52 protein-coding genes and 1 pseudogene (2 of these 53 only partly in view) are annotated in these 55,848 nt (G+C 66.8%); 11 read left to right on the top strand and 42 right to left on the bottom strand.

The features are described from left to right. The 3 genes from CMO28_RS01550 to CMO28_RS01540 form a co-directional block, all read right to left on the bottom strand. A protein-coding gene (locus CMO28_RS01550) for a S8 family serine peptidase (RefSeq protein WP_296708554.1) crosses the window boundary here: on the bottom strand, positions 1-8,479 show its 5' portion. 305 nt of this gene lie to the left of the window's left edge; the window shows 8,479 of its 8,784 coding nt (coding positions 1-8,479); it begins with the start codon at positions 8,477-8,479; the stop codon falls past the left edge of the window. Positions 8,480-8,622: 143 nt separating this feature from the next. Beyond that, positions 8,623-9,201, bottom strand: coding sequence for a hypothetical protein (locus CMO28_RS01545; protein WP_296708551.1), 579 nt, complete (start codon positions 9,199-9,201; stop codon positions 8,623-8,625). Next, the gene (locus CMO28_RS01540; protein ID WP_296708549.1) at positions 9,198-9,743 is read right to left on the bottom strand and encodes a toxin-activating lysine-acyltransferase; all 546 of its coding nucleotides are present in this window, start codon (positions 9,741-9,743) and stop codon (positions 9,198-9,200) included. Before CMO28_RS01540 ends, CMO28_RS01545 begins: the two co-directional genes overlap by 4 nt. 199 nt (positions 9,744-9,942) lie before the next feature. Between CMO28_RS01540 and fabI the strand changes: the two genes are divergently transcribed. Next, entirely contained in the window at positions 9,943-10,725 is a 783-nt protein-coding gene (gene fabI / locus CMO28_RS01535) for an enoyl-ACP reductase FabI (protein ID WP_296708546.1), read from the top strand. Positions 10,726-10,897: 172 nt separating this feature from the next. After that, entirely contained in the window at positions 10,898-11,215 is a 318-nt protein-coding gene (locus CMO28_RS01530; RefSeq protein WP_014745770.1) for a DUF1476 domain-containing protein, read from the top strand. An 83-nt stretch (positions 11,216-11,298) separates the two neighbouring features. On the opposite strand, the gene CMO28_RS01525 is transcribed toward CMO28_RS01530, so the two are convergent. Beyond that, positions 11,299-12,138 carry a metallophosphoesterase gene (locus CMO28_RS01525; protein WP_296708537.1) on the bottom strand — a complete coding sequence of 280 codons (840 nt, stop codon included), beginning with the start codon at positions 12,136-12,138 and terminating at the stop codon, positions 11,299-11,301. A 171-nt stretch (positions 12,139-12,309) separates the two neighbouring features. On the opposite strand from CMO28_RS01525, the gene CMO28_RS01520 reads away from it, so the two are divergent. After that, positions 12,310-12,771: a hypothetical protein gene (locus CMO28_RS01520; RefSeq protein ID WP_296708535.1), complete on the top strand. Its 462-nt coding sequence runs from the start codon at positions 12,310-12,312 to the stop codon at positions 12,769-12,771. Positions 12,772-12,836: 65 nt separating this feature from the next. On the opposite strand, the gene purB is transcribed toward CMO28_RS01520, so the two are convergent. Continuing rightward, positions 12,837-14,135 carry an adenylosuccinate lyase gene (gene purB, locus CMO28_RS01515; protein WP_062768407.1) on the bottom strand — a complete coding sequence of 433 codons (1,299 nt, stop codon included), beginning with the start codon at positions 14,133-14,135 and terminating at the stop codon, positions 12,837-12,839. Between the two features lie 321 nt (positions 14,136-14,456). On the opposite strand from purB, the gene CMO28_RS01510 reads away from it, so the two are divergent. Then, complete coding sequence (locus tag CMO28_RS01510; RefSeq protein ID WP_296708531.1) at positions 14,457-15,605, top strand: adenylate/guanylate cyclase domain-containing protein; 1,149 nt, start codon at positions 14,457-14,459, stop codon at positions 15,603-15,605. Positions 15,606-15,613: 8 nt separating this feature from the next. On the opposite strand, the gene radC (CMO28_RS01505) is transcribed toward CMO28_RS01510, so the two are convergent. The 3 genes from radC (CMO28_RS01505) to sfsA form a co-directional block, all read right to left on the bottom strand. Beyond that, positions 15,614-16,564 (bottom strand): RadC family protein, encoded by a 951-nt coding sequence (gene radC / locus CMO28_RS01505; RefSeq protein WP_296708528.1) that lies wholly within the window; start codon positions 16,562-16,564, stop codon positions 15,614-15,616. Positions 16,565-16,595: 31 nt separating this feature from the next. Then, positions 16,596-17,390: a type I methionyl aminopeptidase gene (gene map / locus CMO28_RS01500; RefSeq protein WP_296708525.1), complete on the bottom strand. Its 795-nt coding sequence runs from the start codon at positions 17,388-17,390 to the stop codon at positions 16,596-16,598. A gap of 150 nt (positions 17,391-17,540) precedes the next feature. Next, positions 17,541-18,332, bottom strand: coding sequence for a DNA/RNA nuclease SfsA (gene sfsA / locus CMO28_RS01495; protein ID WP_296708523.1), 792 nt, complete (start codon positions 18,330-18,332; stop codon positions 17,541-17,543). A 161-nt stretch (positions 18,333-18,493) separates the two neighbouring features. Here sfsA and CMO28_RS01490 point away from each other — a divergent pair, with 161 nt between their 5' ends. Together CMO28_RS01490 and CMO28_RS01485 are read left to right on the top strand one after the other, a co-directional pair. After that, positions 18,494-19,519 carry an NAD-dependent epimerase/dehydratase family protein gene (locus tag CMO28_RS01490; protein ID WP_296708521.1) on the top strand — a complete coding sequence of 342 codons (1,026 nt, stop codon included), beginning with the start codon at positions 18,494-18,496 and terminating at the stop codon, positions 19,517-19,519. Continuing rightward, complete coding sequence (locus tag CMO28_RS01485; RefSeq protein WP_296708518.1) at positions 19,516-20,319, top strand: competence/damage-inducible protein A; 804 nt, start codon at positions 19,516-19,518, stop codon at positions 20,317-20,319. The genes CMO28_RS01490 and CMO28_RS01485 overlap by 4 nt, the downstream gene beginning before the upstream one ends. A gap of 630 nt (positions 20,320-20,949) precedes the next feature. On the opposite strand, the gene CMO28_RS01480 is transcribed toward CMO28_RS01485, so the two are convergent. The 16 genes from CMO28_RS01480 to CMO28_RS01405 all read right to left on the bottom strand — a co-directional run bounded on the left by CMO28_RS01480 (position 20,950) and on the right by CMO28_RS01405 (position 35,612). After that, on the bottom strand, positions 20,950-21,192 hold the full coding sequence (locus CMO28_RS01480) for a DUF2274 domain-containing protein (RefSeq protein ID WP_017677045.1): 243 nt from the start codon (positions 21,190-21,192) through the stop codon (positions 20,950-20,952). Continuing rightward, positions 21,189-22,466: a TrbI/VirB10 family protein gene (locus CMO28_RS01475; protein ID WP_017677044.1), complete on the bottom strand. Its 1,278-nt coding sequence runs from the start codon at positions 22,464-22,466 to the stop codon at positions 21,189-21,191. Before CMO28_RS01475 ends, CMO28_RS01480 begins: the two co-directional genes overlap by 4 nt. A gap of 2 nt (positions 22,467-22,468) precedes the next feature. Continuing rightward, complete coding sequence (trbG, locus tag CMO28_RS01470; protein ID WP_005304503.1) at positions 22,469-23,461, bottom strand: P-type conjugative transfer protein TrbG; 993 nt, start codon at positions 23,459-23,461, stop codon at positions 22,469-22,471. Continuing rightward, complete coding sequence (gene trbF, locus CMO28_RS01465) at positions 23,458-24,162, bottom strand: conjugal transfer protein TrbF (RefSeq protein ID WP_017677043.1); 705 nt, start codon at positions 24,160-24,162, stop codon at positions 23,458-23,460. Before trbF ends, trbG begins: the two co-directional genes overlap by 4 nt. A gap of 12 nt (positions 24,163-24,174) precedes the next feature. Beyond that, entirely contained in the window at positions 24,175-25,560 is a 1,386-nt protein-coding gene (gene trbL, locus CMO28_RS01460; protein WP_017677042.1) for a P-type conjugative transfer protein TrbL, read from the bottom strand. Next, entirely contained in the window at positions 25,557-25,877 is a 321-nt protein-coding gene (locus CMO28_RS01455; RefSeq protein ID WP_017677041.1) for a hypothetical protein, read from the bottom strand. Before CMO28_RS01455 ends, trbL begins: the two co-directional genes overlap by 4 nt. Before the next feature lie 12 nt (positions 25,878-25,889). Beyond that, a complete protein-coding gene (trbJ, locus tag CMO28_RS01450; RefSeq protein WP_017677040.1) occupies positions 25,890-26,615 on the bottom strand; it encodes a P-type conjugative transfer protein TrbJ in 726 nt (241 codons plus the stop codon). Next, on the bottom strand, positions 26,612-29,065 hold the full coding sequence (trbE, locus tag CMO28_RS01445) for a conjugal transfer protein TrbE (protein WP_017677039.1): 2,454 nt from the start codon (positions 29,063-29,065) through the stop codon (positions 26,612-26,614). Before trbE ends, trbJ begins: the two co-directional genes overlap by 4 nt. A 15-nt stretch (positions 29,066-29,080) precedes the next feature. Further along, a complete protein-coding gene (locus CMO28_RS01440; RefSeq protein WP_017677038.1) occupies positions 29,081-29,353 on the bottom strand; it encodes a VirB3 family type IV secretion system protein in 273 nt (90 codons plus the stop codon). Continuing rightward, entirely contained in the window at positions 29,350-29,733 is a 384-nt protein-coding gene (locus CMO28_RS01435) for a TrbC/VirB2 family protein (RefSeq protein WP_003103996.1), read from the bottom strand. Before CMO28_RS01435 ends, CMO28_RS01440 begins: the two co-directional genes overlap by 4 nt. Continuing rightward, on the bottom strand, positions 29,730-30,782 hold the full coding sequence (trbB, locus tag CMO28_RS01430; protein ID WP_017677037.1) for a P-type conjugative transfer ATPase TrbB: 1,053 nt from the start codon (positions 30,780-30,782) through the stop codon (positions 29,730-29,732). Before trbB ends, CMO28_RS01435 begins: the two co-directional genes overlap by 4 nt. Then, entirely contained in the window at positions 30,779-31,243 is a 465-nt protein-coding gene (locus CMO28_RS01425; protein WP_017677036.1) for a ribbon-helix-helix protein, CopG family, read from the bottom strand. The genes trbB and CMO28_RS01425 overlap by 4 nt, the downstream gene beginning before the upstream one ends. After that, entirely contained in the window at positions 31,240-33,240 is a 2,001-nt protein-coding gene (locus tag CMO28_RS01420; RefSeq protein ID WP_017677035.1) for a conjugal transfer protein TraG, read from the bottom strand. Before CMO28_RS01420 ends, CMO28_RS01425 begins: the two co-directional genes overlap by 4 nt. A gap of 236 nt (positions 33,241-33,476) precedes the next feature. Continuing rightward, positions 33,477-33,755, bottom strand: coding sequence for an EexN family lipoprotein (locus tag CMO28_RS01415; protein ID WP_017677033.1), 279 nt, complete (start codon positions 33,753-33,755; stop codon positions 33,477-33,479). Further along, positions 33,752-34,696: a LysR family transcriptional regulator gene (locus CMO28_RS01410; RefSeq protein ID WP_017677032.1), complete on the bottom strand. Its 945-nt coding sequence runs from the start codon at positions 34,694-34,696 to the stop codon at positions 33,752-33,754. Before CMO28_RS01410 ends, CMO28_RS01415 begins: the two co-directional genes overlap by 4 nt. Before the next feature lie 67 nt (positions 34,697-34,763). Continuing rightward, entirely contained in the window at positions 34,764-35,612 is an 849-nt protein-coding gene (locus CMO28_RS01405) for an MFS transporter (RefSeq protein ID WP_017677031.1), read from the bottom strand. Positions 35,613-35,676: 64 nt separating this feature from the next. Here CMO28_RS01405 and CMO28_RS01400 point away from each other — a divergent pair, with 64 nt between their 5' ends. From CMO28_RS01400 to CMO28_RS01385, 4 genes are all read left to right on the top strand, one after another. Further along, positions 35,677-36,618, top strand: a complete 942-nt coding sequence (locus tag CMO28_RS01400; RefSeq protein WP_296708467.1) for a chromate resistance protein ChrB domain-containing protein — start codon at positions 35,677-35,679, stop codon at positions 36,616-36,618. A 38-nt stretch (positions 36,619-36,656) separates the two neighbouring features. Then, positions 36,657-37,985: a chromate efflux transporter gene (gene chrA / locus CMO28_RS01395; RefSeq protein WP_296708466.1), complete on the top strand. Its 1,329-nt coding sequence runs from the start codon at positions 36,657-36,659 to the stop codon at positions 37,983-37,985. Positions 37,986-37,996: 11 nt separating this feature from the next. Beyond that, positions 37,997-38,596 (top strand): superoxide dismutase, encoded by a 600-nt coding sequence (locus tag CMO28_RS01390; RefSeq protein ID WP_028240156.1) that lies wholly within the window; start codon positions 37,997-37,999, stop codon positions 38,594-38,596. A 61-nt stretch (positions 38,597-38,657) separates the two neighbouring features. Beyond that, positions 38,658-39,107 (top strand): chromate resistance protein ChrB domain-containing protein, encoded by a 450-nt coding sequence (locus CMO28_RS01385; protein ID WP_017677027.1) that lies wholly within the window; start codon positions 38,658-38,660, stop codon positions 39,105-39,107. A gap of 210 nt (positions 39,108-39,317) precedes the next feature. On the opposite strand, the gene CMO28_RS01380 is transcribed toward CMO28_RS01385, so the two are convergent. The 9 genes from CMO28_RS01380 to CMO28_RS01340 all read right to left on the bottom strand — a co-directional run bounded on the left by CMO28_RS01380 (position 39,318) and on the right by CMO28_RS01340 (position 46,706). Then, entirely contained in the window at positions 39,318-41,303 is a 1,986-nt protein-coding gene (locus tag CMO28_RS01380; protein WP_017677026.1) for a relaxase/mobilization nuclease domain-containing protein, read from the bottom strand. A 448-nt stretch (positions 41,304-41,751) separates the two neighbouring features. After that, positions 41,752-42,339 carry a S26 family signal peptidase gene (locus CMO28_RS01375; RefSeq protein ID WP_017677025.1) on the bottom strand — a complete coding sequence of 196 codons (588 nt, stop codon included), beginning with the start codon at positions 42,337-42,339 and terminating at the stop codon, positions 41,752-41,754. Then, on the bottom strand, positions 42,336-42,869 hold the full coding sequence (locus CMO28_RS01370) for a DUF2840 domain-containing protein (RefSeq protein WP_017677024.1): 534 nt from the start codon (positions 42,867-42,869) through the stop codon (positions 42,336-42,338). Before CMO28_RS01370 ends, CMO28_RS01375 begins: the two co-directional genes overlap by 4 nt. Then, a complete protein-coding gene (locus CMO28_RS01365; RefSeq protein ID WP_026088575.1) occupies positions 42,866-43,138 on the bottom strand; it encodes a hypothetical protein in 273 nt (90 codons plus the stop codon). Before CMO28_RS01365 ends, CMO28_RS01370 begins: the two co-directional genes overlap by 4 nt. Next, entirely contained in the window at positions 43,135-43,773 is a 639-nt protein-coding gene (gene parA / locus CMO28_RS01360; RefSeq protein ID WP_017677022.1) for a ParA family partition ATPase, read from the bottom strand. The genes CMO28_RS01365 and parA overlap by 4 nt, the downstream gene beginning before the upstream one ends. A gap of 253 nt (positions 43,774-44,026) precedes the next feature. Beyond that, complete coding sequence (locus CMO28_RS01355; protein ID WP_017677021.1) at positions 44,027-44,884, bottom strand: replication initiator protein A; 858 nt, start codon at positions 44,882-44,884, stop codon at positions 44,027-44,029. 26 nt (positions 44,885-44,910) lie between these two features. Next, complete coding sequence (locus CMO28_RS01350) at positions 44,911-45,192, bottom strand: helix-turn-helix transcriptional regulator (RefSeq protein WP_003107109.1); 282 nt, start codon at positions 45,190-45,192, stop codon at positions 44,911-44,913. An 83-nt stretch (positions 45,193-45,275) separates the two neighbouring features. After that, entirely contained in the window at positions 45,276-46,046 is a 771-nt protein-coding gene (locus CMO28_RS01345) for a DUF2285 domain-containing protein (protein WP_017677020.1), read from the bottom strand. A 309-nt stretch (positions 46,047-46,355) separates the two neighbouring features. Further along, complete coding sequence (locus CMO28_RS01340; protein ID WP_017677019.1) at positions 46,356-46,706, bottom strand: DUF2958 domain-containing protein; 351 nt, start codon at positions 46,704-46,706, stop codon at positions 46,356-46,358. Positions 46,707-46,946: 240 nt separating this feature from the next. On the opposite strand from CMO28_RS01340, the gene CMO28_RS01335 reads away from it, so the two are divergent. Beyond that, positions 46,947-47,252 (top strand): helix-turn-helix domain-containing protein, encoded by a 306-nt coding sequence (locus CMO28_RS01335; protein WP_026088574.1) that lies wholly within the window; start codon positions 46,947-46,949, stop codon positions 47,250-47,252. Between the two features lie 329 nt (positions 47,253-47,581). On the opposite strand, the gene dmeF is transcribed toward CMO28_RS01335, so the two are convergent. The 9 genes and pseudogenes from dmeF to CMO28_RS01290 form a co-directional block, all read right to left on the bottom strand. Then, positions 47,582-48,538 carry a CDF family Co(II)/Ni(II) efflux transporter DmeF gene (gene dmeF, locus CMO28_RS01330; RefSeq protein ID WP_026088573.1) on the bottom strand — a complete coding sequence of 319 codons (957 nt, stop codon included), beginning with the start codon at positions 48,536-48,538 and terminating at the stop codon, positions 47,582-47,584. 45 nt (positions 48,539-48,583) lie between these two features. Then, positions 48,584-48,856, bottom strand: a complete 273-nt coding sequence (locus CMO28_RS01325; RefSeq protein ID WP_017677016.1) for a metal/formaldehyde-sensitive transcriptional repressor — start codon at positions 48,854-48,856, stop codon at positions 48,584-48,586. Between the two features lie 215 nt (positions 48,857-49,071). Then, positions 49,072-49,281 (bottom strand): annotated as a pseudogene (locus CMO28_RS01320) (hypothetical protein). Positions 49,282-49,343: 62 nt separating this feature from the next. Continuing rightward, the gene (locus CMO28_RS01315; protein WP_017677014.1) at positions 49,344-51,392 is read right to left on the bottom strand and encodes a ParB/RepB/Spo0J family partition protein; all 2,049 of its coding nucleotides are present in this window, start codon (positions 51,390-51,392) and stop codon (positions 49,344-49,346) included. Between the two features lie 78 nt (positions 51,393-51,470). Beyond that, complete coding sequence (locus tag CMO28_RS01310) at positions 51,471-52,295, bottom strand: DUF932 domain-containing protein (protein ID WP_017677013.1); 825 nt, start codon at positions 52,293-52,295, stop codon at positions 51,471-51,473. Between the two features lie 704 nt (positions 52,296-52,999). After that, positions 53,000-53,278, bottom strand: a complete 279-nt coding sequence (locus CMO28_RS01305; RefSeq protein ID WP_017677012.1) for a hypothetical protein — start codon at positions 53,276-53,278, stop codon at positions 53,000-53,002. Between the two features lie 65 nt (positions 53,279-53,343). Beyond that, positions 53,344-53,694 carry a DUF2958 domain-containing protein gene (locus CMO28_RS01300; RefSeq protein WP_017677011.1) on the bottom strand — a complete coding sequence of 117 codons (351 nt, stop codon included), beginning with the start codon at positions 53,692-53,694 and terminating at the stop codon, positions 53,344-53,346. Between the two features lie 281 nt (positions 53,695-53,975). Continuing rightward, positions 53,976-54,482 (bottom strand): RadC family protein, encoded by a 507-nt coding sequence (gene radC, locus CMO28_RS01295; protein WP_017677010.1) that lies wholly within the window; start codon positions 54,480-54,482, stop codon positions 53,976-53,978. Between the two features lie 325 nt (positions 54,483-54,807). Beyond that, on the bottom strand, positions 54,808-55,848 hold the 3' portion of the coding sequence (locus CMO28_RS01290) for a PDDEXK nuclease domain-containing protein (protein WP_296708430.1). It continues 123 nt past the right edge of the window; only the last 1,041 of its 1,164 coding nucleotides appear in the window; the start codon falls outside the window, past its right edge; its stop codon occupies positions 54,808-54,810.

Below are 55,848 nucleotides of genomic sequence, written 5' to 3'. Positions count from 1 at the left end.
CATCGCCATGGATACGGTCGTCGCCTGCGCCGCCGTCGAGCGTGTCGTTGCCGCCTTCGCCGGTGATCCAGTCGCGATCGGTGCCGCCGGTGATCGTGTCGTTGCCGTTGCCGCCGCGCCGGATCCGGCCTTCCACCGACGACATGGTCCAGATCGTCCCGTCGGCGAAGACCATGCGCTCGATGCCGTAATAGCTCGAACTCGACATCTGCTCGTCGAGCAGGATGGCGCCGCCACCGTCGAAGGACAGGGTGACATCGTCGCTGTCGGTCAGCGACCGGCGGAAATCGACATCGTCCGCGGTGATGTCGGCGCCCAGCTGCAGCGTGTCGATCTGCGAGGAACTGCCGTAGTCGTAGATCCGGTCATTGCCGTCGCCCGCGCCATAGAGATAGGTGTCGGCACCGCCGAGCCCGTTCATGAAATCGTCACCCTGGCCGCCCGACAGCGTGTCGGCACTGTCGTCGAAGCCCCAGATGTCGTCATTGCCGGTGGTGCCCGCACGGGAGAGATAGGCGAGCTTCATCTCGGTGCGCGACCAGATGGTTCCGTCGTCGAAGACGAAACGCTCCACGCCGCCGCGGGTGCTGACGAATTGTTCGTCCAGGAAGATCGAACCGGCCTGACCGGCGAAGGAGACGATGAGATCGTCGATGTCGGCCGCGGTGCGGGAGAGCGTGATGTCAGGGGCCAGCAGGCCGGCACCGAAGACCAGGCTGTCGGTCGAGCTGTCGTAGATGTCTTCGTAGATGACGTCGTCGCCATGACCGATGCCCCAGTGATAGGTATCGGCGCCGCCATCGCCATAGATCGTGTCGTTGCCGGCGCTGCCGGCGAAGACGTCGCCGCGGTAGTCGACACCCCGCGTGATGTCATCGCCGCTGGTGGTGACGCNGGCGATATAGGCNTCGACGATCTGGTCNTTGGTCCAGACGGTGCCGTCATCGAAGACGAAGCGNTCGACACCGGTGCGGGTGCTTGCGAACTGTTCATCCAGGAACACCGANCCGGTCTGACCGGCGAAGGAGACGGTCAGGTCGTCGATATCCGAGGTGCCGCGGGTGAGCAGGATGTCGGCCGNCAGCAGNCCGGCCCCGAAGACCAGGCTGTCGGTCGAGCTGTCGTAGAGGTCTTCGTAGATGACGTCGTCGCCATGGCCGATGCCCCAGTTGTAGGTATCGGCGCCGCCATAGCCATAGATCGTATCGTTGCCGGCGCTGCCGGCGAAGACATCGCCCCGATAGCCCGTGCCGCGGGTCACGTCATCGCCGCTGGTGGTGACGCTGGCGATATAGGCGTCGATGATCTGGTTCTTCGTCCAGCTGATCCCGTCGCCGAAAGCGATGCTCTCGACACCGGCCGTCGTGCTCGCGAACTGCTCGTCGATGGTGATGGTGCCGGTATGGCCGGCGAAGGACAGGGTGAGATCGTCGAGGTCGCTGGTCGAGCGGGTCATCACCAGATCGCCGGCAACCAGACCCGAGGCGAAGACGATCCGGTCCTGGGCGGAGTTGTACAGCTCTTCGACGATCAGATCGGCGCCGTCATCGGCGCCGAAGCGGTAGGTGTCGGCACCGGTGCCGCCACGGAGCGTGTCGTCGCCGGTACCACCGATCAGCGTATCGTCGCCGGCGCGGCCGGAGAGGTCGTCATTGCCCGCCCCGCCGTCGATCAGGTTGTCGCTGGCGAAGCCGTAGACCACGTCGTCGCCCGCACTGATCGCCCAGGCCATCGCCTGATTTTCAAGTTGGGTGCGGCTCCAGCTCGCGGTCTCGAAGATCACCCGGTCGATGCCGTAGGTGGTGTTCGCCGCCTGCTCGTCCAGGAAGACCTCGCGTCCGCCGTCGAGCACCAGGATCAGATCGTCGAGATCGGCGGTCGGCCGCAGGAAGCCCAGGATCGCCGGATCGACGTCGTTCAGGATCAGCACGTCGCCGGTCGAGCCGTAGGTGTCGACGATGCGGTCATTGCCGTCGCCGGCAGCGATGATGTAGGTGTCGTTGCCATTGGCGCCGGTCAGCACGTCGTCGCCCAGACCGCCGGCCAGGATGTCGGCCCCGGAGGTGCCGGTCAGGGTATCGGCACCGGTGGTGCCGCCCAGAAGCGCCATGCGGATCGCATGATCGTCCATCAGCGTGCCGTCGGCGAAGCGGACCAGGTCCAGATTGCCGGCGCCGATGAAATCGCGCACCCGCACTGCTTCGACCCCGTCGACCGAGATCACCAGATCGGTGCCGTCGAGCGCGAAACCGGCATCGGCGGCATCGACGTCGGTGAAGGAGAGTTCGTCGGTATCGCCGGCGGCATTGCCCGGGGTGTTGTCGATCAGATCGACGCCGTCGCCGCGGGCATAGACATAGACGTCGTCGCCGCCACCACCGGAGATCCGGTCGTTGCCGAGGCCGCCGGCGATGGTTTCATCGTCCTGGCCGCCGACCAGCACGTCGTCGCCATCGGTCGAGACCAGACCGGCGCCGATCAGCTGTGCCGCCGTCCAGATGGTGCCGTCGGCAAAGCGGACCTCGTCGACGGTGTAGCCGGTGGCACCGAAGAAATCGTGCAGGATGATCCAGTCGCCATCGCCCAACTCCAGATAGAGATCGGCAATGTCGGTGCCTGTGGCCGCCTCGGCGCCGTAGAGGGTGTTGCCGTCGGCATCGTAGCTGTTGACCACCGTGCGGACCGTCACGGCCTGGGGCGTGAAGCCGGTCCGCAGATCGAGCACGTCGTGGCCGATGCCGTCGTCGATCCAGTCGACGCCGTCGCCGCGATTCATGACATAGCTGTCGTCGCCGGACCCGCCGGCCAGGCGGTCGTTCTGTTCGCCGCCGGCCAGCACGTCGTTGCCGCCGCCGCCCTGGATGTTGTCGACACCCAGCCCGCCGATCAGCTTCTCGTCGAGCCCGGTGCCGATCATCCGGTCATGGCCGGTGGTGCCGAGGATAAGGGCGGTGGCTCCCGCCGCCACGGCGACGGTCACCTGGCCGGTGACGTCGCGATTGCGGCCGTCCGACAGGCGATAGGTGAAGCCGGCGGTGCCGGTGAACCCGTCGGCGGGCCGGAAGCGGATCAGCCCGTCGGCCCCCATGGCGACCGCGCCGCCCTCTGCCTCACCGACGCCGGTGATGGTGAGCTGGGTGCCGCCGGTATCGGTATCGTTGGCGAGCAGGGTGGCCGGATCGATCACCAGCACGTCGCCCTGTTCGACCGAAAGCGCATCGGCGACCGCCACCGGCGCGGCATCGGCCGCGCCCACGGTGAGATCGCCATCGGCGAAGGCGATCAGGTCGATGTTCTGGAAGTTGACGGCGACACCGGCGCCGGTCAGCGTCCAGCCGGGGCCCGACTGGGCCAGGGTGTAGTCGGCGATGTCGCCGTCGATGATCAGCGTATCCCAGCCGTCGCCGCCATCGACCGTATCGGCGCCGGTGCCGACCTCGATCATATCGTCGCCGTCGCCGCCCTGGATGACGTCGTCGCCGGCACCGCCGGCCAGCGTGTCGTCACCGGCGCCGCCGTCCAGCGTATCGCCCCCGGCACCGCCGACCAGCAGGTTGGCGCCGTCGTTGCCGGTGAGGGTATCGTCATGGTCGCTGCCGACCAGATTCTCGATGCCCGAGAGCGTGTCACCATCCGAGGCCGTGCCGGCGGCCAGATCCACCGTGATGCCCTGGGTAGCGGTGCTCCAGCCCGCCGTGTCGATGCCCTGGCCGCCTTCGATCACGTCGGCGCCTGCGCCGCCCTCGATGACGTCATCGCCCCGCCCGCCCCACAGCCGGTTGTCCGCGGCATTGCCGACCAGCAGATCATCGCCGTCGCCGGCAAAGAAATCCTCGATCACGGTACCGTCGGCGATCACCACTTCCCGGCCGTCGACCACGCCGCCGGCCGCCAGATCGAAGGCGATGTCGGAGGTGACGATCGCGGCATTGATGGTGTCGTGACCGGCATCGTCTCCGATCACCAGCCGGCCGTCCTGGCCCGCGGGAACGAGATCGGCGAACTGGTCGGTCAGCACGGTCAGCGTGTCGTCGGACGGCGTGTCGCCATGGATGCCGAGCTTCCAGTCACGCAGCACGCCGGTGTCGCCGGTGCGGGCATCGGTGACGGTCAGTGTCCAGGTGCCGGGCGACAGCTCGCCGCGGAACTGCACGCTGGAGAAGCTGAAATTGAGGTTGTCCTTCGTGGTGCCGATGTCGGTATCGTCGCCGGCCACCTTGCCCGCCCGGTCGACGAAGGTGGAGACGGTGCCGTCGGGCGAGGTGAGGGTGATGACCAGATCGCCGACATGGGTATGGGTCAGGTCGATCGAGAGCGTCACATGGCCGATCTCGATCTCGTCGGTGACCTCGATGGTCGAGGTGATGCTGCCGTTATCGGCCAGCGTGACGTCGGTGGCGTTCTGAAGCGTGACCGAGACCTCGTTGGCCGAGGTCGACTGCAGGGTCCAGGTTTCGGCCAGCCGCACGGCGGCGCGGGCGTCCAGATAGCCGAAGCCGGTATCGTCGCGGAAGGCGAAGCCACCGCCGTTCCAGCTGGTCGCGCCGTTGAACCGCCAGCCGGCATCCGCGTCGGCCGGCATCTCGCGCCAGGCCGAGTTGGCGAGAATCGCCTGGACATCGCGCCAGCCCAGATCGGCATTCGCTTCCAGCATCAGCGCGATCGCGCCCGAGACGACCGGAGCCGCCGCCGAGGTGCCGCTGCCCAGATGATAATCCGCACCGAACTCGCCCGGATCATAGCCGGTGGAGCCGGGCCGGTCGGCCGAGACGATGCCCGAGCCCGGCGCGCCGATCAGGACCGAGGCGCCCGGGCGGCTGAACACGCTCTGGTCGCCCTGATAGTCGACCGAGGCGACCGCGATCGTGTAGCGGGAGTTGACGAAGAGGTCGTAATCGGCGCGGCTGCCTTCGTCACCGGTATTACCGGCGGCGAAGACGATGTTGGTGCCGAGCCCGTCGCGGCCGTACACGGCCAGCTTCTCCATGCCGGGCGTGGTCCAGCTGGCGGGCAGGAAGCCGAGCGTGGTCGCGAAATCGCTGGTGAAGGTCCAGCTGTTGTTCAGCACGTCGACGTCATAGCGCGGCCGCGACCCGTTCGGATAATCGGCCCAGGAGTCGATATAGCCTTCGAAGGTCAGATAGCCGGCCAGCGTGGCCTCGTAGGCGACGCCGATCACCCCTTCGCCGTTGAGCGCGCCGGCTGCGATCGCCGCGACATAGGTGCCATGGGCATCGCCGCTCGCATGGGGCATGGCGACATCGTCGTTGGATGAATAGTCCCAGTCGATCGTGTCGTCATAATTCGGTGCGACGTCGGGATGGGTGTAGTCGACGCCGTTGTCGGCGATGCCGATCACCACGCCCTGGCCGGTATAGTCGGGCCAGACATCGGTGACCGTGGTCTCGACAAGATGCCATTGATAGGGGGCGAGGCCGTCGCGGGGGCCGCGCGCCTCCACATCCACCTCCACCAGCCCCGTGGCCGTGCCGCCATGGCCGTCGTCGACCGTATAGGTGAAGCTCGCCAGCCCCTCGAATCCTGGGGCGGCGACGAAGCGGACGTGGCCGTCCTCAGTCAGCCAGGCAGAGCCGCCGGTGACATCACCGATGCCGGTGATGGAGAGTGCGTCGCCGTCACCATCGAGGTCATTGGCGGTCAATCGGCTGGCGGGCAGGTCGATGAAGCCGTCACCGCGGCTCTGGCTCACCCGGTCGGTGCGGGCGAAGGGATTGGCATTGGTGCCGTCCAGATGGACCGCGCCATCCTGGAATACCAGCCGCTCGATGCCGGTCAGGCTGTCTGCGCCTTCATTGACGGCGCCGGTGCGCAGGTCGGTGACGGTGGTGATGCCGCCGGTGGTGGTGATCTGATAATCGGCGCGCCGGCCGGTGAACACCGCCGCATCCAGCCCGTCGCCGCCCGACAGGGTGTCGTTGCCGGCCTGGCCCATCAGCACGTCGTCGGCGTCGCCGCCAGAAAGCTGGTCGTCACCACCTGCACCATAGAGCGATACAGCCGCGCTGCCGCTCTGAGTCACGATATCGACGCCGGCATTGCCGACGAAGCGTTCGGCCGCGTGATCCGCAAGGTCGACGGTGATGCCGCTGGTACCCTGGACCACCAGGCTGTCGAAGCCCTGGCCGCCGGTGACGGTGCCGCCGGCCAGATCGGCGGCATCGACGAACAGCACATCGTCGCCGTCGCCGCCATCCATGTCGTCGGTGCCGGCCCCGCCGACCAGCACGTCATTGCCGCCGCCGCCGGCAAGAACGTCGTCGCCCCCGGCACCGTCCAGCCAGGCGCCGTCGCTGCCGGCCGAGAGCTGATCGTCGAAGCCGGTGCCGATCAGAACCGCGGTACCGGCTGCGGCGACCGCGGTTGCCGCCTGGGCCGGGTCCATCTCCTGCAGCAGGCGGCCGGTTTCGTATTCGCGCACAATGTCGCCCGTGCCCTGGTCGACCGCACGGGTGCCGAGTCCGTCATAGCCCAGGGCGACCTCGGCGATGGTGCGGGTCTGGCCGCCGGTCAGGGTGACCTCGGCCTCGGTCAGCATCACATTGCCGTTGCGGCCGGCATAGGCCGCGACCGATGCAAGGCCGATCGAGACGATGCCATGGTCGGCGAGGCCGGCCAGCTCGCCCGCATCGGTGATGCCGTCGCCATCGGCATCCTGCCAGATCCGCAGATCGGCATAGGCGGCGTCGGCGGCGTCGATGCGGCCGTCGCCGTTCTGGTCGAGCCGTGCGAGGGAGGCGAAGCCGCTGCGCCCGCCCGCCTTGTCGCTGAACAGTTCGGTGGCATCGTCGATCGTGCCGTTGCCGTCGCGGTCGAGTGCGAGCAGGCCGTCATCGGCGCCGACCCAGCCGGTGGTTTCAGCGAAGCCGTCGGCATCGATGTCGAAAGTCACCGGGTTGTTGCCGCGATTGGTGACCTCCACCCCGTCGCCGTCGAGATCGATGACCAGCGGGTCGCCGAACAGGGTGTTCCAGAGGCCGGCACCCAGCGAAGCACCCAGCGTGCCGCCGATCACGCTGGCCGCGAGCCCGGCACCGATGGCGACCACCCCCACCGGCGACAGGCCGATCGCCGTGATCGCGGCGGCGGCAAGTGCGGTACCGGCCATGCCGCCCAGAATGCTGCCGGCGGCTTCGGCATAGCCGACGCCGGTATTCTTGTTGACCGCATCGAGCGCTGTATAGAGGTTCGACAGGACGGTGCCGTGGCCCTTGACGATGCGACCGGCCAGGGAGTTGCTGCCGACCACTTCTGTCAGGGCGTCATAGACCGCGCCGACTGCCGCGCTGAAGGTGGTGGGAATGGCGCCCGCTGCGGTGCCGAATTCGGCCAGCTTCCGGCTCAAGGCGTCGCCGAAATCGCTTGCGAAGTCGCCGAGCGTGTCGCCTGCGGCCGCAAGCGCATCCCGAGCGGCCGCGATCGCGCTGTCGGCGGCGGATCCTACGGCGTCGCCGATCTGATCGAGCGTGTCGCCGGCCCAGTCCATGAAATCGCCGGCCGTATCGCTGGCCCAGTCCAGCGCGTCGCCCAGGGCATCGGCGGCGGTATCGTACATGTCGCCCAGGGCATCGCCGACCGCCTCGCCGGCCGAGTTCGTCCAGTCGACGGCATCGTTGAACGTGTCGGAGATGGCGTCGGCGGCGTTCTGGGCGGCATCGGCCACCCTGTCCGAGAGATCGTTCCAGCCGTCGCGGATGGCATCGGCCGCATCCGAGGCATAGTCCCCCAGATCGCTGATGGCGTCGTTCACCGCATCGGCGGCGCTGTTATAGGCATCGTTCGCCCAGTCCGTGGCGGTGTCCCAGGCATCGCCCACGGGGTCGAGCACGCTGTCCGAGAAGCTGTCCCAAAGGTCGCGGACGGCGTCGCCGGCGCTGTTCAACAGATCATCGAACCAATTGCCGCCGTCGCCATCGCTGCCCGGCCCGCCATCGGGGGACGGGCCGCCATCCGGTCCGGCACCCGGGCCGCCATTCGGATCGTCGGGGGCCGGGCCGGGCGGGCTGCCATCCGGCGCGCCGCCATCGCCCGGATCATCGCCGCCCGGGCCGCCGCCCGCCGCACCACCGCCGCCGCCGAGCAGGGCTTCAATGCTGCCGGTGGTGCCACGGCCGGCCACCGCAAGCCCGGCGCCCGCAAAACCGGTGGTGGCCAGGGGGCTGACCGCGTAGTGGATCGAGGCCGCGCCACGGCCCGCAGCACCGTCGTCTGCGGTCCAGCGATCCAGATCCGCGAACAGGTCGGCCGCGCCATAGCCGTGCCACCAGCCCTGGGGGAGGGTGGGCCCGGCCTCCGCCGCGGGATCCTGCCAGGCGGAGCTCTCTGCGTCGCCCGGCGTCTGCGCCGCGTCTGCGGATGGCCGTGCCGTCAGCAGAGCGACCTCTGCCGGGTCGGTTGCCGTGCCGTCGACGGGACGGTCGCCGGGGACGAGAGACAGGGGGGTCGCGTGATCGCGCGGCATGGGGTCGCCCTCCGGGGTGCAGGCTGACTCACGTCATGGTTTTTAAAACCTGCCTGTATCGCGCGGAGCGGTCAATGTTCAATCAAAGAGATTGTTATGAAAACAATATACAATTTTATGGGAGTTATCTGAAGTGGCGAAGATCAGGGGCCGGCGCCACGGGGCACGCCCGCCGCGGCCCGGTATTCGTCGGCGATCCGGATCAGCCGCGCCCGGCCGCCCTGCATGATGTTGGGCATGACCACGCTGACCGTCTGTTCGGCCATGCGCCGACGCCGGGGCAGGCCGCGGCCGAAGAGCGGCAGGCGATCGTGAATCCGCGGGTCGATGCGGGTCAGGATCATGGTTGCGATGGGCCAGGACAGCAGCGGCCCGCCGCGGATGCGGACCCGATCCCAGGGGATCGGCTGACGGGAGCCCAGAACCGGCAGGACCAGGCCTTCGGGCCTGAGTTCCATGATCACGCCCCCGCGGCGGATATGGGCGAACATCAGTTTGTAAAGCGCGACTGCGGCCCCTGCCAGAACCAGGAACATCAGCACATGCATGCCTGTCACCGGCTGGCCTCGTGCAGCATTGATCACCAGCCCGAGCGCGGCCAGTGCCGGCACCGCATAAAGGACGGAGAACATGACCACCCGCCACCACGACACCCGGATCAGCCATACCTCGCGGCTGGTGTCGGGGTGTGGTCGGGGGCCGGGAACGAGATATTCGGTCATGCAGCGCTGCTGTCGGCGGCACCGGCCGGGGGCAGCGGCTCGAAGATGCGGGTCTCGAACCCGCCGCCGGGGGCGGGCAGGCGCAGGAACCCCCGGCGGCCCGCCAGGGGCCCGCGGCGCAGCTCGGTCAGTGCGGCATCGAACAGCTGGCGGGGCGCGATCAGATCGATGATCCAGGCGCGATCGCCGCTCTGCCAGTCTTCGGGCTTCAGCCGCGGCTCTGCCCCAAGCAGCCGCTGCTCGGCCTCTTCGGTCAGGAAGGCCCAGCTGGCATAGGCGGCAGCACGGCCGCGGGCCCGAAAGACGCGGATCTGGCGCCTGGCGATTGCCGGCAGCACCAGCCATTCCAGATCTGCCATGCTGAGATGGCGATGGCTGGGCGTGCCGGCCATCAGCAGCGCGATGCCGCCGACCAGGGCGGCCAGCGTTTCGTGACGGTTCTCGGTTTCGTGACGGGTCTCGTCGGTCCCGGCCACAGTCTCTTCGGCGGGGGTGGCATCGGCCGGCGGCGTCGTGGCGGTGGCGTTTTCGTCGACCGTCATCGGTGTCTCCTGGGGGATGCGGCGGCAGGTCAGGCGAAGGCTAGCATCGCGGATCCCGTCAGGCGACAAACTATCGCGCGGCATATTCCGAAAAGGCGAGAGACCTGCAGAACGACATGCATGGCCCGCCATGCTGGCAAGCGTCATGTTGCACGTGCACAATGCGTCCGAGCAGATGCAACCACGGAGCCGTGTCACCATGACCACCACCGCCGTCCCCGGGCCGCTGGCCGGCCGCAAGGGGCTGATCGCCGGCATCGCCAACGAGCATTCGATCGCCTGGGGCTGCGCGAAGGCGTTTCGGGCGCTGGGCGCGGATCTGGCCATCACCTATCTGAACGACAAGGCGCGCCCGCATGTCGAGCCGCTGGCGCGCGAGGTGGATGCAGAGCTGCTGCTGCCGCTGGATCTGCGGGTCGACGGCGCGCTGGAAGCGGTGTTCGAACAGGTCGAGGCCGATTGGGGCCAGCTCGATTTCCTGGTCCATTCGATCGCCTTTGCGCCGGTCGAGGATCTGCACGGCCGGCTGACCGATTGTTCGAAGGCCGGGTTTCTGCAGGCCATGGACGTCTCCTGCTGGTCGTTCATCCGCATGGCGAAGCTGGCCGAGCCGCTGATGAAGCAGGGCGGCACCCTGGTCTGCATGAGCTATTTCGGCGCCCAGATGGTGGTCGATCATTACAACGTCATGGGGCCGGTCAAGGCGGCGCTGGAATGTTCGGTCCGCTATCTGGCAGCCGAACTCGGCCCCAAGGGCATCCGGGTCCATGCGGTATCGCCCGGCCCGCTTGCCACCCGCGCGGCCTCGGGGTTGACCGGCTTCGACGATCTGCTGGCCAAGGCGCATGAAAAAGCGCCGATCTCGTCGCTGCTGTCGATCGAGGATGTGGGGGCGGCGACCGCGCATCTCGCCACCGATGCCGCCCGGCTGATGACCGGTCAGACCCTGTTCGTGGATGGCGGCTACCATATTATCGACTGAACAGCCATATGTTGGGAGAGGACCGGGCCGGTTGCGCTAGGCATGGCCGCCTGCTGCTGGTATGAGAAGGGGCGACGGGGCCGTCGGACTGCGGGATGGCGAGAGCCGCCGCGGCATGACGGTTGAAGCCAGGTCCGCACCACCGATCAGGTTTTGCAGGAGTAGTCCAGCGATGAGCACCTTCGACAACCGCGAGCGCGCCGAAGAAAACCGCTTCGCCCATGACCAGGAACTGGCCTTCAAGGCCCGCGTGAAGCGCGCCCGGCTGCTCGCCGCCTGGGCCGGCCCGCAGATCGGCCGCACCGACATCGCCGCCTATGGCGATGAGCTGATCGATGCCGACATGAAGGAGCCGGGCGACGAGGACATCATCGCCCGCTTGCTGGCCGATTTCGCCGCCGCGAATGTCGAGACCTCGCGCCATGTCGTCGAGATCCAGCTTCAGCGCCTGGGCGAGGAAGCCAAGGCGGCGGTGCTTGCCCAGGGCTGATCGCCCGGGCACCGAGACCGACTTCAGCGAACCCGCCCGGGCCCGGCCCTGGCGGGTTTTCTGCAGTCGGGGGAGGGGCTGCGTCAGATGGTGAGCAGGGCGAAGCCTTCCGAAAGCCCTTCCTCGGGATAGCCCCACTGGCGGGCGACCACGCGGGTCCGGCCGACCCGGTAATCGACATCGTGATGGGTGTGGCCGTGCAGCCAGAGCGCCGGCTCATGCGCCTGCATCAGATCGGTCATGTCCGAGACGAAGGCGGGGGAGAGGGGGCTGCCCGCGAAGCGTTCGGCCACCGAAGCCGCCGCGGGCCCGTGATGGGTGACGACCACGGTCGCCGACGGATCGGAGGCGGCGAGTTCCCGCGCCAGCCAGGCCCGGAAATCCAGATGCAGGCCGCGGGCATCTTCCGGGCTGAACGGGCGGTCGCCCTCGCGGATGCGCTGATGGTCGTAGAGCACCTGGCCCGCCAGATCCATGGCCGTGCCGGCAGCGGCATCGCCATAGAGCCGGTAATCGGTCCAGGCCGTGCCACCCAGAATGCGGACCCGGCGGTCCCGGGCGTCGATGTCGATCGTATCGCCGTCCAGCACACGCAGATTGCCGGCGGCCGTCGCCGCCCGGCGCATCTCCCGGATCAGCGGCGCCCGGTCATGGCCGTAGAATTCGTGATTGCCCGGGATATAGAGCACCGGCAGATCGCCGAAATTCCGGCCGGCCCAGTCGATCCCGCCGGTACCATTGGCGATGTCGCCGGCCAGAATCACCAGATCGGCCCCGGCCTCCCGTGCCGCATCGGCCGTCCGGCGCCCCAGATCGTCGATCGCCGCCAGGGCGGCCTCAGGTTCCAGGCCGGCGCGCTCCAGCCGTCGGCGCCGGACGTCGAGATGAAGGTCCGAGAGAAGGGCGAGGCGGATATCGGTCATCGGGGGAACTCGCGCAGATCGGTGACGGCGCATGATAGCATGGCGCGGGGCCAGGCGGCATGACACAGCCTGGAGAGAGCCGGTACTCGCGGTTTGATGGAAATAATTGACGGGTTGATCCCGTATGATAGCGTGTGCGGATCGAGTGACCTTTTTCGAGCGCCGCCCGTCATGGACACCTTCAATCTCCAGACTTTCGAAGCCTTGGTCGAGATGCACGACTACGGGTTTCACAAGAGCATCCCGATCGAGACCCTGGCCGAGTGGCTGGAGATGGAGTATCGCGAGGCGCTCGAGACCGCCAAGCGGATCGAGGCACTGACCGACTGGCAGCTGGTGATCGGCCGCCGGGGCCAGAAGACCCGGCTGGTGAAGCGCGATGCCACCGCGATCGCGGCCGAGCCGCAGACGGTCGCCGCTTCTGACGCAGCAGCGCCGGCCCAGCCCTTCTACGCCGTCCGCACCCGCACCGGCGGCCCCCGCACGACCGAGACGGTCGAGGTTTATTTCCCGATCCGCCTCGGCCAGAACGTCGCGCTGCGCCTGCCGGCCGATGTGACGCGTGAGGAGCTGGACCGTTTCGCGCTGTTTCTGAAAAGCCTGCCGGTCCGCGAACCGCTCAACGACGACTGACGCATGAAAAAACCCCGCAGCAGCTGCCGCGGGGTTTTCTCTGACGTCTGGTGTCGTGGTCGGGATCAGGCCCGCCCGAACACCCGCCGGAAGATCGTGTCGACCTGCGCCATGTGATAGCCCAGATCGAACAGCCCTTCGATCTCGGCGTCGGAGAGGCGGGCGGTGACCTCGGGGTCGGCCTTCAGCAGGTCGATGAACTGGCCCTCGCCGCGCCAGACCGGCATGGCGTTGCGCTGCACCAGGCGATAGGCATCCTCGCGGCTGACACCCTTCTGGGTGAGGGCGAGCAGCACGCGCTGCGAGTGGACCAGGCCGCCGAGCGCATCGAGATTGGCCATCATCCGCTCAGGGTAAACCACCAGCTTGTCGACCACGCCGGCCAGGCGGTTGAGCGCGAAATCGAGCACGATGGTGGCGTCGGGGCCGATCATCCGCTCCACCGAGGAATGCGAGATGTCGCGCTCGTGCCAGAGCGCCACATTCTCCATCGCCGGAGTGACATAGCCGCGCACCACGCGGGCCAGGCCGGTCAGGTTCTCGGTCAGCACCGGGTTGCGCTTGTGCGGCATCGCCGACGAGCCCTTCTGGCCGGGCGAGAAATACTCTTCCGCCTCGTAGACCTCGGACCGCTGCAGATGGCGGATTTCAACCGCCAGCCGCTCGACCGAGCTTGCCACCACGCCCAGCACCGCGAAGAACATCGCATGGCGGTCGCGCGGGATCACCTGGGTCGAAACCGGCTCGGGCTTCAGGCCCAGCTTTTCGGCCACATGCTCTTCGACCCGGGGGTCGATATTGGCGAAGGTGCCGACGGCGCCCGAGATGGCGCAGGTCGCGATCTCGTCACGCGCCGCCACCAGCCGGGCGCGGGCGCGCTGGAATTCGGCATGATAGCCGGCAAGCTTCAGGCCGAACGTCACCGGCTCGGCATGGATGCCATGGCTGCGGCCGATTGTGGGCGTGTCCTTGTATTCGAAGGCCCGGCGCTCCAGCGCGGCCAGCACCTTGTCGACATCCTCGATCAGCAGATCGGCGGCCTGCTTCAGCTGGACCGCAAGGCAGGTATCCAGCACGTCCGACGAGGTCATGCCCTGATGCACGAAGCGGGCTTCCTCGCCCACATGCTCGGCCAGGCTGGTCAGGAAGGCGATGACGTCGTGCTTCACCTCGCGCTCGATCTCGTCGATGCGCGGAATGTCGAAGGCGCCGCGCTCCCACACCGCCTTCGCGGCTTCCTTGGGGATCACCCCCAGCTCGGCCTGGGCGTCGCAGGCATGGGCTTCGATCTCGAACCAGATGCGGAACTTGTTCTCCGGTTCCCAGATCCGGACCATCTCGGGGCGGGAATAGCGCGGGATCATCGCTGGGCTGTCCTTCGCAGGCGAAACACACGCGAACCGGAGCCGTCCGGCCGCTTCGGGCAGGGTTATAGCCCGTGGCAGCCGCCGGGCAAAGGGCAGATGACCGGGGGCGGGGCCGCGGTGCGCGCAAAGCTGCTGCGCCGGGCGCCGTCGTGGCTTAGTCTGGAGGGCGGCGGCCGTCATGAACATGTCTTGAAGCGGACGACCTTACGAGGTCGACAAGACGCCATGGCCGCCCAATATCCAGAAACGACACCGTATGCACCGGTGTGGCGGGCAGGCTGTGGGTGAGAGGCCCATCGGGTGAGAGGTAGGGGGGGCATGACGGAAGCGACCGCGCAACGCCTGCGTAACGCGCTGGGCTGGCTGGGTTTCCCGCTCGCCGGCATGCTCTGCGGCCTCACCTTCGGCATTCTGGAAGGCAAGGACGACACCTGGATCGCCATGGTCTATGGCGCCGGCGTGGGCGGGGTGATGATCGCCTTCGCCATGGGGCGGCTGTTCCCCAGGGTCAGCCGCTGGCTGCGCGCCCAGGCGGCACCGATCTATGTCGGCGGCACCATGCTGGTCTGGTCGGCGCTCTCCTTCGTCTCCTATGCCGTGATGGGGCTGCTGCTGATGGTGGCGGATCAGTGGTTCGGGATCCTGGCCGGCCATCAGGATCACGGTCCGGTGATGTGGCTGGTGCTGCGCTTCGACGTGCTGCTGTTCTCCATGGGCGTGTCGGCCGTGGGCGGCCTGCTGTTCCGGATCCGCGACCTGATCGGTACGCGGGTGTTCCTGGCCCTGCTGGTCGGCCGCTATCATCGCCCGACGCGCGAGGAACGTATCTTCCTGCTGGTCGATGTCGCCGGCTGGACCAGCACTGCCGAACGGCTGGGGGAGCTGGGGGCGACCGATTATCTGGGCCAGATCCTGTTCACCATGGGCTCACCCGTGCGCCGCAACCGGGGTGCCATCGACCGCTATGTCGGCGACCAGGCGATCATTTCCTGGAACATCAGCTGCGGCGCGCGCCAGGCCGCGCGTCAGGCGGCCCGGGCGATCACCTGCACCTTCGACATTCTGGAGGCGGTGGAGCGGGCCGGTCCGGACTTCATCCGTCGTTTCGGCGAGGCGCCGCGCGTCCGGGCGGTGATGCATGTCGGTACCGTGGTGGTGGCAGAGCTGGGCGATGCCAAGCACGAAATCGCCTTCATCGGCGACACGATGAACACCGCCGCCCGGCTTGAAGGCCTGGCCAAGACACTGAAAGTGCCGGTGCTGGTGTCCGAAGCGGTGCTGGCGCTGGCACCGCTGCCGGCTGGGGTCGATTCTCGGCCGTTGGGCGCGCATATGCTGCGCGGCCGGACCGAGACGGTCGATGTCTATGAACTCTCCCGCCCGGCACAGCGCCCGGCCCGTGCACCCACCGAGCCGCCGGCAAGGGCGGTGCCGCAGCTGGCGGTCGACGTTACCCCGGCGGAGTGAGGCTCCGTTCAGAGCAACCCCAGGGCCTTGAAGCTTTTATAGCTGCGCCGGCCGATGATGATGTGGTCGTGGACCGAGATGCCCAGATGGCGCGCGGCCTCGACCAGGCGGCGGGTCAGGTCGATATCGGCGGGCGAGGGTGTGGGGTCGCCCGACGGGTGGTTGTGGACCAGAATCAGTGACGAGGCGGCGTGTTCCAGCGCCCGCTTCATCACCTCCCGCGCATAGACCGGCGTATGATCCACCGTGCCCTGCTGCTGGACCTCGTCGGCAATCAGCCGGTTTTTGCGGTCCAGGAACAGCACCCGGAACTGCTCCACCCTCAGATGGCCCAGATCGGCCATCAGATAATCCATCAGCGCCTGCCATGACGCGAACAGCGGCCGGTCGATGACCTCTTCGCGCATGGAGCGGATCTTCAGCCCCTCGGCCAGCTTGATCTGCGCCAGCACCGCAGGGCCCACGCCCTCTACGGCCTTCAGCCGGGCCGGCTCGGCATGCAGCACGTCGCCCAGGCTGCCGAAGGTCTGAAGCAGGCGCTTGGCGATCGGCTTCACGTCGCCGCGCGGAATGGCGGCGGCGATCAGCAGTTCCAGCAGTTCATAATCGGCCAGCGCATCGGCGCCCCGCTCCAGCAGCCGGTCGCGCAGGCGCTGGCGATGGCCGTGGTAATGGGGCTTCGCGGTTCCGCTTTCGGGCGCCTCGGGCAGCGCCGGCCGGGCGACCCGGCCCGAGGCCTCGTCCAGGCCGGGCGCCGATCTCCGCACCGGGCCCGCCTCCTGCCACCAGGGCATGGATTCCACGTCCAGCACCGGCGGCTGCGGTGCGGCCGAGGCTGCCTCAGGCACCTCTTCGGCGGGCCGCGCCGCCGCGCGCGCGATCATGTCGGCGGCGCGGGCGAAACCGGTCACCGGCGCCGCGGCGGTCTGGTTCGGGTCGGGGCGGCGCCGGTCGGTCATCGCGATCGTGGATCCCCCGCGGGTGCCGTGGTCAGGCGGCGATGTCGGTGCGATAGGGCGGCCGGTCGAGGCCGAGGGGGGAGCCGGTGAAGATCTCGTAGCCGGTCTCCGTCACCGCCACCGTGTGCTCGAACTGGGCCGAGAGCTGGCGGTCGCGGGTGACGGCGGTCCAGCCGTCGGACAGGATCTTCACGTCGGGCCGGCCCAGATTGACCATGGGCTCGATGGTGAAGAACATGCCCGGCTTCAGCTCTTCGCCTTCGCCACGGCGGCCGTAATGCAGCACATTGGGCTGGTCGTGGAAGACCCGGCCGATGCCGTGGCCGCAGAAATCCCGCACCACGGAGCATTTCTGCTTTTCCACGAAGCTCTGGATGGCATGGCCGATATCGCCGAAGGTGGCGCCCGGCTTCACCGCCGCGATGCCCAGCATCATCGAGTCATAGGTGATCTCGATCAGCCGCTCCGCCTTGCGGGAGATCTTGCCGACCGGGAACATCCGGCTGGTATCGCCGAACCAGCCGTCCAGGATGACGGTGATGTCGATGTTGATGATGTCGCCTTCGACCAGCGCCTTCTGATCGGTCGGGATGCCGTGGCAGACCACGTGGTTGACCGAGGTGCAGATCGACTTGGGGAAGCCCCGGTAGTTCAGCGGCGCCGGGATGGCGCCATGATCGAGGATGAAGTCGTGGCACAACTGGTCGAGGCGTTCGGTCGTCACTCCCGGTTGTACATGCGGAGTGATGAAGTCGAGGACGTCGGCGGCCAGACGGCCCGCCTTGCGCATGCCCTCGAAATCCTCGGGCGCGTGGATCTTGATCATCGTTTCCTGCTTTCCCCCGGCGTCATCCGCCGGACCGAACCGGGTGCTCTGCGCGACCGGGTGTTCTGCGCGATGGCTGCTTTGACTGCATAGATATTACACCAGCGGCCATCCGGCAATCGCGGGACATGCGCGTTTTCGTGACGTCGGTCATCTGCCGCTTGCAGAGCCGGCGACCGGCAGCAGCCCCGTGAAGCCGATGCCCCGGGGCGTGGCCTCGAAGCCGAGTGCCAGAACCCCGACCCCGGCCGCGCGGGCGGCGTCCAGCGCCGCGGCATAGGCCGGGTCGATATCGGCCGCGACGTCGACGCGCGTCGCATCACCGCGCATCACCGCATAGATCAGCATGGCCCGGGCGGCGCCGCTCTCTGCCAGCGCTGCCAGTTCCGCCAGATGGCGGGCGCCGCGGGCGGTGCGGGCGTCGGGAAACTCCCCCAGCCCCGGCCTGCGTGACAGGGTGACCGATTTCACCTCGACATAGACCGGCAGCCCGCCCGACCCCGGGGCCGGGTCGACCACAAGGTCGACGCGTGAGGCCTGGCCATAGCGCACCTCGCGGCGGAGCGTCGCGCCGTCACCGCCGAGGCCCGGAACCAGCCCGGCGCGGATCACATCCGCAACCAGCCCGTTGGCGCGGCCGGTGTCGACGACCACATGGGCGCCGCCTGCCACTTCGACCAGCACCCAGGACAGCGGCAGCTTGCGCTTCGGATCGGCCGAGCGCTGCAGCCAGATCCGGGAGCCGGGCCCGGCAAGGCCGGCCATGCTGCCGGGGTTGGCGACATGGGCGGTGGTTTCCGTGCCGTCCTCGAAGACGATATCGGCCAAAAAACGCTTGTAGCGCCGCACGAGACGCGCAGGTTCCAGCGGCGGCGTGAAGACGAGGCCGGGATGGTCGGTATCGGAAAGGGCCGCCATCGGCCGGGGCAGGGTGTCGGTCATGGCGTCAGACTAGGCGCGGGCCTGCCATGGCGCAAGCGGTCGCCGGATGGCCTGCGGACTGGAAGCCTGCGGCGACCGCGGTCATAATCGCGGCCGAACGCCATCGATCGGTCGGATGTGTGACGGGGACGAGCATGAACAGGCGCGGTTCGGGAACACAGATGCCGCGGCGCGCCGTGGTGACCGGGGCGGGCGGCATGCTCGGCCGGCACGTGGTCGCGCGGCTGACGCAGGATCCCGGCTGGGCGGTCACCGCCTTCATTCGCACCGAAACCCCGGCAGAGGCGCGCGGCTGGCTGAACGCCCGGGGTGTGCAGCTGATCGAGGCGCCGCTGACCGATGCCCATGCCATGGCGGCGCAGACGCCCGATGATACCGATGTCTATGTGCATCTGGCGGCCGACACCTCCACCGACCCGCGCGACAGGGCCCGGCAGTGGCAGACCAATGTGGCAGGCACCGCGGCGGTGGCCGAGGCGGTGCTGCTGACCCGCGTCCGCCGGCTGGTCCATGTCTCTTCGGCCTCGGTCTACGGCTTCGATCGCCGGCGGGTCGACGAGCATTGCCCCAAGGTCGGGGCCGATCATCCCGTGGGTTACGTGGCGAGCAAGGCGGCTGCGGAAGAGGCGGTGCAGGATGCGATCGCCCGCGGCGTGGATGCGGTGATCCTGAACCCGGGCCATATGCTGGGCGCCTGGGACCGGCACAACTGGGCCGGGCTGATCCGGCTGGCCGCCCGCGGCCGGCTGCCGGCGATCCCGCCCGGCGGCGGCAGTTTTGCAGGCGCCGCCGCGGTCGCCGATGCCGTGATTGCCGCCGCCGATCGCGCGATGATCGGTGAGAACTATCTTCTGGGCGGGCCCGAGGCGAGCTATCAGGAGCTGATCCGTCGGGCCGGCGACATTCTGGGCCGGCGGCTGACCGACCGGGTGGCGCCGCCCCGGCTGCTGATGGCTGTGGCGCAGACGCTGGGCCTGGTCTCGCGGCTGACCGGCCTGCGTCCGACCATCACGCCCGATGCGGCGCGGATCACCTGCCACATGGTCGCGATCGACAGCGACCGGGCGAAGCGCGACCTGGGATATGCGCCGCCGCCGCTCGACAGCATCCTGCGCGAGACCATCGACTGGCTGATCCAGGCTGGCGAGATCGACGCGCCATCTTCAAGCACGGGACCCGTCCGATGACCGAGACCACCCCCACCCCGTCCATTGCCGCCGACACCAGCCCCGCCACAGGGGGCGGCTCCCGCACCGCCGCGGTGCTGGTCATCGGCAACGAGATCCTGTCGGGCCGGACCCAGGACGTGAATGTGCGGATGATCGCAACCAAACTCGCCCCGGCCGGCATCCGGGTGATCGAGGTGCGGGTGGTGCCCGATGTCGAGGCCGAGATCGTCGACGCCATCCACGCGCTGGAGGCCAAGGCCGATTACGTCTTCACCACCGGCGGCATCGGCCCCACCCATGACGACATCACCGCCGAGGCGGTTTCCAAGGCGATGGGCGTGCGGCTGATCCGCCATCCTGAGGCCGAGCGCCGGCTTCAGGCCTATTACCCGCCCGACAAGCTGACCGAGGCGCGGCTGCGCATGGCCAACACGGCCGAGGGCGCGACGCTGATCGATAATCCGGTCTCGATCGCCCCCGGCTTCCGGATCGGCAAGGTCCACGTGCTGGCCGGTGTGCCGCAGATTGCGGCCGCGATGATGGACAATGTCGTGCCCACGCTTGAAGGCGGGGCGGTCACCCGCGCCGTCACCCTGGTGGTCGACGGTGCCGAAGGCGAGATCGCCCAGCGTCTGGGCGAGGTTCAGGGCCGCCATCCGACCGTCGAAATCGGCTCGTACCCCGCCTTCCGCGGCGGCAAGCCCTCGGTCAGCCTGGTGCTGCGCGGCACCGACGATGCCGAACTCGATGCCGCCGAGGCGGATCTTTCCACGGTGCTGGGCGAGATGGGCGTTCCCATCCTCTTCCGGGAAGGGTAACGAGATGGCACCCGGAGGTACTGGACAGTGAAAGCCATTCCCGGTATTGGTGCGTCCGCAGCGCACGGGTTACAATGTGCCTACCCTCGCGCGCGGACGTGGCGAAACCGGTAGACGCAGCGGACTTAAAATCTGTTTTGTCAAGTCCTTCCTGCTAGAACTGCCGAGCCAGAAGGTCAATAGTGACAACGGTTTGCGGGCATCCGAGCTGTAGCTTTGCAGCTAGGCTTGACGGCCAGGGGCCAGCTAGGCGCCAGTAGATGGAGGTAGGTGTTTTCAGTGTGTTGAGCACTACGCCCGAGCGGTGAAATCGGTAGACACAAGGGACTTGAACAATTTGAGCCTTCGGGGGGAAACGCCCGAAGTGAAGCCCGTCAAAGTCGGCGAACGCCCTGGATGCTTTTGCATCCGAGCCAACGCCGAGCCAAGCCCAAGCTACAGCTTGGGAAGGTGTAGAGAGCAGACGGCGGGCACCTACGGCCGCAAGGCTATGGTGAAGGCGTGCTCCAGACCACGAACGCCCTGCGTTGAGCAGGGCGGCGGCGAAAGTCGAAGTGGTAAGAAAATCCCTCGCCGAAAGGCGTGCCGGTTCGATTCCGGCCTCGGGCACCAATCCAGAGCCGCCCCTGTTCACGCAGGGGCGGCTTTTCCGTTCTTGGGCTGTGTGCGCTTGAATCCCCGATCCCCCACCATGAACGCCTCCAGCATGTGCGGGATCAGCGTCACGGCATCGACCGCCTCGCCATACGCCTGCGCGTGCAGCGCGGCGTAGCGGTCGAGGTCGGCTTTCAAGCTGGCCGGGCAGGCAAAGGTCAGTTTGACGCTTTCGGTCTTGGGCAGCGGCCCGAGCCGCAGCTTCTTGGTAGTGCTCATTGCGAAGCTCCCCGATTGAAGAACAGCGGCTGGTACGGCCGCAGCACCAGATCCCGGTTGACGATGATTCGCACGGGCAGACCAGGCCGCTCGGTCAGCGTCGGCTGGATGTTCATGTTGCGTCGGGTGATCTCCTGGCCGACCTGATTGATGCTGTCCTGGGCGCTGTCACGCCCGGCAATGACGATGCGGTTGCCGTCCTGGCGGTTCTCTGGCGCGGCCAGCTCTGCGCCGACGCCCAGCAGCGTCGTCAGCACCGCACCGGCAAAGATGCGGTTCCAGTGCCAGTCCACGTCATCCTCCAAGCCCGCGTAGCCGGCCGGGTCGGTGCCGACAAGGTTGTCGAGCGTCAGCGAGGACGTGTCGGGCAGGATGATCCGGTTCCACACCACCTGCACGCGGCTCTGTCCGTAGCTGACCTGGCTGTTGTAGCGCCCGAGGATGCGCGACCCCTGCGGGATCAGCAGGAACTTGCCGGTGGCTGTGTCATAGACCGGCTCCGTCACAGTGCCGATTACGTCGCCCGGCAAGTCCGACTTGATGCCTGTCACCAGCGCACCGGCGATCACCGTTCCGGCCATCACCTGATACGGCGACGCGGGCAGCGCCAGATTGCCGGAATTGCGGGTTTCCGTAGAACCGGCTTTCAGGAACGACTCTTTCTGGTCTTGCCGGTTCTGCACGGCGGTCGGGTCGGCGGGCTGGGCCGCCGTCGAGGCAGGCCCAGCAGCGAGCGGATCGAAGGCCGCAAGCGTACTTGAAGCCCCCGGCGCTGCCTGCGCGACCGTGGCGGCGGTCTGCCCTTGGCCGCCCGAGCGGAAGAACACCGACGAGGCCGCCGCCGCGTCCGCCTCCTTGCGTAAGGCATCTTCGGGATCATGGCCTGGCGGCGAATAGCCCGGCGTCACCGGCTGCTGCGAAGCGACGATGGCCGGGCCAAGGTCGCCGGGCAACGGCGGCCCCAGCTCGGGCACATCGGGCGGTAAGGCTGGTGGCAGCTTCGAGTAGTCCGTCGGCAGCGCATCCAGCCCTTCGGACTTCGAGACGCGATCGACGTTGTAAAGCTCGGTTTGCTCGCCCGTACCGCGCCGCTGCGGTTGCAGCGACCAGATCGTGGCCCCAAGGACGGCGACCGACAGGCCGCCGACGAGGATGGCAAGCGTGCGCCGGTTCAGGCGAGTGACCGGACGCGGCTGGGCGCGCAGCGCCACCGCTTCCGGCGCGACCTTGCCTGCCTGCGGCGTGGCGAGGTCGGGGGTGTCGTCTTGGCTCATGGTCAGTTCCTCCGCGCAACGCCGTCCGTGCGCTCAATTCGCACCACGTCGCCCTTGTCCCCGCCCAGGCGCAGTTCGGCGGCACCGAACAGCCGATCCACGATGTAGTACGGCGAGCGGAAGCGGTAGTTGACCAGTTGCCCGTCGCCTTCCGGCCCGATCACGAACAGCGGCGGCAGCTCGCCTTGCGCGATGCCGGCGGGGAACTGGATATAGACCTTCTGCCCGTCGTCGAAGGCGCGCAGCGGCTTCCACGGCGGGTTGCTACCGCTGACCGCGTAGCGGAAGCGCAGGTTTTCCAGCGACAAGCCGGAGTCCACCGGCGCGGCGGCGCTGGCCGCCTGCGCCTGGCGCTGTAAGGCCAGCATCCGGTCACGCGGATACTCCCAAGAAGCCGACGCCATCCACGTCTTTTCCGTCGAAGCCAACTCCAGCAGGTACGTCCTGCGGTTGGTGGTAATGACGAGATTGGTCTTGAGGCCTGAGCGGATCGGCTTGACCAGCACATTGACGCGCAGGTCAGCACCGCTGCCGCTCGACGTATCGCCCACGATCCAGCGCACGGTATCACCAGCGGCCACCGTCACCAGCTCCTCGCCCGGCTGGAGCGAAATCACGGTCACGCGGCCCACGGCCGCATAGACCTGATAGAGCGCGCCATCGGTGAATGGCCACACCTGAATTGCGTTGACGTAGCCCTCGCGCGTGGGCGCGACGCGGGCCTCTGCATTGGCGCGCGAGACGCGCACCTTCTCGTCGGCTGGCTCCGGCGTGGGCTTGGCGTCCTCGGCTTCGGGCAATGGCTTCAACTGCGCCGGCATCGGCAGCACCTCGGGCACCGCCACCACCTCCACCGGCGCGGGTGGCTCGGGTAGCGGCTGGGCCTGCACCGGCTCATCGAGCGAGATGGTCGGCGGTGGCTTGCCCTGCGTGGCGCAGCCCGCCAGGGCAAGCAAGATCACCGGCAAGGCGGATTTACGGAAAAGATCATTCATGGCTTGGCTCCTTCGGAAGAATCCAGTTCGCGGCTCCACGACAGGCCGTTGACGTAGATGCCCAGGGGGTTCTTGCGCAGGCGTTCTTCGATGCGCGGCGGCTGGAGCACGATGGACACCACGGCCGTCCACCTCTCCAGGCCCGCCGCGGCGCCGTTGACGTAGCGGCGCTCCGTCCAGCGCACGTTGAAAGACGTGTCGCTGGCGCGCACGACGCTGGTGATCTGCACCGTCACCGACTCCTTGCCGATGCGCGCGAACGGGTCGTTGACCCGTGCGTAGTCGTTGAGCACGGCCGCGCCCTTGTCGGTCGTGTAGTCGTAGGCGTCGAGCCAGTTCTGGCGGACGACGATGGGGTCGATGGACAGCGAACGCACCAGCGTCACGAAGCGCGCGATGTGGTGCGCGGTCTGCGCATCGTTGGGCCGGTACGGCGTGGCGGCCTCGCCCACGGCGCGCACCTGGCCCGCGTTGTCCACCTCCACGACGTAGGGCGTCACGAAGGACTGCGCCGAGCGCCACACCAGGCCGCCGGCCATCAACAGCGCGAGCGTCAGGCAGCCGAAGGCCATCAGGCGCCAGTTCTTCGCCTGCACGCGCGGCGAGCCGATACGGTCGTCCCACACTTGGCCGGCAGCTTGGTACGGCGTGGCAGGCTGCGGCGTGTCGGCATAGCGCACCTGCGGTTTCTTGAATCGCATGGTCAGTTCTCCTTATGAATCGGAATCGCGCAGGCTCGGCCCCTGGCCGGAGCCGCCGCCATCGCCACCGCGCAGCGCGTGGGCGGTGGTGGTCGCGGCGTGGGTGAGTTGCTGGCGGCGATGCAGCCGCTTGGCCCAAGCGGGCTGTTCCTGTGTCTGCGCCGTAGCGGCGCCGGATGCGGCCTCGCCTGCGGCACCCTGACCGGATGCCGCACCCGCGCCGCCATCGGCAGCAGAGCCATTCCAGCCAGCGCGGAAGGGAGCGGCCATGCGTTGCCCGGCAGCGGAAGCGCGGGATGCAGCGCCTCGCCCGGCTGCCTGCGCGCCGGTCTTGGCGACGTTGCCCAGGCCCACCATCGCGCCCTTTGCGCCGCCGCCAGCGGCGGCGGAACCGGCCTGGAACGCCGACTTCGCACTGCTGGGCGCCGACGTGGCGGCGCGCGCACCGCTACCGGCCAGCTTGGCGGCAGCCGGGGCCATGCGCGCACCAGCAGCCACGGCGCCACCCACGCCCGTCGCGGCGGCGCCGATGGCGACGGCCGTGCCGGCAGCGCCGACAGCAGCACCGGCCATTGCGCCCGCGCCGAGCTGCGGCGCACCGGAGACGAGGCCCGTGGCGATGCCGGGGCCGAAGATCCCTAGCGCCAGCAAGGTGAGCGAGGCCAGCATGATGACCAGCGCGTGGTCAATAGACGGCTCGGCGGGATGGACTTGGAACTGAGCGAACAAGCCCGAGCCGATACCGACGATCACGGCCAGCACCAGAACCTTGACGCCGGAGGCCACCACGTTGCCCAAGACCTTTTCGGCGAGGAACGCGGTCTTGTTCCAGAGCGCGAATGGCACCAGCACGAATCCGGCGAGCGTGGTCAGCTTGAACTCGATCAGCGTGATGAACAGTTGGATCGCCAGCACGAAGAAGCACAAGACCACGACCAGCCACGCGAGGAACATCACCACGATGGGGTCGAGGTTCACGAACACTTCGGGAAAGCCCGCCATCTCGCCGATCTGCTCCAGAATCGGCGCCCCGGCGTCGATGCCGGTTTTCGCCAGCCGGCCCGGCTGCAAGAAGTTCTCCATCGTGATGGCCGAGCCGGTGGCGGTGATGCCCAATCCCGCAAACGAGCGGAACACGATGCTGGCCAGCCAGTTGAAGTTATTGATGATGTAGGCGAAGGCACCGACGTAGAGCACCTTGCGCAGCAGCTTGGCGATCACGTCCTCGCCCTGGCCGGTGGCATGGCTCATGGCCCAATACAGGCCGGCGATCGTCATGTCGATGACGATCAGCGTGGCCGTGAGGAACGCCACTTCGCCCCGCAGCAGCCCGAAACCCGAGTCGATATAAGCGGCAAAGGTGTTGAGGAATTGGTCGATGATGGTCACGTCATTCATGGCGTGTCCTCCGGTTCGGCGGGAACGGCCGGCGCCATGCCATCGGCCGGTTCCTCGAAGCTCGGCGGGATCGGCGGCAGGTCGGCCAGCGTCTGGTATTCATCCGGCCCGGCCTGGCCGGAGAAGAAGCGCCGCCGGAAGGCTTCGGCGGCGGCACGGCAAGCGTCCTCGCCCGTGGCCTGCCGGTCGGCCGCGCATTGCGCGCGCAATGCCTTCAGCCGCACGGGATCGGCGGCCAGGGCATCGGCAAGGTGGTCGGCCGGCTGCTCGCCGCAAGCGGCCAGCAGCGCGACACACAGGACGAGGACGCATCGCATGGCGGCCTCCCGTCAGTTGCCGTAGAAGTTCACGGACTGCGGCGTGTACGGCGTGCCGTCGCCGAGGAAGCGCCGCCGCACCTCGCGGGCGCGCTCCGTGGCTGCCGCCTGCCGCGCCAGCTCCAGCGACGCCGCCCGGTCTTGCGTGATCTGGAGCCGCTGCGACTGGATCGACTGCTTGGCCTGCAAGGCCAGCAATTGATTCATGGCCTGCATCGCCTGCAACGCACCTTCGGCCGACTGACTCTTGCCCACAAGATCGGCCAGCACGCTTTCGTCTTCGCCCAGGTTCTGCGACACCTGCGCCTGCATCTGCATGGTGGTCTGCAAGCCGTTGAGCGTGTTCCGCCAACGCTCCTGCGCGTCGCGGTACATCTGGTCGCCGCTGACGGTGGCGGCGTACTGCTCGGGATACAGGCGCGCGAACTCCCGATCCAGATTCGTCACGTCGTAGGCCAAGCCCCTGGCCTGGGCGATCAGCCGCTCGGTCGTTGCCAGATTGGCGCGCAACTGGTTCACCACGCTGGACGGCAGGCTGGCGAGGTTGCGCGCCTGGTTCATCAGCATCTGTGCTTCGTTCTGAAGCTGCTGGATCTGGTTGTTGATCTGCTCCAGCGTGCGGATCGCGGTTAGCGTGTTCTGCACGAGGTTCGTCGGATCGACCACGACCCATTGCGCATGGGCGGTGGCGGTGCAAAGCATGGCCGCGATGGCGGCGGCGATAAGGCGCTTTTTCATGACAGGTTCTCCAGGGGTTGGTCAGCGAGGGAGCCCGGCGCGAGGCCGGGGAACGAGGGCAGCAGGTCGGCCGCCCAATCGAGGCCGCGATGGCGCAGCCAGGCGCCCGCGAAGCCGGGCACGCCGGCGTCCAGCAGCACGCGGTCTATGTCGCGCTGGTCTTGCGGCGTGGAAGCGCCCGCAAACGCCAGAGCCGCCGGCCCCAGGTCGAGGTCGAACAGGCGGTTGCCGAGGCGGGATTGGTAGTAGTAGTCGCGCTTGGGCTGCGCGGTGGCGACGATTTCGATCTGCCGCCTGTTGAGGCCGAAGCCCTCGTAGATCGTGCGAATCTGCGGCTCGGTCGCCTGCGGGTTGGGCAAGAAAATCCGACTCGCGCAGCTCTCGATGATCGCGGGCGCGATGCTCGAATCCTTGATGTCGGCGAGGCTCTGCGTGGCGAAGATGACGCTGACGTTCTTCTTGCGCAGTGTCTTGAGCCACTGGCGGATACGCGCGGCAAACACCGGGTCATCGAGGAACAGCCACGCTTCATCGAGGATCAGCAGCGTGGGCGCCCCGTCGAAGCGTTCATCGAAACGCGCAAAGAGGTAATGCAGCACGGCCATGACGGCGGCCTTGCTGTGCATCAGCTCCTCCATCTCGAAGCACTGCACGTCGGCCATGCCCAGCCGGTCGTGGTCGGCGTCCAGCAGCTTGCCGTGGGCGCCACCCAGCACATAGGGCGACAGCGCTTGTCGCAGCGTGTTCGATTGCAGCAGCACGGAAAGTCCCGTCATCGTGCGCTGCTCCGCCGGCGCACCGGCGAGACTTCCCAGCGCCGACCAGATAGCCGCCTTCTCGTCGGGGCCGATCGCCACGCCTTCGTGCAGCAAGCGGCCTTCGATCCATTCGGCGGCCCAGGTGCGGTAGCCCTCACGGTCGATGCGCGCGAGTGGCTGGAAGGCGATTTCGCCATCCGTGCCCAGGTCGTAGTGTTCGCCGCCCAGGCCGAGGATGGCGGCCCGCATGGAGCGGCCCATGTCGAAGGCGAAGATGCGCGAGCCGCGATAGCGGCGAAATTGCATCGCCAGCGTGGCGAGCAAGACCGACTTGCCCATGCCGGTCGGCCCCGCGACCAGCGTGTGGCCCACGTCGCCGATGTGCGTCACCAGCCGGAACGGCGTGGCGCCGTCGGTGCGTGTCACGATCAGCGGGGGGCCGTCGAGGTGTTCGTTCTTCTCCGGCCCGGCCCATACCGCCGACACCGGCATCATGTGCGCCAGATTCAGCGTCGAGACGATGGGCTGGCGCACGTTGGCGTAAGCATTGCCGGGGAGCGAGGACAGCCAGGCATCCACGGCATTGAGCGTTTCAGGGATGGTGACGAAGCCCCGACCCTGGATGACGCGCTCCACCATGCGCAGCTTCTCGTCTGCGACGGCGGCGTCCTCGTCCATGACGGTGACGGTCGCCGTCAGATAGCCGAAGGCGACTTGATCGCTGCCCAACTCCTGCAAGGCGGCGTCGGCATCGGCGGCCTTGTTGTTGGCGTCGGTATCGACCAGCGGGCTTTCCTGCTGGAAGATCGTTTCGCGTAGCAGCGCGATGACGTTCTTGCGCTTGGCGAACCACTGGCGGCGCAGGCGGGAAAGTTCTTTTTCCGCCTCGGCTTTGTCGAGGCAGAGAAAGCGCGTACTCCAGCGGTACGCAAAACCGAGGCGGTTGAGGTCGTCCAGAATCCCCGGCCAGGTCGAGGTCGGGAAGCCCCGCACCGACACCACCCGCAGGTGCTGATCGCCTAGCATGGGCGCCAGGCCGCCGATCAGTGCGGAATCGGTGAGCAGCGCGTCGATGTGGAACGGCACTTCGGGCACGCCCACGCGATAGCGCCGCGTCGAGATGGTCGCGTGCAGGTAGGTCAGCGTCTGCGCGTCATCGAGCCAGTCAATTTCCGGCATCACGCCGTCGAGCAGGTCAAAGACGCGATCCGTTTCCGCGACGAAGGCTTGCAGCCGCTCGCGCCAGTCCACGCCATTTGTCGGCGTGTTCTCGTAGAGCATCTTGGCTGCACGAGCGCGGGATTCCTCCGGCGGCAGGTACACCAGCGTCAGGTGATAGCCGCTCTCGAAGTGATGGCCGGATTCCTCAAACGCGGCCCGGCGTTCTTCCTCCACCAGCCACGAAAGCGGCTCGGGAAACTCCGAGCGCGGATAGTCGGCGGCCGCATGGCGCTCGGCTTCGATGAATAGCGCCCAGCCCGATCCCATGCGGCGCAGCGCGTTGTTCAGTCGCGCCGACGTGGCGATCAGTTCGCCTTGCGTCGCGCTGTCGAGGTCAGGCCCGCGAAACCGGGCCGTGCGCTGGAAACTGCCGTCCTTGTTCAAGACGACGCCCGGCGCGACCAGTCCGGCCCAGGGCAGCCAGTCGGCCAGCAAGGCCGGGCGCTGGCGGTATTCGGCGAGATTCAGCATCGCGGCGTCCTCCCCTCAAACATCCAGCAGCGGCTTGTGTTTGATGTGGCGGGCGAACACGGCCATGAACTGCGGATCAAGGTGCGCGCCCCAGACCGCCAGCGAATGGCCGACGATCCAGAGCACCACGCCCGGTATCCACAATTGCAGGCCCAGCCCGACAGCGGCGGCCAGCGTGCCGTTGGCGATCGCCACGGTGCGCGGCGCACCGCCCAGCAGAATCGGCTCGGTCAGCGAGCGATGCAGCGGCACCTCGAAGCCGGCGGCGAAGGTGTCCGGGGCACTCATACGACGGCCCCGCCGGAGAAGCTGAAGAACGACAGGAAGAAGCTAGAAGCGGCGAACGCGATGGACAGGCCGAAGACGATCTGGATCAGCTTGCGGAATCCGCCCGACGTATCGCCGAAGGCGAGCGCGAGGCCCGTGGCGATGATGATGATGACGGCCACGATGCGCGCCACCGGCCCCTGGATGGATTCGAGGATGGATTGCAGCGGGCCTTCCCACGGCATCGAGGAACCGGCGGCCTGCGCGGTTCCGGCCAGGAACAACAGCAGCGCGGCCAGCAGCAGCCCTTGTCCCGCAGGACGGGCCAGGCAGCGCAGCCGCGCAAGACGCAAAGCCGGATTTGCAGAAAAACGGAAAGCAGGAATGGTCATCTGCGTCATGGCAGTTCTCCAAGTGAGTCAGGGGATGGGGAAGTCGCCGCAGCAGGTGCGGCATCGGGAAGTGGCTGAAGCTCGGGAAACGGCGTTTCCAGCGCGTCCGCCAGTTGGTAGCCCACTCCGTCGAAGCTGACGACACGGGCGATGCTCTCGATGCGGCGCTTGCGCCCGCGTCCGGCGATGTGGATCACCACGTTGACCGCCTCGGCGATCAGCGCACGGGGCGGATTCACCGCCACTTCGAGAATCAGTTGCTCCAGGCGCAGCAGCGCGCCGAGCGCGGAGCCGGCATGGATCGTGGCGATGCCGCCGGGGTGGCCCGTGCCCCATACCTTGATGAGATCCAGCGCCTCGGCGCCGCGCACTTCGCCAACGACGACGCGATCAGGCCGCAGGCGCATGGACGAGCGAACCAGCTCGGTCATCGACACCACGCCTGCGCGCGTGCGCAGGGGAACGTGGTCACGGGCCGCGCATTGCAGCTCCACCGTGTCTTCGAGCACCAGCACGCGGTCGCCCGTGGCGGCAATCTCGGCCAGCAGCGCATTGGCCAGGGTCGTCTTGCCGCTGCTGGTAGCGCCGGCGATCAAGACGTTCTGCCGCTCGCGCACGGCGCGAACGAGAAAGCCCGCTTGCGCGCTGGTCATCATCCCGTCGATGACGTACCGCTCCAGCGGAATGACGCCGATGGCGCGCTTGCGCAGCGCGAAGGCTGGCCCTGGCGCGGCAGGCGGCAAGATGCCCTCGAAGCGTTCTCCCGTTTCCGGCAACTCGGCCGACAGCAGCGGTTGGCCGCGATGCACCTCCGCTCCGACATGGGCTGCCACGAGGCGGATGATTCGCTCACCGTCCGCTTCGGACAGTTCCACGCCCATCGGCGCCCGACCACTGGAAAGCCGATCCACCCAGAGGGTGCGATCGGGATTCAGCATCACCTCCACCACGTCCGGGTCTTCGAGTGCCGCGGCGATCAGCGGCCCCATCGCCGTGCGCAGCATCTGGATGCGGCGGTCGAGCGACGTGGCGCTCATGGACTGCGGAACGGCGCTCATGACGCACGCTCCTGCGCTTGCGCGGCTGCCGCCGCGTCTTCCATCCGCATCGGGTCGGGATGCAGTTCTTCCACCACGTCGCGCACCAGGCTGCGCCCGCGCAGCAGGTGCCGGCCCAACTGTTCAACGAACTGCTCGAAGCGCGCTTTGCCTTGGGCGCGGGCGGCCTCTTGGTGCGCCTCGGGGACTGGCGTGCTGACCGTGAGGTAGTAGCGAATGAACAGCGCCAGTGTCTCGATCTGGATGTTCTGGTCGCGCTCCAGGCGTTCGGTTTGGCGCGACAGGCGATCCAACCGCTTGGCGAGGGCCGCCTCGCGCTGGTCGGCGGCATCGGGCGACAGCCAGGACGCCAAGGCAGCGGCGACGATGGACGACTTGGACACGCCTTTCATGGCGGCCAGCTCGTCCAGGCGCTTGGCGTGCTCTGGCTGGATGAATAGGTTGAGGCGGTAGTGGCTCATAGCTCGATTCCGTCGTTGGGGTCGAGGGAAGCCAGCCGCGCCGTGCGCTGCATGGCCGGGTCAAGCTGGCGAGGAAGGGGAAGCGGCAGGTCGTCGTCGTCATCGAGCAGCGCGAGGTCGGCAGTCGGCACGGCCAGCTCGGGGGCGTAAGTGACGGTTTCGGAGAGTTCGGGTTGGCGGCGCGGGCCGCCGTCATCCGTGGAACCCAGGCCATCGGCGGATGCCGTGCCCGGTGCGGCGGGCACGGCGGGAACCGCCAACCCGCTCCAGTCGTCGGGCCGCGATGGCGGCGCGTCTGCGTACTGCCCGCCCGCCAGTACGGGCGGCGACAGCACGCGACGCTTGAAATTGCCGTCCGCGTAGTAGCGCAGCTTCTTCGCCTTGATTGGCGCGACGCTGGACACCATCACCACCGCCTCGTCGGGCGGAAGCTGCATCACTTCGCCCGGCGTCAGCAGCGGGCGCGCGGTTTCCTGGCGCGACACCATCAGGTGGCCCAGCCACGGCGCGAGCCGATGGCCCGCGTAGTTGCGCTGGGCGCGCAGCTCGGTGGCCGTGCCCAGCGTCTCGGAGATCCGTTTGGCGGTGCGCTCGTCGTTTGTGGCGAACGTCACGCGCACATGGCAGTTGTCGAGGATGGAGTGGTTTTGCCCATACGCCTTGTCGATCTGGTTGAGCGACTGCGCGATGAGGAAGCTGCGGATGCCGTAGCCCGCCATGAAGGCCAGCGCCGTCTCGAAGAAGTCCAGGCGCCCCAGCGCAGGGAACTCATCGAGCATCAGCAGCAGCTTGTGGCGGCGCGCGATGCCATCGGAGCCATCGAGCGATTCGGTGAGGCGCCGCCCGATCTGGTTGAGGATCAGGCGAATGAGCGGCTTCGTCCGCGAAATGTCCGAAGGCGGCACTACCAGATACAGCGATACCGGATGTTCGGCAGCGATCAGGTCGGCGATGCGCCAGTCGCAGCGTGAGGTGACTTCGGCCACCGTAGGGTCGCGGTACAGGCCGAGGAACGACATGGCGGTGCTCAACACGCCGGAACGCTCGTTGTCCGATTTGTTGAGCACTTCGCGCGCAGCCGATGCGACTACCGGATGCGGGCCATCGCCGAGGTGCGGCGTGGTCATCATCCGGTGCAAGGTCAGCTCGAACGGGCTAGCCGGGTCGGAGAGGAAGTTGGCGACGCCACGCAGCGTCTTGTCCTCGCCGGCGTAGAGCACATGCAGGATCGCGCCGACCAGTAGCGCGTGCGAGGTCTTCTCCCAATGGTTGCGCTTCTCCAGCGCGCCTTCGGGATCGACCAGAATGTCCGCGATGTTCTGAACGTCGCGCACTTCATGCGCGCTGCGCCGTACCTCCAGCAGCGGGTTGTAGGCGGCCGACTTCGCATCGGTGGGGTTGAACAGCAGGCAATGCGAGAAGCGCGAACGCCAGCCGGCGGTGATCTGCCAGTTCTCGCCCTTGATGTCGTGGATGACGGCCGATGCTGGCCAGCTCAACAAGGTGGGCACCACCAGGCCCACCCCCTTGCCCGAGCGTGTGGGCGCGAAGGTCAGGACGTGTTCCGGGCCTTCATGCCGCAGGTACTGGCGATCGTGCTGGCCCAGGAACACGCCGGCAGGCTGTGTGAGGCCAGCCTTGCGAATGTCCTGCGCGTTCGCCCAGCGTGCAGAACCGTAGGTGGTGACGAGGCGCGCTTGGCGCGAGCGCCAGACCGACATGGCGATGGCAACGCCCACGGCGACCATGCCGCTGGCGCCGGCAATGGCGCCGCCGGTGTCGAAAACCTCCGGCGCATAGGCACCGAAGAAGAACCACCACTCAAACAGCTTCCACGGGTGGTAGATCGGCGTGTCAAGAAGATCGAACCAGGGCGAGCCAAGGCGTACTTGATAGCCAAGGGTGGCTGCTGTCCATTGTGTGGCGCCCCACACGCCGGCGATCACGATGCCGAACACCACGGCGATCTGACCGAACAGCACGTTCGTCCCTTGCATGACCTGGCCTCCGATTTCTCCTGCGCTGTTTCCTCATGGAAAGAGCGGCACAAGGGCGTGCCGCAGGCGTCAGGGTCGGTGCCGGGTCAGTGCTGGTCAAAGACCGTTTTCAGCAGAAAGGTCGAGCAAAAAGACAGAATGAGTGTGACGGCGAGCCAAAGAAAAACGCCGCAAGCGAAGGCGCATTGCGGCGTGTCGAACAGAAAAATGAAGGCGATGCGGCGAATCGCCAACGATCAGAACTTGGGCGGTTCCTTCGGCGGCGTGTACGGCGTTTCGCCGTCGCCATAGAACCGCTTGCGTGTGGCCTCGGCCACTCGGTTGCACAGCAAGTCGCCGAGCTTGGGGCGATCGGTCTTGCATTGCTGGCGCAACTCTTTGAGCCGTTCGGGGTTGGCCGCCAGTTCTTCCACTGTCGGGATATTCGCCTCCGACGTGTTGGCCTTCTGAGGCGTCTCGGACTGGCCGCAGGCAGTCAATGCGGCCACCAACAAGAATGGGACGGTCTTCTTCATGGCGGAGGCTCCTCTAGGAAATCGGAATGACGACCCGCCTTGGGCCTTGCGGGTTCCGGTGACTCGATGGCTTGCACGCGCTCAACGAACCGCGCCAGCACCTCGGACGGCTCGCCGTCGGGGTACAGCAGGTAGGTTGTCAGCGGCGGCACGCGCAATGCCAGCGGCCGGGCCACCACGCCTGAATCGGGATTGGCGGCAATGCGCGCGGCGCCAGTAAACCCAAGCGCGAGGCCGGCCGATACCAAGGCCATCATCAGATCGCACGTAGCGACACGCTCTGCGACTAGCGGCTCAATGTCGGCTCGGCGCAGCACCCGATCGACGAATTTGGCATGGCCTTCGCACACTTGTGGATCGCACAGAACCAGCGGATAGCGCAGCAGTTCCTCCAGAGGGATGCGCTTGTGTGCCAGCAGCGGATGCCGCGCTGGCACCGTCACGATGAGCGTGTCATTCCAGGCCGGCATGGTGGCGATGCCATCGCCCACGTCATCGGACTGTGCAAACCCCACGTCGTACATGTCTTCATGCAGCCCCTTGATCTGCTGAGACAATGGCACCTCGAAGAATCGCAGTTCAACCTCGGGTTCTTCTTGGCGGCACAACGCCAGCAAAGCTGGCAGGCGCGATGGCGTGATGCCATCGGACAAGGCCACACGCAACTGCCCATGAAAGCCATTCGCCGCTGCTTTCACACTGTCGCGCGCTTGTTCCAAGGCGGAGAACACGCGGCGCACATGCACTATGAAGAGTTTGCCAGCACGAGTCAGCCGCGTACTGCGTGTGGTACGGGCGAGTAACACAACGCCCAATTCTTCTTCCAACTCCTTGATGGCTCGGGACAGGGGCGATTGCTCGATGTGCAGCTTCTCTGCGGCACGTGCGAAGTGAAGTTCCTCCGCTACAGCGAGAAAATATCTCAGGTGTCTCAATTCCATCGAATACTCACTCCCTGCGAACCAAGAAAGAAGCCGCTCCTTAACCATTGCCGGAACCTCGACTTGTTCATCCGGGCCAGCGCCGATGCAGCGTGTCGATCACAAACGGATGTGCGTGCGGCGCTACGCCATGCGACCGAAGGTGCGCATGGTCATCTGGAAGATCGCCATGCTCATGCACAAGAACTGATTGGTCGTCTCGCGGCCAGCTCCGAACTGCGGCAAGCATCCCAACGACCGCAAGGCAACTCAGAGCAGCCAAGGCAACGCCAAGACCGAACTTGAGGCCGACCCAGCCTGCCAATGGGTACGCCAGCAGCCAACAGATATGCGAGAAGGAGAATTGCGCGGCGAACACCGCTGGTAGATCCTCCTCGTGTGCCGACCGCCGTATCAAGCGCCCTCCAGGCGTCACCAATCCGGCATAGGCAACGCCCAACACGCCCCATGCCGGCAGCAGCAACGCCCAATCTCGCCAAGATGGCAATGCGATCCAGGCGGCAGTAATGGCCAGCAGCGCAAGCACCATCATCGTCGCGGCGGACAACATCACGCAGCGATCAGAGATTCGGTCAAGCACATTGGGCAATAGCAGCGCGGCCAACGTGGAACCGCCCCCGAAGGTCGCAAGCGCCAGTGCAACCTGCTGTTCGCTGCCATCCAAGAAGTTCCGAACGATCACGATGGTGTTGACGAACACCATCGCCCCACCGGCCGCCGCGCAAAGATGCAATGCCAGCAGACCGCGCAACCGTGGCGTTTGGAGGTAGATGCGTGTTCCGCGAAGGAGTCTTTCGCCGAATCCACCGTTGCGCCTACTAGCGACGACGACTGCCGGAAGCGCCGCCGCCTTAATCAGTCCGGCCGAGAACAGAAAGCCGAAAGCCGTACCTAAGCCAGCAAGGTGGATGCTCATGTGACCCTCCGCCTCAGAAAAAATGTTGTAGAGTATTATTCTATATTGAGATAATATCTACAACATGAAGATGATCACCCTGATTCTGTCTTTGCCCACCGAGAACGCCACAGCCCGGCAACGGGTCTGGCGTGCCCTCAAGGCATCCGGCGCCGCAGTCCTGCGCGACGGTGTCTACCTGATGCCGGAACGCGAGGATTGCCGCGCCACCCTAGACGGGCTGGCGGCCGAGGTGCGCGAGGGAGGGGGGAGCGCCCATGTGCTGCACATCGAGGAGCCGGAGGAAGAGAACTTCGTCGCCCTGTTCGATCGCGGCGCTGAATTCACCGCCCTGTCGGCCGAAGTGGCACAGGTGCGGGAAACGCTGACCCCCGAGACCGTTCAAGACGTGCTCAAGCAAGTGCGCAAGCTGCGCAGGGCCTTCACCAATCTGATCGAAATCGACTTCTTCCCCGGCGAAGCGCAACGGCAGACGGATACCGCCCTGTGTGAACTGGAACTGGCCTGTGCGCGGGCCTTGTCCCCGGACGAACCGCAGGCGATGGACGGCGTGATTGAGCGCCTGGGCCTGTCCGACTATCAGGGCCGTACCTGGGCGACGCGGCGCCGGCCCTGGGTGGACCGGCTGGCCAGCGCTTGGCTGATCCGCCGTTTCATCGACCCGCAGGCGCGGATTCTGTGGCTGGACAGTCCTGACGACTGCCCGCCCGACGCGCTGGGCTTCGATTTCGATGGTGCCACCTTCAGCCACATCGGTGGTCGCGTCACCTTCGAGGTGTTGGCTGTGAGTTTCGGGCTGGAACAGGCTGCCATCGCACGGCTTGGCCTACTGGTGCATTACCTCGATGTCGGTGGCATCCAGCCGCCCGAGGCGGTCGGCATCGAGAGCGTACTCGCCGGGCTGCGCGAAACCCTTACCCAAGACGATTCGCTGCTGGCCGCCGCATCTGCTGTCTTCGACGGCTTGCTCGCCAGCTTTGACAACAAAGGAGTAACCATAACGTGACAAATAACGTGACAGAAAGTTTGACGGAGGACGTTGTAGTGGCGGCTCCGCCGCCGGTCGGTTTTTGGGAGGCCTTTCGCCTCTGGCTGAAACTCGGTTTCATCGGCTTCGGCGGCCCCGCCGGACAGATTGCCCTCATGCACCGGGAACTGGTCGAACAGCGCCGCTGGATCAGTGAACGCCGTTTCCTGCACGCGCTCAACTACTGCATGCTGCTGCCGGGGCCGGAAGGGCAGCAGTTGGCCACCTACATGGGCTGGCTCATGCACCGTACCTGGGGAGGCATTGTGGCGGGCACCCTGTTTCTGCTGCCGGGGCTGGGCTTCCTGATCCTGTTGTCGTGGCTCTACATCGCCTACGGCGACACGGCCCTGGTGGCGGGACTGTTCTACGGCATCAAGCCCGCCATCACGGCGGTCGTGGTGCAGGCCGTGCATCGCATCGGTTCGCGAGCACTCAAGAACAGCGTGATGTGGGCCATTGCCGCCGCCGCTTTCGTGGCCATCTTCGCGCTGAACGTGCCCTTCCCCTACATCGTTGCCGGCGCCGCACTGACCGGCTACATCGGCGGGCGCATTGCACCGCACAGGTTCAAGACGGGTGGTGGTCATGCCGCAGCGGACAAGTCCTACGGCCCGGCACTGATTGATGACGACACACCAACGCCCGAACATGCCCGATTCCGCTGGTCCGGCCTGCTGCGCGTGGCGGTCGCCGGGGTTCTGCTGTGGTTGATTCCCATGGCACTGCTCACGGCGAGCTATGGCTGGGATCACACCCTGACGCAGATGGGCTGGTTCTTCACCAAGGCGGCTTTGCTGACCTTCGGTGGCGCCTATGCGGTGCTGCCCTACATCTATCAGGGTGCGGTCGGTCACTACGCCTGGCTGACCCCGACGCAGATGATCGACGGCCTGGCGCTGGGAGAGGCCAATCCGGGGCCGCTGATCATGGTGGTCGCCTTCGTGGCCTTCGTCGGAGCCTACGTGCAAGCGCTGTTCGGCCCGGACATGCTGTTCGTCGCCGGTGCCCTCGCGGCGGTGCTGGTGACCTGGTTCACCTTCCTGCCTTCCTTCATTTTCATTCTCGCCGGCGGCCCGCTCGTGGAATCGACCCACGGCAATCTTCGCTTCACGGCGCCCTTGACCGCCATCACCGCAGCCGTCGTCGGTGTGATCCTGAACCTGGCCGTGTTCTTCGCCTACCACGTGCTGTGGCCCGAGGGCCTGGCCGGGCACTTCGACTGGATATCGGCGCTGATCGCGCTGGGAGCGGCTGTAGCCCTGTTCCGCTTCAAGCGCAGCGTCATCCAAGTCATTGCCGCCAGCGCTGTCGTGGGCCTGGTGTTGAAAACCCTGATTCTGTGAGGAACGAAGCCATGTCACTTGAAATACGCGCCTTGCCAATTGATCCAACCAGTCTCAGAGGTCTATCGGAACGACTGATTGTCAGCCACCATGAAAACAACTATTCAGGCGCGGTCAAAAGACTCAATGCCATTCGCAGAAAGCTCGCAGAACTTGATTACTTGAATGAGGCTGGATTTCTGATCAATGGCCTCAAGCGAGAAGAACTGGTGGCCTACAACTCGATGGTGCTGCATGAAGTGTACTTTGCGGCGCTGGGCGGTGATGGCCAGTTGCCGCCCGGCGACTTACGGGACGCCATTGAGCGCGACTTCGGAAGTCTGGCTCGCTGGCAAACCGAGTTCTCTGCAATGGGCAAAGCATTGGCGGGGGGGTCTGGCTGGGTGCTGTTGGTCTGGTCACCGCGTGATGGTCGGCTCAGCAATCAATGGGGATCTGATCACTGTCACGCCATGGCAGGGGGAACGCCCATACTGGCCCTGGATATGTATGAACACGCCTACCACATCGACTACGGCGCGAAGGCAGCAGCCTATGTAGATGCATTTATGGAAAATATCCTGTGGGATGAAGTGGCCAACCGATATATCCAGTGCGCCCGGACAGCCTGATCAGCATCTGCGCTTTGATGAAGGGTTCGATCAAGTCAGCCGAGTCACGAAGGAGGCAATGATGAAGTGGATTACACGTGAACGTCCCAAAATCGACCGTATCGCTTGTCCCTGGCTAATTCTGCGCTTCATCGACCATGATGCCGAGTTCCTTTACGTACCCGCATCAGAGGTTCTAGCCATTGCAGAGAAAACGGGTGCGATACCCTATGACATCCCAGGAGTAGAGTTTAGCCACGTCGGGGAGCAATGCAGCTTCGATGCCTTCTTGGCAAAGTATCAGCTAACCGAACCAGCACTCGTGCAGTTGGCCAACATCGTGCGCGGTGCCGACACTTCACGCCTCGAACTCACACCACAATCGGCGGGCCTCTACGCGATCTCGCTCGGCCTATCGCGCATGTTCGTGGACGACCACGAGATGCTGCGCCACGGCCTGGTGATGTATGACGCCCTCTATGCTTGGAACCGAGAGGGTCAAGACGAAACCCATAACTGGCCGCCTGCCTGAATGAACCCAAGCCCTTGGGATCAACAACCCCCAGGCGGCCTGGCAACACATTGAATCAGGAAGTGCCCTTTCGAATAAGCTGGCAACGCACGACGTTCGTGAAGCTGCGATAGGAATATTCTGCGTATGCCAGACAGATTTCTATAACCAAGCTCTTTATGACAAGACCTGCGGTTTCATGTTGACGCTGGATGGATCTATATCAGGAGATCAGCCAACGGCAGGCCCACGCTGCCGTCCTATCTCCCAGGACACCCCGCCGCCGCGCACCGTAGCGGCAAGCTGCTGGCCCAGCCGCTGCTCGACCACCGGCCGCCACGGCACCAGACTGAACCCCTTGCCGTCATCGAGCATGGCGTAGCGCCCGCTGGCGAGCATGACGCTGCGCCGGTAGATACCGGCCACGCGCTGACCGTCACCCGCAGGCCGATGTTCCAGGCCGGTTTCGGCCGCAATGTCCCTGGCGGCCTGCGCCAGCTCCCGATTGCGCAGCGTGCCCAGCAGATTGCGCGCCAGGATCACGCGCTGCCCGCGCCGCTCGGCCAACCCCTGTTCCGCCAGGAAGTCGGCGCGCTGCTGCATTGCCTGCTTGGCCTCGCCGCCAAAGCCCAAGTCGCCCAGGCCCGAGCCGCCGCCGATCAACTGCTGATCGAGCCAGGTGGCCCCGATCACGCGGGCCTGCCGCTCGATGGGCAGGTGCGATTTCAGTTCCACAGCCACGCCGCCCAGGCGCTGCGCGTCGTAGCGGCGGCCCTGTTCGGCCAAGCCGTCCGGCACCTTCCACAGCCCTTCGGCCACGCGCTCCACGATGCCGGCTCGGCGCAGGGCTTCGAGCCGGCGGACATGGGTGGCGACGACTTCCTGCGGATCGCGGCCCGGCACCGCCTGGCCCTGCGCGATGGCGAGGTGGTGGTCGGTGCGGTACAGGCCATCGCTCGCCAGCGCGGCGATGTTCTTGTCGGCTGCGCGCACGTCGGCCGATCCTTTCACCTCCACCACGGCGCCGGTCGGATAGTTCGCCAGTTTGTCGCGGGCGTTGAGCGCAACATAGTGGGCTTTGCCGTCCACCCCGTCGATGACCAGATAGCCCCGGTCGCGCAGCTCGTCGGCCAGCCCCTTCGCGGCCACGCGGCCGAGGATGGGTCGGCCATCGTCGCCCGGCTCGAACACCGCCAGTTCGCGCGGCTCGCCGCGCATGGCCCGCTGCATGGTGCGGATGATGTCGCCACGCTCGCCCAGGGCGCGCAGGGTCTTTTCCGCGTCGGCATGGACGGCCCAGGTGCCCGGCTGCATCTCGTCGGCCAGACCCAGGCGCTGCAAGCGTTGCAGCCGGCCGATCAGCAGCAGGCGCTGGCGTTGCAGGCGGGATTCGTTGAACCGTTCGATCTGCACCCGACCATCCTCGCCGGCCTCTCGTTGCAAGGTACGGTCGAGGCTCGTCCACCGCTCCTGCTCCACCTCGCGTTGCCAGGTCTGCTGGATCTCCAGCTCGGTGCGCGGCCCCAGCCATTCGGTCGCCAGTTCGGCGGCGCGATGGCGGAAGCCATCAGCGATGTAGTCGCCCGCGATGATGAGGTCTTTGCCGGTGTCGTCGCGCCCGCGCACGACGATGTGCGTGTGCGGGTTGTCGGTGTTCCAGTGGTTGACGGCTACCCAATCGAGGCCCGTGCCCAGGTCGGCTTCCATGCGGCCCATCAGGTGCCGCGTGTAGGTGCGCAGGTCTTCCAGCTCGGCGCCGTTCTCGGGCGAGAGGATGAAGCGGAAATGGTGCCGGTCGTCGGCACAGCGTTCCTTGAAGGCGTCGAGGTCGGCGGCATCGGTCTGCGATCCGTAGGCTTGACCCGGCTCGCCATCGCGGCCTACGCCATCGCGCTCGATGTAGCGCAGGTGCTTGGCGAGCGACTGCGGGCTGGCTTGGCGCTGGTTGACCAGTAGCGTCTTGATGGTCACGCGCCGCGACATGGGCGTCAGCTTCGCCCCGGCGAAGCGCGCCGCCGTGTGGCCGCGACCCAGGCGCGCGCCGGGCCGCTGGCCCGTGCCCCTCCCGGAGCCGCTGGCAACGCCGGGACGACGCACCGACGACTTGCCGCTGCTGGCCTTGCCTGCCTGCTTGAGCACCTTGGAGACGAAGCCCTGGCCCCGGTTCTTCGGGGCGCTGGGGCGGATGCGGAAATCGTCATCGCGGCGGTCGGTCATGGCCACGTTCCTTGCAAGCTCTGGCGTGTCCGGTCGTGCGAAGCACGCAGAAATGCCCGCATCGGCGCGGGCTTCGCGCCACAAGCGGCACGGCGGCGAAGCCGCTCCGTGCCGCGCAACCCCCATGTGCAGGCTGGTTTTCGACGCGGCCCGGTGCCGCGTCCTTTTGTCTTGCCTTCCGCCTTTGCCCCTCGCTGACGCTCCGGGCAGCGGCAGCCCGGCGGCGCTGCTGCGTGAGCAGCCAGCGCGCCGGCGAACGCGGACACGGCCGCAGGCCGGGCGCGTTCGAGGCAAGACGCCTGCACGTTGGACGGCTGCGCCGAAGGCAGCGCGAAGTGCGGTGCGAATGCACCCGCACTGCACGCGCGACGACACGGCGACGAGCAGCAGAACGACACGCCCGATGGCACGATGAGATGCACGGCGACGTGCAGCGAATCGACGGCCTTCATGGGCGGGATTCCAGCCAGACCGGATGCGCGACGCCGATCACGGCGGATGTGCTGACCGGCCCGAAATACCGGCTGTCGAACGACGCCGGGTTGGTCACACTCAAGAGGAACAGTTCGGCGGGTTCGAGGCGGCGGCATTGCTGCCAGGATGGCAGCAGCCGGCCCCAGCGGTCAGCAGGCAGCACGGCGGCCGAAGGCAAGCCGTCGATGCGGACGACGCGGCCAGTGATGCACACCTCCTGCGGCGCGATGGCGCCCACGCGCTTGAGCAGCGGCACGTGCGCCGGCAGGTAGCCGCGCTGCGCGGCCAGCGCGGCGGCGTCTGGCGGCAGCGTGGTCAGGACGATGCTGCCCACGGACAAAGGACGTGGCAGCGAGCCGGTGCCGTGGCCCAGCGGATCGACGCGATACCAGCCGACCGCCACGCTGTCGGACGGGTTGTAGATCAGGCGCGGCATCGGTTGCACGAAGGACGCCCAGGCGAGCGCAGCGAGGCCGCAGGCGGACAGGCCCGCCAGTACGAGGCGAGAGCGCAGGCGTGAGCGAGGACGCGGCGCGGTGCCAGCAGTGGAAATGGTAGTCATGGCAGCGCCCTCCCGGTCAGCCAGGCGGCGTGCCGCTCGGCGGTGTATTCGGGCAGTGGCAGGCGCGCAGCGAGCCGGTTGGCGAGCGTGCGCCAGTACGCGGGCGAAGCGGCGACAGGCGCGATGCCCTGCGCCTCAATGGCGTCGATGCGCTCCAGCACGGCGCGCACCTGGTTCTCGCCCTCGGCGTGCAGCAGCAGGCGCGCGCCCGGCTGTACGCCGGGGATGCGCTGTGCCGCATCGAGCAGCGTGCAAGCCTGCATCACCATAAGCTGCCAACGCACGGTGCCGTAGTCGTTGGCCTGCCAGCGGATACGGCACAACATGGCGCCCGGCAGGAACACCGCGCAGCGCCGCCAGCGGTCGAGCTGGAGCGTGCGCGCGGGTTCGCCGAAGCGCAGGTAGAGCTTGAAGCGCGGTTCGATGTAGGCCAGCGCCACGCGCGTCAGCGGCGCGCTGGCAGGCTGGCCGGAAGGTGCTGCGAGCGCAGCCGTGGCTGCGCCAGCGGCAGGCGAAGCGGATGCAGTCATGGCGTGTTCTCCCTGCGGTGTTCTGGAAACTCGCGCTCCAGCAGTCCGCGCAGCAGATCGGCCACGGTCACGCCTTGGCCGAAGGCGGCGATCTTGATGCGAGCGCGCAGCGCGGGCGTCACGTCGAGGGTCAGGCGGGCCGTGTAGAGGTCGCCCTTGTTGATCGCATCGGCGTCGCCCTGCCGAATCCACGCCTCGGCGTGCGGATTCGCGGGCGGACGCGCGCCGATGCCGACGCGCTTTGCGCGTATTGGTGGCTTCGCTGTCATGTCGGCCACCGCAGCAGTTCGTCTACCAGGGCGGTGATTTCGCGTGCGGCGGCGCTGTCCGGCGCCGTCTCGCGTGCAAGCCGGCCAGCGGCCACGCTGTCGGCGAACACGATGCGCTGATGCACTTCCGCGCGCAGCGCAGGAAGCGGTTGGTCGGCCAGCGCCTGGCGCGCTTCGCGCCCGATCACGGTGGTACTGACGCGCCGATTGATGACGAAGGCCGCGCGCAGCGCAGGCCGAAACACTTGCGCTTCGCGGATCAGCGCCACCATCTCGGCGCTGGCCCACAGGTCGTAGGGGCTGGGCTGCACGGGGATCAGCACGCGCTCGGCCGCCAGCAGCGCGGAGCGCGCCAGTGCCGCGATGCGTGGCGGGCCGTCGATGATGACGTGATCAGCCCACCTGGCGAGTTCTGGCGCCTCTTGATGCAGCGTTTCGCGTGCGAGGCCCACGGCGCTGAACAGCCGTGGCAAGCCTTGCTGGCTTCGGCGCTGTGTCCAGTCCAGCGATGAACCCTGCGGGTCGGCGTCCAGCAGCACGACGTGCTGGCCGCGCATCGCCAGCTCGCCGGCGATGTGGGTGGCGAGCGTGGTCTTGCCCACGCCGCCTTTCTGGTTGAGCAAAGCGACAATCATGGCCTGGCCCTCCATGCTGGAAAGCCGGGCTTTTGCTGCTGCGCTTGTGGCCGCGTGGTGGTTGTCCACCGCAGCGGCGCTTCCCTACTAAAAGTTAGAGAAATTAAGTTAGGGAAGTTAGAGGACGCGCAAGCCCAGTGCTGGCGCGGGTTTGCGGCCGATCGGCACGCCTGATAGCACGATAGTCCCACGCCTGATAGCACGATACCCCGCACGCCTGATAGCACGACACCATCCACAGGCTTTCCCGAAGTTATCCCCGTGCCGTCTGCGGCACGGGTCGGAACGTCAACAGCTCCATGCCGTTGTCCGGCATCCGCTCGATGCCCAGGACGTAGCCGGGCAGCGACTGCCGCGCGACGAGCGCGCGCAGGTCGCAGGCGAAGTCGTAGGGCTTGGCGGTGCTGCCGGACTTCTGGTGCAGGTAGCGGAAATCGAATTGCCAGCCGTATGCCTGCTTGCCGCCGTGCTTGCGCACCAGGCGGTACAGCCATCGCTCGATGCCGCCCGTGAGCCGGAAATACGCCGGGTCGATGGTCAGCACCAGGGCGGCGTCGAGCACGCCCGCATAGAACCAGTCCGGCAGGATCAGCTCGATGCCCAGCGGCGTGCCGCTGGCATCGGCCAGTTCCTTCCATTCGTTGATCCACGAGAAGCGGTGCAGGCGCCGCCCGGTCGTCTCGCGGATGGACGTGGCCACCGTGGTCGATTGCAGCCGGTCGAGCGCGGCCTTGAGGCGCTGGTAGTCGCGCAGCGACTTGCCGCGCCCGATGAAGCGCAGGATCTCGTAGGGCGTCGCGCGCATCAGCCGCGACGGGCGCAAACCCGCGTCCTTCGCCTCCACGATCTGCGAGGCCGCCCATATCAGCACGTCCGCATCCCAAATCGTGGCGATGCCGTGCTCCTGCGTGCCTTCCACACGAATCGTCACGTTGCCCGCACGGAAGTCGATGGGCTTGACCCGCTTGGACTTGCCGAGCGAAAAGAACGGATAGGCCATCAAGTCCTGGCTGTCGCGCGGCGCCATGTCGCCGGGCAAGGCGCGGAACAGGTCGAGCTGCTCGCGCTCCTGCATCGGCCGCTGCCGGGACGGCAGCGCGGTGCTGGACATGGCGATGGCCTGCCGCGCGCCGCCGATCAGCGCGCACGGCTGTCGGCCGAGTGGTGCTCGGCGTACTCGGGATCGGAAGTCGTCTCGAAGCTGCGGTCGGCGGCCCAGGCATCGAGGTCGGCCACGGCGTACATGACGCGCCGGCCGAACTTGCGAAAGCGCGGGCCACCGCCGATCACGCGCTGCTTTTCCAGCGTGCGCGGCGAAAGGCGCAGGTACTCGGCGGCCTCATCGTTGGTCAGATAGCGTTGGGGCTGCGCAGCAGCGGTCGAGACAGTGGCGGCAGGCCGCAAAGGAGCGGGACGCATGGTGTGAACCTCCATCGGTTGAAAACGCCCGGCCACACAGCGCGACCGGATGGAGGCAGTCTCAGAAAACCAAGCTCTCCCGCTCAGGGTCGTTTTGCGTCCCCATCGAAACGACCCTTCTCAATCGGTGGGAGCTGTGCTAGTTGGCGATAGCCGCCGCGCATCAACGCATCGCCGCGCCGAACCAGGCGGCGCACTTTCGAGCGCAAGCCGCCATCGCTGTACCAATCGGCCGCGGCGTCCACGCCGAACAAGCCTTCGGCCAACTCGCGCGACGTAGCGCCCGCGAGGATCGCGTCAAGTGCCTGCAAGGTGTGCAGTTCCAGCAGCGCAGCAAGTGTTGGCCGGGGCTTGATGGCGACCAGGGCCGCGCTGGGCGCATGGTCGCGCGCAGGCGCGGCAGCGCCGCCGCGGCGGGCATAGGCCACGGCCATGCCGTCCTCCAGGCCAGGCGTCAGTGCGAAGCGCAGACAGCGGCCAGGACTGCGCGCGATCAGCGCCAGAACCTTGCCATCGTGAGTCAGTTGCTTGTGGCCGGGAATGCGCCAGAACGCGAACGCGGCGGCATCCGGTGGCGGATCGGCATCGGGATAGAGCTGCACCACGGCATCGGAACCAGGAAGCCAGGTCGGATGCGCCTCGCGCGCATCCAGTGCCGGGTCTTCCAGCAGGCGCAGGCCCCAGCGTTGCGCTGCCTGCTGTGCGGCTTTGGGCCGGCGATGATGGCGCAGCCAGTCGATCCGGTAGTCGGGATGCCGGCGTAGGTACTCCCAAGCGAGCGCGAGGCCATCCAGATGCAGCACGTACAGGTACGCGGCAGTGGGATACCAGTGCTCGGCGCTGCGATCGGCCATGACGCCACCTCCCTGCAAACAGGACTGGCCGCCACGGCAGGGCTACGCACTACATCGCCATCATCAGAACGTCATGGGGTAAGAAGATAGTTGAGGCTGTCAAGACCGATTGGCTCCGATGCGTTGCGATATTCGTCTCAATGCTGCGACGGCAGCGCCCCGATGTGGGGCGCCGTACAGGCCAGCTTGCCGCAGCCCGCACCGTGCATCGTGTCTGTTTGGATCAGACTGGTGCGGCTTCGCCGCAAGAATCCCGATTAAGACCTGTCCGGTATGACGCCAGACTGAAAAAGTCACAGTGGGCCGTGTTCAGTCCGGGATGGCGCCGTCGCGCTCGGCCAGGCGCGTGTATTCCGACAGCGTGTGCGTGGGTTGAAAGTAGAGGTCGCGCATCACGGGCTGTTTGCGCGGCCCGACGATGCCGGCCAGCTCGGACAGCTTAACGGTGCCCTGCGCGGGCATCCCGATTCCCAGGTCGATGAGTCCCCAGGCGGTGTCACCATCGGCGGGATCGAGCGCGGCCAGCAGCCAGGTCACATGCGCGTCCGGCGTGAACAGCCGCACCACGGGCACCGGGTCGATGGCCCGGCCAGCAGCGCGGGCCTCGCCGTTGGCGAGCAATTGCGCGCGCTCCGGGGCGGTGGCGAGTGGCTGGGGCATGGTCGGCAATCCCACAAATCCCATGATGCACGAATGCGGTTTCACGCTGAAGCGCAGAACCGCGAAACCGGATTTACGCCTTCGTGCGCAAGCACGGATGCGGCTCTGTGGCTTCACCAGAAGCCGCAGAGGCGGATTTCCGTAAAGGCACAAAAACGTATAACACCAAATGAACACTATAGATTGTAGCCCTATAGGGCGCAATGGGCTGTCATCTTGGTTTTTCGAGGGAAACCATAGGTGGCGGCTGGGAACTCATTGGCGAAGGCGTTGAAGACCGTTAGAAAGGCGCGTGGCTTGAGCCAGGAAGCCTTCTCTGACGTGTCCAGCCGCACCTATATGAGCACCCTCGAACGCGACCTCAAAAGCCCCACCCTGCATAAGCTGGCCGAGCTGTGCGAGGTGATGGAGATCCACCCGCTCACGCTGCTGACGCTGGCCTACGCGGGCGACAGCCCGCGCAAGGCCGACGAACTGCTGGCGCAGGTGCGCCGGGAGCTGGAGGCGGTGTTGAAGGAGCGCGATGCGGCAAAGCCGCGCGCGTGACGTGGTGGTGTGCTACGAACAGCAGCACAGCGCCCCGCCGCTATGGGCGGGGCGCTGGCCGGGCCGATCCGGCGCAGCCGGTTCGGCCGCATCGAGGGGCGCCAAGCTGCGCGCGGCGGGGATAGCCCGCAGGGCTTTCCCCTGGAGGCAAGCGAAGCGCGCAGCGCCGCAGGCGCGAAGGCGTGAGGGATTGAAGCCGAATGGCCGTGACAGCGAAGTCGGCACGGGGCGCAGCCCGAAAGCCCGGCGGCGCTTCGCGCCGACACGCCCAAGCCATTCAGAGCATCATGCAGAAAGACTTGTCGAACGCTTTAACACAACACACTCGTTCATGCGGCTGCCCTACGTTCGACCTCGACGGTTACGTGTGCCAACTCATGAATATGAGCGAGCAGCGCCTTGTAATACGCAGGTTCTCGGGGTTCTTGGGCCATCAGCGAAACGATCGCCGCGAAATGGCCGGGGCCGACCTGCCACACATGAAGATCCGTGACCTCGCTGCCCGTGGGCGTGATCGCCTCTCGGATTTCCTCACGGACTTCCTCGCCCTCGGCTGCGGCATCGAGCAACACGCTGCCGGTGTCCCGGATTAGTCCCCATGACCAACGTGCAATGACCAACGCGCCGACCACACCCATGACGGGATCGGCCCACGTCCAGCCATAGCTGCTCCCCAGCACTAGCGCGACGATGGCCAGCACGGATGTCAGGGCATCGGCCATCACATGCAGGTAGGCCGCGCGCAGATTGTTGTCGCGGGCCTTGCCGGATTCATGGTGATCGTCGTGATGATCGTGGTCATGATGGTGGTGATGACCATGATGGGAATGGTCGTCCTTCAACAGCCAGGCGCAGACCAGATTGACGATCAATCCCACAATGGCCACCGCAAACGCCTGCGCGAAGTCGATATGGATGGGCTGGGTCAGGCGAACCAGGCTCTCCCAGCCGATCAGCAAGGCGATCAAAGCCAGCAACACTGCGCTGGCGAAGCCGGCCAGCTCGCCGAGCTTGCCCGTGCCGAAAGTGAAGCGCGGATTGCCTGCATGGCGGCGCGCGAAGCGGTACGCCAACGCGGCGATCAGCATTGCGCCGGCATGGGTGGACATATGCCAGCCGTCGGCCACCAGCGCCATCGAACCATAGATGGTGCCCGCAATGATCTCCACCAGCATCATGCTGGCGGTAAGCGCAATCACCAGCCACACCTTGCGCTCATTACGTCGATGGTCGCCGCCGAGGAAGAAATGATCGTGGCCCGATGCTTGAGGGCTAGTCGTAGTCATCCGCAAGTTCCTGTTGTTGTGTGAGGCTGCCGGGAGGCGGCAGGCTTATTTCATGTATGCGCGGATAACCTCGATCATTTCCTCGCCGCCCTGATGGCGCTCCTTGTCAGTCGCAGCGGCTAGGACGTGTTCGCGCAGGTAGTCTTCCATTACCTCTGCCGTCAAACCGCTGACTGCGCCACGCACGGAAGCGATCTGGCGCAACACCTCGACGCAAGCGGCCTCGGACTCCAAGGCGCGTTCGATGCCTTCCAACTGTCCTTTGATGCGACGGACACGGGCGATCAGCTTGTCTTTCTGGCGGGTGGTATGGGCCATAGCGGTATTTCAATATAGTCTAGGGGACTATATTACCGGAGCCGGGGCGTTCCGTCTGCATCAAGTGTCGGCGTGCGGCGCTCGCAAGCGCCAAAGCGGGACGGCCCACTGAATCGGCTGTTGGCGTCTGACACCGCGCGCGGCCACTGCCGCGCCCGGATTTTGCGTTTCACCGCGCCCAGGACGGAACCGCCTGGGCGCGGTGCTGAACGCGGTTATTCCTTCGTCTCGATGAGCCACCACACGGCACGCGGCAAGGCGCGGCCCGTGATGGGATGAATGTCGGTGAGGTCGGCGCAGGCCGTCCAGCCCGAGGGCGGGCGCTAGCCGCGCATGTCGCCATCGCCGTGCCAGCGGCGGGCGCGCACCGTGCCGTGGGCGTAGATTGCCGCCATGCGCGGGCGGCTGGTGGTGGTGTGGGTCATGGGGGCTTCTCCTTCCGGCGAAGCGCCCCGGTCGAGGCCGGGGCGCTTGCCTTCGGCGCGGGTCAAGCGGCCAGCGCCTCGGCGGGTTCATCCGCCACGGCCTCGGCATCCTCCGGGGCGTCCTGCGCCTGCGTTTCCGCCGGCGCAGCTTCCGGGCCTTCGGCCTTGAAGATGGCGGGCATCCAGCCCGTGCCATCGGCCAGCCGTTCGGCTTCGCTGGCAATGTCGGCCTTCTTGAGCTTCGCCAGTCGGGTGACGGATTCCGGTGCAAACGCGGCCACGGCATCCAGAATCACGGCCTTGGAAATGTGCTTGAAGTAGCCTTCTGCGGTCGGCTTCCACCATGCGGCCATGTCGAGGCCCACGGCCTGCGCCAGTTCCTCGCCGGGTTGCTGCACCGTGGCGCGAGGCGTCACCACGTCCACCGTGGAAGCCACGCACACGGCCAGCAGCCGCACCAGTTCGTCTTGCGATTTCGCCAGCAGCACGGCGAACAGTTCGGCGCTGTCCTCCGGCAAGGCTTCACCGGCCACCTGTTGCAGTTCGCGCAGCGCCACGGCGGCGGGCGATTCCGGCCAGTCCGGGGCCATGCCTTCCAGTCGGTCTTGCGTCGTGAGGCGCACGCCGAGCGGCAGGCCATCGCCGTAGGCGTCGGGCTGCAAGACGGTCTGCACCATGCCATGCACCAGCGCGGCCAGCGCGACGTGCGGATGCCGTGCGACTTCGATTTGCAGCGCCGCCGTGCGGTGGGCGCTCAACCGCTGCGCCAGCCGGTCGGACAGGCTCGCGGCCTTGGGCGCGTCGTCGGCGTCCTCGTGCTCGTCGTTGGCGGCTTCGCCTTCGGCACTGCCGAAACCGCGCCGCAGCTTTTCCAGCGTGCGCAGCGCCTTGGCCTCGGCTTCGCGCAGCAGGCCGCGATGCATGACGGCCTCGCCGTTGCGGTCGATGGTGACGATGGCACCGGCCACCTCGCGCACCTCGGGGGCATAGCCCTGCAAGGCATCCTCCGCGTCTTGCAGTTCCCCGACCACCTGATCGCGCCGCTGTTCCAGCTTCTCGGCCTTGGCCTCGTCCTCGGCGTCGCAGGCTTCTTCCAGTTCGGCGTCGATCTTTTCGAGGCGGGTTTCCAGCGAGGCGATGCGGCGGGCTTCGCGGGTGGTCGGCTCGCGACGATGGCGCGGGGCGTTCTGGAACGCCTGCCGTTCCTCGTAGGCCAGATGCGGCACGGCCTCCACCCATGCCCACCCCTCGGCGCGCACGTCCTCGGCCAGCGTTGCCAGCTTGTCGCGCACCAGCGTTTCCAGCACTGCGGTATCGGTGAGGTAGGTTCCGGCATCGCCTTCTGCGAACAGGTCGCGGCGGATGCCACCGCCTGCCTGCTGGTAGGTATCCAGCCCGACGAAGCGCACCAGCGCGTGCGTGGCGTCGATTTCGCGCTCGGTCAGGCGCTCGCGCAGCTTGGACGGGCTGCGCTGCCATTCCGGCGCACCATAGAACGCGGCTTCCTGCGCGGCGTGGTCGTCGGTGATGGTCAAGGCCATCAACTGTTCCAGCGTCACGCCACCGGCCCGGTAGTCGGCCATCAGGCGCGGCGAGACGTTCGCCAGCTTCAAGCGGCGCTGCACCACCAGCGGGGACACGCCGAAGTCGGCGGCAATGTCTTCGACGGGCCGGCCTTCCTTGACCAGCGCGGCGAAGGCCGCGAACTGGTCGGCGGGGTGCATGTTCTCGCGCTGCACGTTCTCCGCGAGGCTGACGGTGCGCGCGGACGCATCGGCCACCAGCAGGCACGGCACTTCGTAGTCGGCGGGGATGCGCTTCTTCTTCGCCAGCAGCTTCAAGGAGGTCAGGCGGCGGTCGCCTGCCACCACTTCGTAAGCCTCGCCATCGGTGGCAAGGATGACGATCAGGTTTTGCAGCAGGCCGATGCGGGCAATGCTCGCGGCCAGTTCGGGGATGGACTGGCGCGGGGTCGTGCGGACGTTGCGCTTGGAGCGGCGCGGCAACAGTTGCGACAGCGGAACCAAGATCAGGTTCTTGGTCGGGTCTGCCACTTCCAGCGGTGCGGCGGCTTCGATGGCGACGGTTTCGGTTTTGGGTACGGCGTTCATGGTGATAACTCCTTGCGGTTGGGATGCAGCAGCGAGAGAAGCGGCAAGGGCTGCTGCCTGCCCCTGCCGCGTGGGGATTCAGGCTTTCAACTGGCGCAGGCCATCGGCCAGCAGCCACAGGGCGCGATTGAGGCGCACGCTTTGGTCGATGCCCTGTACGGGCCGGGTGGTCTGGCGGCGGCCATTCGCGGCGCGGGCGGACAGGCCGCCTTTGGTCAAGTTCTCCTGCGTGCGGTTGAACACGCTCCACAGGTCGCGGCGGTCGTCGTCGTGGCGGCGCGGCATCAGGATTTGCGATTCCGTGATGGGCGCGGGCTTGTCCTCGTCGTACTTCAACGCCAGCGCAGCGCGGGCGAACACTTCCGATTCCCCGGCGTCGAGCGTGATGGCGCGCATAGCATCGCGGGATTCCTGCGCCCGGTCGAAGCCGTGCAGGACTTCGTAAGCGCCTTCGATGACGTGTCCGGCTACGTCGCCCTTGTGCGGCACGCGCACGTCGGCCACGGTGTCGCCGCAGACAAGGCCATTGCTGCAAACGAAGCGGAACATCCCGGCCAGCATCTGATAGCTGCTGGTGCCGTCATGGGAGTTCAGCAGGATGATTTCGTTGGCCTCGCGGCCGTTGATCTGGCTGGCGTGGCGCAGCCGGATCATGTGCTTGGTGTAGTCGCGGCGGTCGTCGTGGCGCACGCGGGTCTGCGTCACCATGAAAGGCTCGAAGCCTTCCCCGCGCAGTTCTTGCAACACCGTGGCAGTGGGGATGTAGCTGTACCGCTCGGAGCGGCTTTCGTGCGGGGCGTCCGCGAAGATGGACGGGGCCACGGCCCGGATTTGGTCGTCGGACAAGGGACGTTCCGAACGCAGCACCGGGGAACGGGAAGCGAAGCGGGATGCGAGTTGCATGGCATTTCTCCTGACAAAGAAAAAAGGTTTGCTGTTCACCGCACACCGGATTCCTAGATTCGGAGCCCAGCCTTTCGGCTGTTTGGTGCGGTCGGCACGAGGAACCCGGTTGGCCCTGTTGCCACCGTCTTTCCTGAGTTCATCGCCCGCGACGGTCAGGAGCGCGCGAACGGGTGCCGTCAAGGAGGCAAGCGCAGGGTTGGTGCGGCCCGCAGCGAAGCGAGGACACGGCCCTGCGCGCCTTGACGGCACACGGGCGCGGGCTACAGTCGCGGTGAAGGTGATGAAGTCAGGGGAGACGGCTGGACAAGGCAACGGCCATCCCACACGCCGACCGCACGGCAAGCGAAGCGCGCAGGCCCGAAGCTGGAAGCCGGGCCGGAGGCGTCAGCCGAGCGGAGCGAGGGAACGATGGAAGCCTGAAGGGGCGAGACGCTGCAGGCGGCTCGATGCGCAACGCGCACGACAGCGCGACCGGCCATGTTTCTTGGCCGGGGACGCACAGCATTCAATGCTCGATGCACAAGCTCATGCGCCAGTCACGGGGAAACAGGTTCGACAGCGACTGCTGCGGCCTGGCCGATCCGGCGCAGCCGGTTCGGCGGTCTTTGAGGGGCGCCAAGCATCGCGCGGCGGGGATAGCCCGCAGGGCTTTCCCCTGGAGGTAAGCGAAGCGCGCAGCGCCCCGGAAGGGCGCGAAGGCATCACGCCGAGTCGTCAGGACGCAGGCTGGATTCCGATACCGGCATCCACGGCGATGACGAGTCCAGCAGATAGCGCGCACCGCGCGCGTACAGACCCGACAGCCCGGTGGGCTGGTAGAACCCGGTGACGCGGCGCCGGAACTGTGCGCCGTATTCGTTGGTGTAGATCACCGCGTCGCCGATCTTGAAGCGCAAGGGCTGGCCGTTCTCCGGCGCGAACGGCTTGAGCGCATCGTGCTGTGCTGTGATTTCGATGATGTAGTCGTGATGGCTGCTCATGGCATTGATCTCCTTCGATAGTCGAGAAAGCACAAGGAGCGCCTTGCAGCGCTCCCACGGCCAGGTCAGACAGCGATCCGCCCGGCCAAGCGCGCATCGCGCGCATAGGCGCTCAACCGCTTCTCGGCGCGGAAAGACAGGTCGCGCTCAATCGGCAGGCCCAGCCCGCCCCGCACCGTCGCCAGTTCGCCCAGGCTGACCCAGCCGATTTCCGGCGCCCCCAGGCCCAGGTCGCAAAGACCAAAGGCGTGGTCGTGGTCATCGGGATCAATCTCGGTCAGCAGCCAGGTCGCGCCGGCGTCCGGCGTGAACAGCTTGACCACGGGGGCCGGATCGAAGTCCGGGTTCTCCAGCGATTCGCGGCCGTTGGCCAGCAGCACGATGCGCTGCTCGTCAGTGATGAGTGCGTTGTTCATGGTGAACTCCTGAAAGGATGCCGGGCGGAATTGCCCGACCCTTCCGGGGCACGGCGCAGCGCAAGCAGTCAGGGGTCAACGACGGCCGCCAGGACGCAAGCGCCATCGGCGCGCAGCCCTTGACGGCGAGAACGCCGTGGCACGATGAAGGGAACAGCAAGACCGCCTCCCTCACACCTCCACGCACCCCGGTTTCCAGCAAGTGCGCAGCACGCGCAGGCCCGCGAGGGCCGGAGTTGCGCTGCCGGGCGCAGCAAAAAGGGGGCCGAAGCCCCCAAGGATCAAAGCAGGCCGCGTTCGGCGAATGACGTGGTACGGCTCCCGGCGACGATGATGTGATCCAGCGTGCGAACGTCCACCAGCGCGAGCGCCTGCCGAAGCTGCGCGGTCATCGCCTTGTCGGCCGCGCTCGGCTCGGGGTTCCCGCTCGGATGGTTGTGCGAAACGATGACCGCCGCCGCATTGAGCCGCAGCGCCAGCTTGACCACCTCGCGCGGATGCACCTCGGCGGCGTCGATCGTGCCGTGGAACATCTCCACGTAGTCGATCAGCCGATGGCGCGTGTCGAGGAACAACACCGCGAATACTTCGTGCTCGAAGCCGGCCAGCTTGGCGCGCAGGTAGTCCTTGACCACCACCGGCGAAGTGAACTCGGCACCACGCTGCATCTTCTGTTCGATGACCTGGCGCGCGGCTTCCAGAATCTGGTCGGCGTCTGCCGGCCGATAGCGCCCACGGCCATCGCGCACCATCAGCGGGGTATCGAGAGAGAGGGTCAGTTGCGACATAATCGTGCTCCGGTTGCTCGGGCGGAATTGCCCGGAACCGGCGCCAGCACGGCGCAGCGCAAGCAGTCAGGGGTCGCAGACGGCCGCCAGGACGCAAGCGCGCATGGCGCGCGCCGCCCTTGACGGCGAGAACGCCGTGATACGGTGAAGGGAACAGCAAGACCGCCCATATCCGCCCACTGCACACAGTCGGCTTTTGGGGCAAGCGGAGCGCGCAGGCCCGAGAGGGCCGGAGGCGTCAGGGGTCAAAGCCGAATGGCCGCGATTCGGCACGAAGCGCGGGGCGCAGCCCGCGAACCCGACGGCGGCACGCCGGGACGCCCAGCTATTGCGGGAGCTTCCTGGGCTGCTTCGCCACACGCGACTCCAGCAGGCGCCGCGTGGTTTCCAGCTCCTTCTGCAACAGCTCGGCATCCGGCAGCACGGTGCGGTAGTTCGCCGCCATCACCTTCGTTGGCAAGCCCTCCAAGGCATACCGCGCCAGCGCGTGGCCCTTGTCGGCGCAGAGGATCAAACCCACAGGCGGGTTCTCATCGGGATAGGCCCAATGCTCCTTGGCGTAGTTGCAATACATGTGCATCTGGCCCACGTCCGCATGGGTCAGGCTGCCCAGCTTCAAGTCGATGATGACCAGGCAGCGCAGCCGCCGGTGGAAGAACAGCAGATCCACCCGATACCACGTCTGGTCGATGCGCAAGCGCCGCTGCCGCCCGACGAAGGTGAAGCCTTCGCCCAGCTCCAGCAGAAAATCCTCCAGCCGCTGGATCAGGGCTGCTTCCAGATCGGATTCCGAATACTCGTCCTTGAGATTCAGGAACTCCAGCACATACGGGTCTTTGATCGCATCATCCGGCCTGACGGCATCCTCCGGCTTCGGCGCCGCGCCCTTGACCAGCATCGCCGCCTTGTCCTTCGACAAGGCGGTGCGCTCGTAGAACTGGCTGCCGATCTGCCGGTCAAGCTGGCGCACGCTCCAGCCACCGCGCAGCGCCTCGGCCTCGTAGAACCGGCGGGCGTGCTCGTCCTTGACCGACAGCAGCCGCACGTAGGCCGACCACGGCAGCGTGAACACCTGCGCCAGCTCGCCCAGGGCCAATTTCCGAGACACTGTCTCGGATTTCTCGGCGGGCAGCCCGTCCCCCGATTTCCGAGACAGCGCCTCGGAAATCACCGGCCGGGGATAGGCGGCGAAGACCCGCCGCATGTTCTCCAGGTTGTCCGGGCTGAACCCGCGCCCGAAGCGCGCGGTCAGGTCGGCGGACAGCCGGGCAATCAACTGTTCGCCGTACCCTGCGCGCCGCTTGCCCTGTTGCTCGGCCTCCACGATGCGGCGGCCAATCTCCCAATAGCTGGCCGTCATCAGCGC

The organism is Tistrella sp. (assembly GCF_002684955.1).
Classification (GTDB): Bacteria; Pseudomonadota; Alphaproteobacteria; order Tistrellales; family Tistrellaceae; genus Tistrella; species Tistrella mobilis.
This window is presented reverse-complemented; position numbering and strand designations above follow the sequence as displayed.

Excerpts from the sequence above, each read along its gene's own strand:
- CMO28_RS01345 (WP_017677020.1), bottom strand. The coding sequence starts at position 46,046 with ATGGCCGATCGCAGCGCCGAGCACTGGTATCCCACTGCCGCGTACCTG.
- CMO28_RS01310 (WP_017677013.1), bottom strand. The coding sequence starts at position 52,295 with ATGCAACTCGCATCCCGCTTCGCTTCCCGTTCCCCGGTGCTGCGTTCG.
- CMO28_RS01525 (WP_296708537.1), bottom strand. The coding sequence starts at position 12,138 with ATGACCGATATCCGCCTCGCCCTTCTCTCGGACCTTCATCTCGACGTC.
- parA (WP_017677022.1), bottom strand. The coding sequence starts at position 43,773 with ATGATTGTCGCTTTGCTCAACCAGAAAGGCGGCGTGGGCAAGACCACG.
- CMO28_RS01425 (WP_017677036.1), bottom strand. The coding sequence starts at position 31,243 with ATGAGCCACTACCGCCTCAACCTATTCATCCAGCCAGAGCACGCCAAG.
- CMO28_RS01420 (WP_017677035.1), bottom strand. The coding sequence starts at position 33,240 with ATGCAAGGGACGAACGTGCTGTTCGGTCAGATCGCCGTGGTGTTCGGC.
- CMO28_RS01455 (WP_017677041.1), bottom strand. The coding sequence starts at position 25,877 with ATGCGATGCGTCCTCGTCCTGTGTGTCGCGCTGCTGGCCGCTTGCGGC.
- radC (WP_017677010.1), bottom strand. The coding sequence starts at position 54,482 with ATGTCGCAACTGACCCTCTCTCTCGATACCCCGCTGATGGTGCGCGAT.
- CMO28_RS01490 (WP_296708521.1), top strand. The coding sequence starts at position 18,494 with ATGCCGCGGCGCGCCGTGGTGACCGGGGCGGGCGGCATGCTCGGCCGG.
- CMO28_RS01385 (WP_017677027.1), top strand. The coding sequence starts at position 38,658 with ATGAAGTGGATTACACGTGAACGTCCCAAAATCGACCGTATCGCTTGT.
- CMO28_RS01540 (WP_296708549.1), bottom strand. The coding sequence starts at position 9,743 with ATGACGGTCGACGAAAACGCCACCGCCACGACGCCGCCGGCCGATGCC.
- CMO28_RS01510 (WP_296708531.1), top strand. The coding sequence starts at position 14,457 with ATGACGGAAGCGACCGCGCAACGCCTGCGTAACGCGCTGGGCTGGCTG.
- CMO28_RS01415 (WP_017677033.1), bottom strand. The coding sequence starts at position 33,755 with ATGAAGAAGACCGTCCCATTCTTGTTGGTGGCCGCATTGACTGCCTGC.
- CMO28_RS01340 (WP_017677019.1), bottom strand. The coding sequence starts at position 46,706 with ATGCCCCAGCCACTCGCCACCGCCCCGGAGCGCGCGCAATTGCTCGCC.
- CMO28_RS01365 (WP_026088575.1), bottom strand. The coding sequence starts at position 43,138 with ATGACAGCGAAGCCACCAATACGCGCAAAGCGCGTCGGCATCGGCGCG.
- CMO28_RS01400 (WP_296708467.1), top strand. The coding sequence starts at position 35,677 with ATGAAGATGATCACCCTGATTCTGTCTTTGCCCACCGAGAACGCCACA.
- CMO28_RS01410 (WP_017677032.1), bottom strand. The coding sequence starts at position 34,696 with ATGGAATTGAGACACCTGAGATATTTTCTCGCTGTAGCGGAGGAACTT.
- CMO28_RS01390 (WP_028240156.1), top strand. The coding sequence starts at position 37,997 with ATGTCACTTGAAATACGCGCCTTGCCAATTGATCCAACCAGTCTCAGA.
- trbL (WP_017677042.1), bottom strand. The coding sequence starts at position 25,560 with ATGAATGACGTGACCATCATCGACCAATTCCTCAACACCTTTGCCGCT.
- CMO28_RS01355 (WP_017677021.1), bottom strand. The coding sequence starts at position 44,884 with ATGTCCAGCACCGCGCTGCCGTCCCGGCAGCGGCCGATGCAGGAGCGC.
- CMO28_RS01530 (WP_014745770.1), top strand. The coding sequence starts at position 10,898 with ATGAGCACCTTCGACAACCGCGAGCGCGCCGAAGAAAACCGCTTCGCC.
- fabI (WP_296708546.1), top strand. The coding sequence starts at position 9,943 with ATGACCACCACCGCCGTCCCCGGGCCGCTGGCCGGCCGCAAGGGGCTG.
- trbJ (WP_017677040.1), bottom strand. The coding sequence starts at position 26,615 with ATGAAAAAGCGCCTTATCGCCGCCGCCATCGCGGCCATGCTTTGCACC.
- CMO28_RS01325 (WP_017677016.1), bottom strand. The coding sequence starts at position 48,856 with ATGGCCCATACCACCCGCCAGAAAGACAAGCTGATCGCCCGTGTCCGT.
- purB (WP_062768407.1), bottom strand. The coding sequence starts at position 14,135 with ATGATCCCGCGCTATTCCCGCCCCGAGATGGTCCGGATCTGGGAACCG.
- CMO28_RS01380 (WP_017677026.1), bottom strand. The coding sequence starts at position 41,303 with ATGACCGACCGCCGCGATGACGATTTCCGCATCCGCCCCAGCGCCCCG.
- CMO28_RS01405 (WP_017677031.1), bottom strand. The coding sequence starts at position 35,612 with ATGAGCATCCACCTTGCTGGCTTAGGTACGGCTTTCGGCTTTCTGTTC.
- CMO28_RS01305 (WP_017677012.1), bottom strand. The coding sequence starts at position 53,278 with ATGAGCAGCCATCACGACTACATCATCGAAATCACAGCACAGCACGAT.
- trbG (WP_005304503.1), bottom strand. The coding sequence starts at position 23,461 with ATGAATGATCTTTTCCGTAAATCCGCCTTGCCGGTGATCTTGCTTGCC.
- CMO28_RS01315 (WP_017677014.1), bottom strand. The coding sequence starts at position 51,392 with ATGAACGCCGTACCCAAAACCGAAACCGTCGCCATCGAAGCCGCCGCA.
- trbE (WP_017677039.1), bottom strand. The coding sequence starts at position 29,065 with ATGCTGAATCTCGCCGAATACCGCCAGCGCCCGGCCTTGCTGGCCGAC.
- CMO28_RS01485 (WP_296708518.1), top strand. The coding sequence starts at position 19,516 with ATGACCGAGACCACCCCCACCCCGTCCATTGCCGCCGACACCAGCCCC.
- trbB (WP_017677037.1), bottom strand. The coding sequence starts at position 30,782 with ATGAGCGCCGTTCCGCAGTCCATGAGCGCCACGTCGCTCGACCGCCGC.
- CMO28_RS01545 (WP_296708551.1), bottom strand. The coding sequence starts at position 9,201 with ATGACCGAATATCTCGTTCCCGGCCCCCGACCACACCCCGACACCAGC.
- map (WP_296708525.1), bottom strand. The coding sequence starts at position 17,390 with ATGATCAAGATCCACGCGCCCGAGGATTTCGAGGGCATGCGCAAGGCG.
- CMO28_RS01435 (WP_003103996.1), bottom strand. The coding sequence starts at position 29,733 with ATGACGCAGATGACCATTCCTGCTTTCCGTTTTTCTGCAAATCCGGCT.
- CMO28_RS01440 (WP_017677038.1), bottom strand. The coding sequence starts at position 29,353 with ATGAGTGCCCCGGACACCTTCGCCGCCGGCTTCGAGGTGCCGCTGCAT.
- CMO28_RS01475 (WP_017677044.1), bottom strand. The coding sequence starts at position 22,466 with ATGAGCCAAGACGACACCCCCGACCTCGCCACGCCGCAGGCAGGCAAG.
- sfsA (WP_296708523.1), bottom strand. The coding sequence starts at position 18,332 with ATGACCGACACCCTGCCCCGGCCGATGGCGGCCCTTTCCGATACCGAC.
- CMO28_RS01350 (WP_003107109.1), bottom strand. The coding sequence starts at position 45,192 with ATGCGTCCCGCTCCTTTGCGGCCTGCCGCCACTGTCTCGACCGCTGCT.
- CMO28_RS01300 (WP_017677011.1), bottom strand. The coding sequence starts at position 53,694 with ATGAACAACGCACTCATCACTGACGAGCAGCGCATCGTGCTGCTGGCC.
- CMO28_RS01375 (WP_017677025.1), bottom strand. The coding sequence starts at position 42,339 with ATGACTACCATTTCCACTGCTGGCACCGCGCCGCGTCCTCGCTCACGC.
- dmeF (WP_026088573.1), bottom strand. The coding sequence starts at position 48,538 with ATGACTACGACTAGCCCTCAAGCATCGGGCCACGATCATTTCTTCCTC.
- CMO28_RS01480 (WP_017677045.1), bottom strand. The coding sequence starts at position 21,192 with ATGAGCACTACCAAGAAGCTGCGGCTCGGGCCGCTGCCCAAGACCGAA.
- CMO28_RS01520 (WP_296708535.1), top strand. The coding sequence starts at position 12,310 with ATGGACACCTTCAATCTCCAGACTTTCGAAGCCTTGGTCGAGATGCAC.
- trbF (WP_017677043.1), bottom strand. The coding sequence starts at position 24,162 with ATGCGATTCAAGAAACCGCAGGTGCGCTATGCCGACACGCCGCAGCCT.
- radC (WP_296708528.1), bottom strand. The coding sequence starts at position 16,564 with ATGACCGACCGGCGCCGCCCCGACCCGAACCAGACCGCCGCGGCGCCG.
- CMO28_RS01370 (WP_017677024.1), bottom strand. The coding sequence starts at position 42,869 with ATGACTGCATCCGCTTCGCCTGCCGCTGGCGCAGCCACGGCTGCGCTC.